At 57.4% G+C, this 54,874-nt stretch carries 61 protein-coding genes (1 of these 61 cut by a window edge); 16 read left to right on the top strand and 45 right to left on the bottom strand.

Annotated features, from left to right (window positions below):
- From ADN00_RS09995 to ADN00_RS09975, 5 genes are all read left to right on the top strand, one after another.
- A protein-coding gene (locus tag ADN00_RS09995) for a putative baseplate assembly protein (protein ID WP_075062836.1) crosses the window boundary here: on the top strand, positions 1 to 259 show its 3' end. Its footprint begins 1,835 nt before the window's first position; 259 of the gene's 2,094 nt are visible here — the last part of the coding sequence; the start codon falls outside the window, past its left edge; the stop codon is at positions 257 to 259.
- Positions 256 to 1,215, top strand: a complete 960-nt coding sequence (locus ADN00_RS09990; RefSeq protein WP_075062835.1) for a phage tail protein — start codon at positions 256 to 258, stop codon at positions 1,213 to 1,215. Before ADN00_RS09995 ends, ADN00_RS09990 begins: the two co-directional genes overlap by 4 nt.
- A 16-nt stretch (positions 1,216 to 1,231) precedes the next feature.
- Entirely contained in the window at positions 1,232 to 2,329 is a 1,098-nt protein-coding gene (locus ADN00_RS09985) for a hypothetical protein (RefSeq protein ID WP_075062834.1), read from the top strand.
- Positions 2,330 to 2,353: 24 nt separating this feature from the next.
- Positions 2,354 to 3,943, top strand: a complete 1,590-nt coding sequence (locus tag ADN00_RS09980; protein WP_075062833.1) for a hypothetical protein — start codon at positions 2,354 to 2,356, stop codon at positions 3,941 to 3,943.
- A gap of 68 nt (positions 3,944 to 4,011) precedes the next feature.
- On the top strand, positions 4,012 to 5,106 hold the full coding sequence (locus tag ADN00_RS09975; protein WP_082390040.1) for an alpha/beta hydrolase family protein: 1,095 nt from the start codon (positions 4,012 to 4,014) through the stop codon (positions 5,104 to 5,106).
- 624 nt (positions 5,107 to 5,730) lie between these two features.
- On the opposite strand, the gene ADN00_RS09970 is transcribed toward ADN00_RS09975, so the two are convergent.
- Together ADN00_RS09970 and ADN00_RS09965 are read right to left on the bottom strand one after the other, a co-directional pair.
- Positions 5,731 to 6,585 carry a GNAT family N-acetyltransferase gene (locus ADN00_RS09970; RefSeq protein WP_075062832.1) on the bottom strand — a complete coding sequence of 285 codons (855 nt, stop codon included), beginning with the start codon at positions 6,583 to 6,585 and terminating at the stop codon, positions 5,731 to 5,733.
- A gap of 167 nt (positions 6,586 to 6,752) precedes the next feature.
- The gene (locus tag ADN00_RS09965) at positions 6,753 to 7,961 is read right to left on the bottom strand and encodes a HEAT repeat domain-containing protein (protein WP_075062831.1); all 1,209 of its coding nucleotides are present in this window, start codon (positions 7,959 to 7,961) and stop codon (positions 6,753 to 6,755) included.
- A gap of 451 nt (positions 7,962 to 8,412) precedes the next feature.
- On the opposite strand from ADN00_RS09965, the gene ADN00_RS09960 reads away from it, so the two are divergent.
- The 3 genes from ADN00_RS09960 (at position 8,413) to ADN00_RS09950 (ending at position 14,384) form a co-directional block, all read left to right on the top strand.
- Positions 8,413 to 9,489 carry a PLP-dependent aminotransferase family protein gene (locus ADN00_RS09960; RefSeq protein WP_075062830.1) on the top strand — a complete coding sequence of 359 codons (1,077 nt, stop codon included), beginning with the start codon at positions 8,413 to 8,415 and terminating at the stop codon, positions 9,487 to 9,489.
- A 149-nt stretch (positions 9,490 to 9,638) separates the two neighbouring features.
- The gene (locus ADN00_RS09955) at positions 9,639 to 10,832 is read left to right on the top strand and encodes a zinc ribbon domain-containing protein (protein WP_075062829.1); all 1,194 of its coding nucleotides are present in this window, start codon (positions 9,639 to 9,641) and stop codon (positions 10,830 to 10,832) included.
- A gap of 159 nt (positions 10,833 to 10,991) precedes the next feature.
- A complete protein-coding gene (locus ADN00_RS09950; protein WP_075062828.1) occupies positions 10,992 to 14,384 on the top strand; it encodes a hypothetical protein in 3,393 nt (1,130 codons plus the stop codon).
- Positions 14,385 to 14,407: 23 nt separating this feature from the next.
- Here the strand turns inward: ADN00_RS09950 and ADN00_RS09945 are convergent, their stop codons facing one another.
- The 8 genes from ADN00_RS09945 to ADN00_RS09910 all read right to left on the bottom strand — a co-directional run bounded on the left by ADN00_RS09945 (position 14,408) and on the right by ADN00_RS09910 (position 19,786).
- Entirely contained in the window at positions 14,408 to 14,830 is a 423-nt protein-coding gene (locus ADN00_RS09945) for a VOC family protein (protein ID WP_075062827.1), read from the bottom strand.
- 38 nt (positions 14,831 to 14,868) lie between these two features.
- Positions 14,869 to 15,630: a hypothetical protein gene (locus ADN00_RS09940; RefSeq protein ID WP_075062826.1), complete on the bottom strand. Its 762-nt coding sequence runs from the start codon at positions 15,628 to 15,630 to the stop codon at positions 14,869 to 14,871.
- Positions 15,631 to 15,699: 69 nt separating this feature from the next.
- A complete protein-coding gene (locus ADN00_RS09935; RefSeq protein WP_201781179.1) occupies positions 15,700 to 16,383 on the bottom strand; it encodes a nitroreductase family protein in 684 nt (227 codons plus the stop codon).
- A 70-nt stretch (positions 16,384 to 16,453) separates the two neighbouring features.
- A complete protein-coding gene (locus ADN00_RS09930) occupies positions 16,454 to 17,122 on the bottom strand; it encodes a pentapeptide repeat-containing protein (RefSeq protein WP_082390037.1) in 669 nt (222 codons plus the stop codon).
- An 88-nt stretch (positions 17,123 to 17,210) separates the two neighbouring features.
- Positions 17,211 to 17,561 carry a hypothetical protein gene (locus ADN00_RS20290; RefSeq protein WP_236691503.1) on the bottom strand — a complete coding sequence of 117 codons (351 nt, stop codon included), beginning with the start codon at positions 17,559 to 17,561 and terminating at the stop codon, positions 17,211 to 17,213.
- Positions 17,509 to 17,799: a hypothetical protein gene (locus ADN00_RS09920; protein WP_075062823.1), complete on the bottom strand. Its 291-nt coding sequence runs from the start codon at positions 17,797 to 17,799 to the stop codon at positions 17,509 to 17,511. The genes ADN00_RS20290 and ADN00_RS09920 overlap by 53 nt, the downstream gene beginning before the upstream one ends.
- Before the next feature lie 122 nt (positions 17,800 to 17,921).
- Positions 17,922 to 19,118, bottom strand: coding sequence for a tetratricopeptide repeat protein (locus ADN00_RS09915; RefSeq protein WP_075062822.1), 1,197 nt, complete (start codon positions 19,116 to 19,118; stop codon positions 17,922 to 17,924).
- Between the two features lie 50 nt (positions 19,119 to 19,168).
- A complete protein-coding gene (locus ADN00_RS09910) occupies positions 19,169 to 19,786 on the bottom strand; it encodes a YcxB family protein (protein ID WP_075062821.1) in 618 nt (205 codons plus the stop codon).
- A gap of 244 nt (positions 19,787 to 20,030) precedes the next feature.
- Between ADN00_RS09910 and ADN00_RS09905 the strand changes: the two genes are divergently transcribed.
- Positions 20,031 to 21,530 (top strand): DEAD/DEAH box helicase, encoded by a 1,500-nt coding sequence (locus ADN00_RS09905; RefSeq protein ID WP_075062820.1) that lies wholly within the window; start codon positions 20,031 to 20,033, stop codon positions 21,528 to 21,530.
- Between the two features lie 147 nt (positions 21,531 to 21,677).
- Here ADN00_RS09905 and ADN00_RS09900 read toward each other — a convergent pair whose 3' ends face one another.
- Positions 21,678 to 22,208 (bottom strand): hypothetical protein, encoded by a 531-nt coding sequence (locus ADN00_RS09900; protein WP_075062819.1) that lies wholly within the window; start codon positions 22,206 to 22,208, stop codon positions 21,678 to 21,680.
- Positions 22,209 to 22,330: 122 nt separating this feature from the next.
- Here ADN00_RS09900 and ADN00_RS09895 point away from each other — a divergent pair, with 122 nt between their 5' ends.
- Complete coding sequence (locus tag ADN00_RS09895) at positions 22,331 to 22,555, top strand: VF530 family protein (protein ID WP_075062818.1); 225 nt, start codon at positions 22,331 to 22,333, stop codon at positions 22,553 to 22,555.
- 227 nt (positions 22,556 to 22,782) lie between these two features.
- Here the strand turns inward: ADN00_RS09895 and ADN00_RS09890 are convergent, their stop codons facing one another.
- The 18 genes from ADN00_RS09890 to ADN00_RS09800 form a co-directional block, all read right to left on the bottom strand.
- A complete protein-coding gene (locus tag ADN00_RS09890; RefSeq protein ID WP_075062817.1) occupies positions 22,783 to 23,331 on the bottom strand; it encodes an REP-associated tyrosine transposase in 549 nt (182 codons plus the stop codon).
- A 375-nt stretch (positions 23,332 to 23,706) separates the two neighbouring features.
- Positions 23,707 to 24,522: a hypothetical protein gene (locus ADN00_RS09885; RefSeq protein WP_075062816.1), complete on the bottom strand. Its 816-nt coding sequence runs from the start codon at positions 24,520 to 24,522 to the stop codon at positions 23,707 to 23,709.
- Between the two features lie 129 nt (positions 24,523 to 24,651).
- Complete coding sequence (locus ADN00_RS09880) at positions 24,652 to 24,957, bottom strand: hypothetical protein (protein WP_075062815.1); 306 nt, start codon at positions 24,955 to 24,957, stop codon at positions 24,652 to 24,654.
- Positions 24,958 to 25,126: 169 nt separating this feature from the next.
- Positions 25,127 to 25,975, bottom strand: coding sequence for an SAM hydrolase/SAM-dependent halogenase family protein (locus tag ADN00_RS09875; RefSeq protein ID WP_075062814.1), 849 nt, complete (start codon positions 25,973 to 25,975; stop codon positions 25,127 to 25,129).
- Between the two features lie 15 nt (positions 25,976 to 25,990).
- Positions 25,991 to 26,815, bottom strand: coding sequence for an energy-coupling factor transporter transmembrane component T family protein (locus ADN00_RS09870; protein WP_201781178.1), 825 nt, complete (start codon positions 26,813 to 26,815; stop codon positions 25,991 to 25,993).
- Positions 26,816 to 26,823: 8 nt separating this feature from the next.
- A complete protein-coding gene (locus ADN00_RS09865; RefSeq protein ID WP_075062812.1) occupies positions 26,824 to 28,533 on the bottom strand; it encodes an ABC transporter ATP-binding protein in 1,710 nt (569 codons plus the stop codon).
- A gap of 86 nt (positions 28,534 to 28,619) precedes the next feature.
- On the bottom strand, positions 28,620 to 29,177 hold the full coding sequence (locus ADN00_RS09860; RefSeq protein ID WP_075062811.1) for an ECF-type riboflavin transporter substrate-binding protein: 558 nt from the start codon (positions 29,175 to 29,177) through the stop codon (positions 28,620 to 28,622).
- Positions 29,178 to 29,311: 134 nt separating this feature from the next.
- On the bottom strand, positions 29,312 to 30,259 hold the full coding sequence (locus ADN00_RS20660; protein ID WP_456238513.1) for a TrmO family methyltransferase domain-containing protein: 948 nt from the start codon (positions 30,257 to 30,259) through the stop codon (positions 29,312 to 29,314).
- A 111-nt stretch (positions 30,260 to 30,370) separates the two neighbouring features.
- Positions 30,371 to 31,195: an EFR1 family ferrodoxin gene (locus ADN00_RS09845; RefSeq protein ID WP_075062809.1), complete on the bottom strand. Its 825-nt coding sequence runs from the start codon at positions 31,193 to 31,195 to the stop codon at positions 30,371 to 30,373.
- A 38-nt stretch (positions 31,196 to 31,233) separates the two neighbouring features.
- Positions 31,234 to 32,238, bottom strand: coding sequence for a CPBP family intramembrane glutamic endopeptidase (locus ADN00_RS09840; RefSeq protein ID WP_075062808.1), 1,005 nt, complete (start codon positions 32,236 to 32,238; stop codon positions 31,234 to 31,236).
- 137 nt (positions 32,239 to 32,375) lie between these two features.
- Positions 32,376 to 33,155: a 2-oxo acid dehydrogenase subunit E2 gene (locus tag ADN00_RS09835; RefSeq protein WP_075062807.1), complete on the bottom strand. Its 780-nt coding sequence runs from the start codon at positions 33,153 to 33,155 to the stop codon at positions 32,376 to 32,378.
- Between the two features lie 20 nt (positions 33,156 to 33,175).
- Complete coding sequence (locus ADN00_RS09830; RefSeq protein WP_075062806.1) at positions 33,176 to 34,441, bottom strand: glycosyltransferase; 1,266 nt, start codon at positions 34,439 to 34,441, stop codon at positions 33,176 to 33,178.
- Positions 34,442 to 34,646: 205 nt separating this feature from the next.
- On the bottom strand, positions 34,647 to 35,525 hold the full coding sequence (locus tag ADN00_RS09825; protein ID WP_075062805.1) for a CPBP family intramembrane glutamic endopeptidase: 879 nt from the start codon (positions 35,523 to 35,525) through the stop codon (positions 34,647 to 34,649).
- Positions 35,526 to 35,704: 179 nt separating this feature from the next.
- Complete coding sequence (locus tag ADN00_RS09820) at positions 35,705 to 36,136, bottom strand: DUF3795 domain-containing protein (RefSeq protein WP_075062804.1); 432 nt, start codon at positions 36,134 to 36,136, stop codon at positions 35,705 to 35,707.
- A 104-nt stretch (positions 36,137 to 36,240) separates the two neighbouring features.
- Positions 36,241 to 36,582, bottom strand: a complete 342-nt coding sequence (locus ADN00_RS09815; RefSeq protein WP_075062803.1) for a hydrogenase maturation nickel metallochaperone HypA/HybF — start codon at positions 36,580 to 36,582, stop codon at positions 36,241 to 36,243.
- A gap of 78 nt (positions 36,583 to 36,660) precedes the next feature.
- Positions 36,661 to 39,351 (bottom strand): FAD-dependent oxidoreductase, encoded by a 2,691-nt coding sequence (locus tag ADN00_RS09810; protein ID WP_075062802.1) that lies wholly within the window; start codon positions 39,349 to 39,351, stop codon positions 36,661 to 36,663.
- A gap of 27 nt (positions 39,352 to 39,378) precedes the next feature.
- Complete coding sequence (hypB, locus tag ADN00_RS09805) at positions 39,379 to 40,050, bottom strand: hydrogenase nickel incorporation protein HypB (protein ID WP_075062801.1); 672 nt, start codon at positions 40,048 to 40,050, stop codon at positions 39,379 to 39,381.
- Between the two features lie 221 nt (positions 40,051 to 40,271).
- Positions 40,272 to 41,186, bottom strand: coding sequence for a DUF5692 family protein (locus tag ADN00_RS09800; RefSeq protein ID WP_075062800.1), 915 nt, complete (start codon positions 41,184 to 41,186; stop codon positions 40,272 to 40,274).
- A gap of 132 nt (positions 41,187 to 41,318) precedes the next feature.
- On the opposite strand from ADN00_RS09800, the gene ADN00_RS09795 reads away from it, so the two are divergent.
- Positions 41,319 to 41,939, top strand: coding sequence for a TetR/AcrR family transcriptional regulator (locus ADN00_RS09795; RefSeq protein WP_075062799.1), 621 nt, complete (start codon positions 41,319 to 41,321; stop codon positions 41,937 to 41,939).
- 83 nt (positions 41,940 to 42,022) lie between these two features.
- Here ADN00_RS09795 and ADN00_RS09790 read toward each other — a convergent pair whose 3' ends face one another.
- The 4 genes from ADN00_RS09790 to ADN00_RS09775 form a co-directional block, all read right to left on the bottom strand.
- A complete protein-coding gene (locus tag ADN00_RS09790; RefSeq protein WP_075062798.1) occupies positions 42,023 to 42,535 on the bottom strand; it encodes a DUF7000 family protein in 513 nt (170 codons plus the stop codon).
- Between the two features lie 89 nt (positions 42,536 to 42,624).
- Complete coding sequence (locus ADN00_RS09785) at positions 42,625 to 42,849, bottom strand: hypothetical protein (protein WP_075062797.1); 225 nt, start codon at positions 42,847 to 42,849, stop codon at positions 42,625 to 42,627.
- A 136-nt stretch (positions 42,850 to 42,985) separates the two neighbouring features.
- Positions 42,986 to 43,540, bottom strand: coding sequence for an isochorismatase family protein (locus ADN00_RS09780; protein ID WP_075062796.1), 555 nt, complete (start codon positions 43,538 to 43,540; stop codon positions 42,986 to 42,988).
- Positions 43,541 to 43,583: 43 nt separating this feature from the next.
- A complete protein-coding gene (locus tag ADN00_RS09775; RefSeq protein WP_075062795.1) occupies positions 43,584 to 43,982 on the bottom strand; it encodes a hypothetical protein in 399 nt (132 codons plus the stop codon).
- A gap of 181 nt (positions 43,983 to 44,163) precedes the next feature.
- Here ADN00_RS09775 and ADN00_RS09770 point away from each other — a divergent pair, with 181 nt between their 5' ends.
- Entirely contained in the window at positions 44,164 to 44,628 is a 465-nt protein-coding gene (locus ADN00_RS09770) for a hypothetical protein (protein WP_075062794.1), read from the top strand.
- Positions 44,628 to 45,143, top strand: a complete 516-nt coding sequence (locus ADN00_RS09765) for a GNAT family N-acetyltransferase (protein ID WP_075062793.1) — start codon at positions 44,628 to 44,630, stop codon at positions 45,141 to 45,143. Before ADN00_RS09770 ends, ADN00_RS09765 begins: the two co-directional genes overlap by 1 nt.
- 71 nt (positions 45,144 to 45,214) lie before the next feature.
- Here ADN00_RS09765 and ADN00_RS09760 read toward each other — a convergent pair whose 3' ends face one another.
- The 3 genes from ADN00_RS09760 to ADN00_RS20415 form a co-directional block, all read right to left on the bottom strand.
- Positions 45,215 to 45,598: a cupin domain-containing protein gene (locus tag ADN00_RS09760; protein WP_075062792.1), complete on the bottom strand. Its 384-nt coding sequence runs from the start codon at positions 45,596 to 45,598 to the stop codon at positions 45,215 to 45,217.
- A 21-nt stretch (positions 45,599 to 45,619) separates the two neighbouring features.
- Entirely contained in the window at positions 45,620 to 46,228 is a 609-nt protein-coding gene (locus tag ADN00_RS09755) for an AAA family ATPase (protein ID WP_160317509.1), read from the bottom strand.
- Positions 46,229 to 46,317: 89 nt separating this feature from the next.
- Positions 46,318 to 46,446 carry a hypothetical protein gene (locus ADN00_RS20415; protein WP_269083466.1) on the bottom strand — a complete coding sequence of 43 codons (129 nt, stop codon included), beginning with the start codon at positions 46,444 to 46,446 and terminating at the stop codon, positions 46,318 to 46,320.
- 217 nt (positions 46,447 to 46,663) lie between these two features.
- On the opposite strand from ADN00_RS20415, the gene ADN00_RS09750 reads away from it, so the two are divergent.
- Together ADN00_RS09750 and ADN00_RS09745 are read left to right on the top strand one after the other, a co-directional pair.
- Entirely contained in the window at positions 46,664 to 47,575 is a 912-nt protein-coding gene (locus ADN00_RS09750) for an AraC family transcriptional regulator (protein ID WP_075062791.1), read from the top strand.
- Between the two features lie 54 nt (positions 47,576 to 47,629).
- Positions 47,630 to 48,664 carry a GyrI-like domain-containing protein gene (locus tag ADN00_RS09745; protein ID WP_075062790.1) on the top strand — a complete coding sequence of 345 codons (1,035 nt, stop codon included), beginning with the start codon at positions 47,630 to 47,632 and terminating at the stop codon, positions 48,662 to 48,664.
- Between the two features lie 34 nt (positions 48,665 to 48,698).
- On the opposite strand, the gene ADN00_RS09740 is transcribed toward ADN00_RS09745, so the two are convergent.
- From ADN00_RS09740 to ADN00_RS09725, 4 genes are all read right to left on the bottom strand, one after another.
- On the bottom strand, positions 48,699 to 49,208 hold the full coding sequence (locus ADN00_RS09740) for a VOC family protein (protein WP_201781177.1): 510 nt from the start codon (positions 49,206 to 49,208) through the stop codon (positions 48,699 to 48,701).
- Between the two features lie 47 nt (positions 49,209 to 49,255).
- A complete protein-coding gene (locus ADN00_RS09735; protein WP_075062788.1) occupies positions 49,256 to 49,828 on the bottom strand; it encodes a dihydrofolate reductase family protein in 573 nt (190 codons plus the stop codon).
- A 32-nt stretch (positions 49,829 to 49,860) separates the two neighbouring features.
- Positions 49,861 to 50,379, bottom strand: a complete 519-nt coding sequence (locus tag ADN00_RS09730; protein WP_075062787.1) for a GNAT family N-acetyltransferase — start codon at positions 50,377 to 50,379, stop codon at positions 49,861 to 49,863.
- 218 nt (positions 50,380 to 50,597) lie between these two features.
- The gene (locus tag ADN00_RS09725; RefSeq protein ID WP_075062786.1) at positions 50,598 to 51,440 is read right to left on the bottom strand and encodes a helix-turn-helix transcriptional regulator; all 843 of its coding nucleotides are present in this window, start codon (positions 51,438 to 51,440) and stop codon (positions 50,598 to 50,600) included.
- 108 nt (positions 51,441 to 51,548) lie between these two features.
- Here ADN00_RS09725 and ADN00_RS09720 point away from each other — a divergent pair, with 108 nt between their 5' ends.
- On the top strand, positions 51,549 to 51,917 hold the full coding sequence (locus tag ADN00_RS09720; RefSeq protein ID WP_075062785.1) for a VOC family protein: 369 nt from the start codon (positions 51,549 to 51,551) through the stop codon (positions 51,915 to 51,917).
- 152 nt (positions 51,918 to 52,069) lie between these two features.
- On the opposite strand, the gene ADN00_RS09715 is transcribed toward ADN00_RS09720, so the two are convergent.
- The 5 genes from ADN00_RS09715 to ADN00_RS09695 form a co-directional block, all read right to left on the bottom strand.
- Positions 52,070 to 52,645: a DUF4256 domain-containing protein gene (locus tag ADN00_RS09715; protein ID WP_075062784.1), complete on the bottom strand. Its 576-nt coding sequence runs from the start codon at positions 52,643 to 52,645 to the stop codon at positions 52,070 to 52,072.
- A 118-nt stretch (positions 52,646 to 52,763) separates the two neighbouring features.
- Positions 52,764 to 53,315 (bottom strand): putative immunity protein, encoded by a 552-nt coding sequence (locus tag ADN00_RS09710; protein ID WP_075062783.1) that lies wholly within the window; start codon positions 53,313 to 53,315, stop codon positions 52,764 to 52,766.
- Positions 53,316 to 53,430: 115 nt separating this feature from the next.
- A complete protein-coding gene (locus ADN00_RS09705; RefSeq protein ID WP_075062782.1) occupies positions 53,431 to 54,087 on the bottom strand; it encodes a CPBP family intramembrane glutamic endopeptidase in 657 nt (218 codons plus the stop codon).
- 65 nt (positions 54,088 to 54,152) lie between these two features.
- Positions 54,153 to 54,512, bottom strand: a complete 360-nt coding sequence (locus tag ADN00_RS09700; RefSeq protein WP_075062781.1) for a DUF2200 domain-containing protein — start codon at positions 54,510 to 54,512, stop codon at positions 54,153 to 54,155.
- Between the two features lie 132 nt (positions 54,513 to 54,644).
- A partial coding sequence (locus ADN00_RS09695) for a transposase (protein WP_160317508.1) occupies positions 54,645 to 54,874 on the bottom strand: 230 nt, incomplete at its 5' end.

Raw genomic sequence — 54,874 nt, 5'->3', positions numbered from 1 at the left:
CCGCGACCTGTTTGCCGCCGAGGTGATCTCGCTTATCCAGCAGGTGCCTTCGGTGAAGTTTGTGCTCGACGTGGAAATTTCCTCCCGCCCGGTGGCGCCGGTGGAGGAAAAAGCCCTCTTTGAAGACGCGCCGCCGCTGCCCCTCTCACCGGTGGACAAGGTACTGCGCGTCCCCGCGGACGGCCTGATCTGCTCGCTGGAGCACGAGATTGAGGTAGTGAGCATGGAAGACGCTTATGGGAAAGGACCCTCTCAATGAACGCGCCGCGAGAAACCCTGGCGTTAGCGGCAGATTCCCTCAACCGCTACCCCGGTGAGCTGGCTACGTTTCATCTGCGGTTCAGCGTGCCAGACCAGCCGGCGGGGGCTACCCTGCAACTGGCCATGCCCAAAGTGATGCAGATCGAGTCGCTGGAGCTGCCGGAGGGTGTGCCTGGCACGCTGCCCAGCGTGGCGGAAGTGGATCAGGACCTGATCGTGCTGATTCCGCTGGGCGAACACTTTACCCCCGGGCAGACCTGCACCGTCGTCGCCCGCGCGCGCCTGAACACCTTTTACGCCGATCAGCACCTGCTCACCGAGGCGAGCCTGGTGAGGGAAGACGGCAGCGTTGACGCCGCCGAGACGGTGCGCCTGGCGGTCTACGGCAAGGGCAAATATTTGCAGTATCTGCCTGAGCTGTACGAGAGCGATGGCTTCACCTCGCGCTTCTTGATGTTGTTCGAGAGCTTTTGGAAGCCCATCAGCAGCCAGATTGACCAGATGGATGCCTATTTCGACGCCGACCTGACCCCGCCTGAGTTCATTCCCTGGCTGGCTTCGTGGGTGGGGCTGCCGGTGGACCCCGCTTTGCCGGTGGATCGCGTGCGCGCCCTGCTCAAGCAGGCGATTCTGTTCTTCCAGTGCCGCGGAACGGTGCGCGCGTTGAAAACCTATCTGGAAATTTATACCGCCGGGCAGGTGGAGATCACCGAGCGCCGCGCGCGCAATTTTGTGCTCGGCCCCGCGGGCACGCTGGGGCACGATGTGGCCCTGGGGTCCAACAACCAGCCCAATTCGGTGCAGATTCGCATCCGCGTGCCGGGCGGTGAGCTGGAGCGCTGCGGCTATTCCGCGGCCATGTACCAGCAAAAGATGCGCGAGATTGTGCGCGCCATGGTTCCGGCCCAGACTGTTTTTGAAGTTTCCTGCGCCTTCGACGCGCAGCCAGCATGAGAGGAGAGGAACGACGATGAAAGAGACAGGCGCAATTAACCTTTATCCCCGGATGCAGGTCAAACCTTTTGACGGCATGTCGGTAACCGCCGAGGTGTGGGCGCAGGCGCACGACGAACACCGCCAGGCGCTCAACGCCCATAACCTGGTGTCGCACGGCAGCGGCATCCTCACCGGGCTGGAAGTCACCGCCAACGACCCGGCCGACCAGTATGTGTTCATCTCACCCGGCGCGGCCGTGGACCCAGCCGGCAATATCATCGTGGTGCCAGAGGCGGTTACCTACGACTTTGGCGAGAGCAGTGAAGGCACGCTCTACCTGGTGCTGGGCAAGGGCGAGCGCGAGGTGGGCGGGGTGGGCAGCGACACACGCTACCTGCAATCGGAGTTTGTGATTGCCGCGCGCCCAACCATGCCCAAACGCCCGGCGGTGGAACTGGCGCGCGTAACCCTCTCGAAAAGCGGCGCGGCCATTCACAACGCCGCCAACCCCCTGCGCCCCGCCGCGGACATGCTCGACCTGCGCTTCCGCAGCCAGGCAGGCCCGGCTGTGCCACCCCTGGCGCGCGTGCTGGTGATGGCAGCCGGCAGCACCGGCCCAGCCGCGCTGAGCGGATGGGAGCATCTGGCGCGCGCCTGCCAGCAGGCTGGCGCGTACCGCCTGGTGATCGACGCGGCGGCCTTCACGCCGCCTGACTTGGGCGCGTATCCCCTGGTTTACCTGGGGGCGGGTGAGGGCTTCGCGCCGGAGGCCGGACTGGTGAAGGCGCTGGCCGCACATTTGCAGCAGGGAAAGTCTCTGCTGCTGGAGGCGCTGGACGCCGCCGCCCAACCCGCCTGCCAGGAACTGCTCGGTTTGCTGCAGCGCGCCCCGGCCGCCCTGCCTGCCGGCAGCCCGCTGCTGGAAGAGCCTTACCTGTTTGCCGCCCCGCCCGACGGGGTTGGAGGCAGCGAAGTGCTGCTGGCCGGTCAGGTGATCTACTCTACCGCCGCGTACAGCCTGGCCTGGGCAGGGCGCTCTGCCCAGGGACCGGCCGCGCGCGCCGACATTCGCTCGGCGCATGAGTGGGGCATCAACCTGCTGCGTTACAGCCTGAAAGCGGCCGGAGTTTAGCTCGCCGCGCCCGGGACCCAGCCGATGAGGTGGAAGAAGCCGACCTTTCCGATCTTTGCCAACCGGGTCGGATTGCGTTTGCTTTTCTCCCGCCTGGCGCAGTCGTTTTTGGCGTTCGCCCTGCTGCCGGTGCTGCTGCTGGAGCCGGTGAACCCCGCTGACCAGGGCGATGAAGGCCGCCTGCTGGAGCGCGAGGTCTCGGTGATGGGCAGTCACTGGCAGCTGCTGTTGTGGTCAGACGGCAGCACCGTCTGCGACCTGTACCTCAAGCACGATCAGTGGCCCAGCCAGGGCGACGTGCAGTATTCCTGCGGCAACGAGATTTTGGAGCAGTGGCTTCTCACCCCGGCCTGCAGCGCCGCTTCTGGCAGCGCCTGCCGCGGCCTGCTGCTGCGCTTTGTGGGCAAAACCCCGCTGACCTACACCGAAGAGATTGCCCTGCCGCCCATGCAGCTGCGCCTGGAGCCGCTCAACTGCACCCCCGGTGAGTGGTGCCCCACCCGCCCGCTGGTGCGCCTCAGCGCCGCCGAGCCGCTGGACGGCTATCAGATTAAGAGCGTGCACGCCCGCGTGGAGGGCGTGGAGAAAGCCTTTTACGACAGCAGCGGCCAGTTCAACCTGCCGCTCACCGGCGAGCAGGGCAGCTGGCTGGAGGTGTGGGCTGAATCGAGCTACGGTGACCGCAGCGAGATCGCGCGCCTGCGCTACCGCAATGTGGCCTCGCCCGATGGCGGCCAGTTTCACCTGGATCTGTTGAGCGAGCCGTGGCGCGACCAAACTGCCAGTGGGTCGCTGTTGTGGAATCTCTTTGCCCCGGTGGACGGCAGCCTGCCGCGCGTTCTGCAGCAGCCGCAAAGCGCGCAAGAGCTGGCCACCGATCAGGAATACCTGTACCTGGCGGGGTATTTGATCCAGTCGGGCAAAGCGGACGCCAGCGCCTGCCCCGACGGCGGTCTGTACCTGGGCGGCTCGGCCTCACCCTGCGGTGTGGAAGCGGCCGCCGGGCAGACACGCGCCTGGCAGAACCAGTACGACGCGCAGATTTACCAGGCCGCGCTGAAATATAACGTGCCCGCCCGCGCCCTGAAAGGCATGATCGCCCAGGAGTCGCAGTTCTGGAGCGCCGCGAGCGGGCCATACGAGCGCGGCTTGGGGCATGTTACCTCGGACGGCGTGGATATGCTGTTGATCTGGAATGTGGACTACTACCTGCAGGTATGCCAGACGATGTACCAGGAGCAGGCCTGCGCGGGCGGCTACGCCAGCCTGCCCGAAGAGAACCAGCGTATGCTGCGCAAGGCCGTGCTGGATAAGCTGGGCGGCCCCGAAGAGCTGGACGTGCTGGCGGCCATGCTGCTGGCCAGCGCCAGCCAGACCGGCCAGATGGTCGCCAATCTCTCGCGCCAGGAGCCGATGTACACCACCACCTACACTGATATGTGGAAGCTGTCCATCGCCAACTACCACGCCGGGGCGGGCTGCACCGCCGAGGCGATCACCCGCGCCATTGAGAACAAGCAGCCCATCACCTGGGACGCGGCCGCCGCGCAGCTTTCGCCGCAGTGCCAGCAGGCGCAGATGTACATCGAAAAGGTCTTCGACGCCGCACCCTGACGCGCCCACTCCCCTTTTGCTGTGACAGCCCGGTTGTCATAATTGGATAAAATTGGTATGATTACCGTATGAAACGCCTGATTTTCCTCGGCCTGGCGCTCACGGTGGCGCTTTCGGCCTGCGCACCCATCCTTACTGCCGCCTCGGCAGGTGAGCCATCCCCGGCGGCCACCGCCACCTCCGCGCCGCCCAGCGCCACGCCGACCCTCACGCCTACACCCACCCTCACCCCCACACCGACGATACCGCCCAGCCCCACGCCCACCCCGCACCCGATGAGCATTGCCGGCCAGCGCGCGGCCAGCTACCCCGGCAGCGAGATCGTCATCGAGCGCGAGCTGACCGCCGCCTACAATCACCGCCGCTATTATGCTTCCTATCTCTCCGAAGGCTATAAGATCTACGGCCTGCTGACCGTGCCCAGCGATGAAATGCCCCCTGGCGGCTGGCCGGCGATTGTCTTCAATCACGGCTACATTCCGCCCGATGTGTACCGCACCACCGAACGCTATGTGGCCTATGTGAACCGCCTGGCGCAGAGCGGCTACATTGTCTTTCGCATTGACTACCGCGGGCACGACCAGTCCGAGGGCGAGGCCAAAGGTGCGTACGGCGACCCCGGCTACCTGACGGACGTGCTCAACGCGGTGGCGGCTTTGCAGCGCTTCCCCGACGCCAACCCGGACAAGATCGGCATGTGGGGGCATTCGATGGGCGGCTACCTGACCCTGCGCGCCATGGTCGTCTCTGACCAGGTGAAGGCCGGGGTGATTTGGGCGGGTGTGGTGGCCTCGTACCCCGACATGCTCTACAACTGGCGGCATAATGATTTCGCGCGCATTCCCACCCCCAGCAGCGGAGCGCGCCGCTGGCGCGACCTGTGGCTGGAAACCTACGGCACGCCCGATGAGAACCCCGAGTTCTGGGCTTCCGTCTCGGCCAACAGCTACCTGGCCGATCTCTCCGGACCGGTGCAACTGCACCACGGCACCGCCGACACCGACGTGCCGGTGGCCTTCTCGGAAGGGCTGTACCAGCAGGCGCTGGCCGCCGGGCAGAATGTGGAGTTGTACACCTATGAGGGCGACGACCACAATTTATCCGGCTATTTCAGCCTGGCGATGAACCGCACAATTGAGTTTTATGACCGCTATTTGAAATGAATTTTTTCGATGACGGTGCGTTCTGCGCCGCTGCGTGGCTGCGAACACACCCTATAAGCTCACCGCCTCGCCGCGAACCACACCCCGAATAGCCCGTAGGGTGCGTTCGCTTTCGCGGTTTTTGCGCCCCCGAGCCAAGCAGGTGGGGCGAACGCACCTTTTTCGGTTATGGTGCGTTCTACGCCGCTGGGCGGCTGCGAACACACCCTACAAGCTCACTGCCTCGCCGCGAACCACACTCCGAATAGCCCGTAGGGTGCGTTCGCTTTCGCGGTTTTTACGCCCCCGAGCCAAGCAAGTGGGGCGAACGCACCTTTTTCGGTTATGGTGCGTTCTACGCCGCTGGGCGGCTGCGAACACACCCTACAAGCTCACTGCCTCGCCGCGAACCACACTCCGAATAGCCCGTAGGGTGCGTTCGCTTTCGCGGTTTTTACGCCCCCGAGCCAAGCAAGTGGGGCGAACGCACCTTTTTCGGTTATGGTGCGTTCTACGCCGCTGGGCGGCTGCGAACACACCCTACCTAAACCGCTGCTATTTGTAATGAGAGGAGTGTGAGTAGCAGCCATCCCCACCAAAAAAAGCTGGCGCCATCAAACACCGCGGATACAGGAAACGGCGCGGCTATGCCACCTGGTAGACCATCTCGTACTGGTTGACGGTGTTCTCGAAACCCAGGGCGAGCAGGTCGCGGTCGAGCGCGGAACCGGCCTCCACGTTGAGAAACACCAGCCGCTCGCTGAGGGTATGGGCGCGCAGGCGCGCGATCATCCCCGCCACCTCGGCTGTGGAGCGGCACGCCGGGGCGACGCCCAGCTGCATCACATCGCCGCGCTGCTTGTGGACAATGCCATAGGCGTGCACCTCACCACCTTCGCGGATGATCTCGAGGTGATATTGGCCGGGGTTGTTCTGAACCGATTCAAGCGCGTTTTGCCAGGAGGGGGCGAAAGACAGGTAAGCGGGCAGATCCAGCGCGCGCAGATCCTCCGCGCCGCGCGAGGATGAGGGAATTTGTTCCGCCTGGGGCGCGTCGAAGGACTTCTGGTAGCAGTTGAACTTGCGTGAAATTTCAAACCCGTTGCGCCGGTAGAGCTTTTGCGCGGCGGTGTTGTGCTCTAAAACTTCCAGCACAAAGGAATCCACGCCCCAGGCGGGCAGCCGCGCCAGCAGATCTTTGAGCAACCGGTCTCCCAAACCCTGCTGCTGGTAGGCGCGCGTCACCCCGGTAGCCACATCGTAAACCACAGTCTCGCCCGCCATCTGCCGCGCGCCCAGCAGGATAAACCCGGCCATGGCCTCGCCGTCAAACGCGCCCAGCGACCAGGCGGGGCTGAAGCTGCGCGTGGTGAGCATCTCGGCCAGCTTTTCGATTGGCATCTCTATTTTCACTTCGTATTCAGAGAAGGCATCCACAAAGGCGCGGTGGATGGTTGTAAGGGGAGTGTGTTCGAGGGTATGGTGGGTGAGGGTGGGCATATTTATGGTGTTTGCCAGCATTGTTCTAGTTGGTGAGTTCGCTTGCGCGGTTTTTGCGCCCCCGAGCGAAGCGAGTGGGGTGAACGCACCTTTTTCGGTTACGGTGCGTTCTGCGCCGTTGCGCGGCTCCGAACACACCCTACATAACACTCTTTCTCACGCACAACTCAGCCCGCCGCCCGCAAGCCTTCGATCGCCAGCCTGGCAGACTCGACGGCAGCGCCGGTTTGATTTTGGAAAATGGCTACGGCTTCTTCGTCGCGCGCTTCCGATATCAGCTTGCGCAGCTGCCGGTCTTTGGGCAGCGATTGTTCGGCCAATCCGGTCAGTCCAAACATGGCTTCAATCACCTGGGGAACAAGCGCGCGCCCGGCTGCGGCGGCCTGGAAAATATCTCCGCCCAGGTTTCTGATCTGCTGCACCAGCGCTGCCGCGCTGCTGCTTGTTTGCGCGGACCAGGGGAAGACCTGTGCCACTTGAAAGACTTGCAGCATCACGCTGCTGTTGGCCTGGCTTGCTTCCAACAAGATCTTTGCTCTCACGCCTCTTTCCTCATCCTTCTCAATTGGCGATAAAACTATCGTTCTGGCAAACGAATCGTTCCAGGTATCTTTTCCCAGGCTTGCCAATTCCGCGGCCGCACATTCTCGAAGGAATTCACAGGGGGAACGCAGCGCAACGAGAAGGCCACCGGTTCCCAGGCTGTGGGCGGCAGAGCGGCGAACGTTGGGGTCGGGGTCGGCCAGCATAACGGCAAGCTGGTTTTGGGCTTTATCCTCTTTCAGGTATTCCAGGCCAACCGCGGCGGCCTGACGCGTGCTTGCGTCCGCTTGCAACGCTGCGCGATAGAGTGAATCGCCCGCCTGGCCGCCAATTTTTCCGAGCGCTTCGCCAGCCATGCTCTGGATATGGGACCCCGGATCGTTGAGAGCGGCTGCCAGCGCGGCTGCAGCACGCGCGTCTGCCAGTTCCCCGAGCACACTGGCGGCGGTAAAGCGCACGTCTGTGTCGGGGTCGTTCAGCGCCTGGATCAGCGGTTCCACACCGCGTGCGTCGCCAAGCGCATGCAGCGCCCATATCGTCGCTCTGCGGACGGATGGTTCGCTGTCCTTGAGGGTAATGATCAACATGTCCAGGGAGCGCGGGTCGCTGATGCTCCCCAGAGCGCTGGCAGCCTGGGCGCGCACAGCGGCGCTCTCGTCTTTAAGGGCGATGAGCAGTGATCCAACGGCTTGCGGGTCGGCGATGTCGCCCAACGCCTCGGCGGCCTTGCGGCGTACTTCCGCATCTTTCGGGTAAGAAAGCGCTTTCAATAATCCTTTGATGTCGCGTTTCTCGACCAGCTTACCCACATTGGGTGGTCCAAAAATGGACATTTTCGCCTCCTCTGTGAATCGATGGGAAGGGCTGCATGGCCGGTAGGGTGCGTTCGCTTGCGCGGTTTTTGCGCCCCCGAGCGAAGCAAGCGGGGTGAACGCACCGCTCTTCTTTTTTGATTTTCCCCACACTCCCTTAATTATACCCATGCCTCGCTTGCACGCAACTCACTTCCCCTGCTGCATAGGGCACCTTGGCGAGAAAAAAGGTTTTTCGGCTTTGATTTTGAGCGCAATTGTGCTCAAAATCAATGCCTTTTTTGTAATTCCCCGCCTTGAGGCGGGGTTAGGGGTGGTGTAAGATCTTTCTGATCAGTGAAAATAGCATTAGATGAGATTGCTGCTGCAGCGCCTTTCAAAACCGCGGCGAGTATGCCAAAGCGGTTGGAATTGGAATACAATAAAGAACTGCCGCGAGGGGCAGGCCCGAGAGTGGGAGGGAAAGTAAACCATGTTTGTGGGTGGTGAATTTTATGCAGACGCGCGCTGGCTGCTGGATGAAGCGAGCATTTCCACCGGGAAGATGATTTTTCTCAATGGCGGGAAGGCCTGCCTGATTGTGATCGCCGATTATTTGCGCGCTCACGGTGTCGAAAAAATTTTGCTGCCGGCTTATCTGTGCCCGACGATTGTGAACACTCTGGAAGGCCGCGGGCTGGCCTGCGCGTATTATCCCATCCGCCCCGACTTTTCGATTGACCTGGACGCGCTGGCCCACAAGTCTGCTGGTTACCAGGCGGTGTATTTCATCAATTATTTCGGCTTCTCGCAACCCGCGCCGGCGCGGGGTTTTCTGGCAGACCTTCGCCAAAAAGGGGTGCTGGTCATCGAAGATAACGCTCAGGCCGGTTTCGTTGAGCAATCCACTGGCGATTTCATCTTCAACAGCGTGCGCAAACTGGCCGCGTTTAACGGCGGGTATTTATCCACTGCATTGGATGTAACCGCTTCCATTGAAAAATATCGCGGCCTCCCAAACCGGCATCTTCCCTTGATCCGTGAATACCGTGAGCGTCTGGCCGATTACCTTTATCGGGGCGCGGGCAGTCATACCGAGTTGGAGCAAATGCTGCGTCTCGCGGAAACTTATTATGAATCAGACCTGGTGGTGGAGGGCGACCCGCAAGAGCGGCGGCAGATCGAACGCCTGGATTGGAAAGGCATTAAGCAGGCGCGCCGCCAGAATTATGCCTATCTGCTGAGTTTAATCGCCGGGGTCGAAGAACTGGCGCCGGTTTTCCCCGCGCTGCAGGAGGATAACATGCCCCTCGGCCTGCCGGTTTATGTGCGCGGTATTTCGCGGGATTGGTTATTGGATGAGTTGGGAAATGCCGGAATCGGATTAACCATCCACTGGGATGAGCTGCTGCGCGACCCGCGCCTTAACGGCGACCCGGCTGCGGTGGGCATGGCCAGCCAGATTCTTACCCTGGTGATCGATCAACGCACCAGCCATAAGCAAATGGATTATCTGGTTCAAACATGCCTGGACTGTATCCGCAAAGCAAAAGGCAAACCAGCGCGCTGAGCGGCTTTGTAATATGCCCTGAAGACAGGCAGCCGAGGGCGGTTGGCTCTATTTGGCAGCCAAAAACTGGTACTCACACGCACAACCCATTTTTGCTATACTGAATTTAATAGCTGAGGATGTGTTTGTCCATTCAGCGGGGGAGGAATATGGTTACCCAAAATCCCTCGGGGCCTGTGGCGCTCAAGTGCCCGCAGTGCAACGGCGATCTGCCTCTCACCACTCTTGACGCGATCATTTGCCCTTATTGCGGTTCCAGCCTGATCTTAGGTCGTTCCCAACCTGGCGCGCCCAACGCGCCCTCTGGCGAAACGCTGGTGCACGGCCTGCGGTTGAAGCCGCTCACCTGCACCGATGATCAGGGCACGCGCCTGCCGCTGTTCCGCATGCTCATTCCCGCCGGCTGGCAGTTTCAGGGCGGATGCCGCTGGCAGCTCGACAACCCGGGCATGCCGGCCGTGGTCCAGTTTCTGGTGGCCAATCCGCAGGGCGCGGAGGCCTTTGAAGTGCTGCCGAATATGAACTTTGTGTGGAACAACAGTCCGTTAAGCCGCGTGCTGTTTCCCGCGGGCAGCCGTTATTTTGGCGCGGAGGTGCGCCCGCCGGTGAGCATTGCCGACGCTTTTCATTCGTTTATTTTGCCGCGCTTTCGCGGGGCGGCGCAAGGGCTGCAAATCGAGAGCATTACCCCGCTGCCCGATCTGCCGCGCCTGGTCAAATCCGACGCGGCCATCACCCCCGGCGGGTCGGCGGAGGGCGGCAAGGCGCGCGTGCGCTACAGCCTGCAGGGACAGGATTTTGAAGAGGAATTCTACGGCGTGGTGGAAGTGTTCCGCGTTCCGGGCGGCAGCCTGCTGAGCCCGTCTGAGTTCATCGTCTGGTTCATTGATTATCTCTTCAGCTTCCGCGCCGCGGCCGGCAGGCTGGATGCCACCGCTGATCTCTTCACGGTGATGATCCAGTCGTTTGAGCTGAACCCGGAGTGGTACGCGGCGTTTAAGACCATCGTGCAGCATATGGCCCAGCGGCAGATCACCCACATTCGCCATATCGGTGAAATTGGAAACATCCTCGCCGAGGCGGGCCGCCAGATGCGCGAGCAAAATCTGAGCGACTGGTACCGGCGGCAGGATATCTACGACCGTCTGGCCGTGGACCGCAGCCGCGCCATCCGCGACGTGGACGGGTTTTACGACCCGCACCGCGAAGAGGTGGTGGAGCTGCCTTCCGGCTATGGGCATGCCTGGGCCAATAACCTGGGGGAATACATCCTCACTGAAGATTCCAGTTTTAACCCCAACCTGTATTCCACCCAGCACTGGGAGCCGATGACGCAGCAGTAGTCAGGCTCGAACATGGCCTTCTACAGCCTCCACAAACCAGCGGGTGATGAGGGTCGCTTTCCGCATCGATGCGTGAAATGCCAGTAGAGAGGCGCGGGGTCGCGATAAAAACTGTATAATGAAGAAAAGCAGTATCCGGCGCACGTCAGGGAGGTGAATATGATGCGGCTCTGGCCCCGTGTTCGATCCTTTGTTTTGGCGCTCGTTTTCCTCAGCATCGCCGTTCTGTGCGCAACCGATTCCACCCCCGCCCAATCCGACACCGAACCCCGCACCGTTCCCAACGCCTGCATGGGCAATTGCGTGGTGGACGTTAACTTTTTGCACGCGGGCATGGGCGATACGCAGGCCAAAAACGCCTTTCATGCCTGGTACGACACCTATTACACGCTGACCGGCTGCGATGACCCGGCCTGGAAAACCGATCTCTTCTTTCTGCTCGATGTGGCCGGTGAGATTGTCGGCGCGCCGGGGGCGCCCACCTTGCAGTGCTGGCAGGGGCTGATGGGCCAGGCCTCGCTGTGCGCCGATTCGTGTGCGGAATACTTCATTCCCCACGCCAAATACGCCCCCAATGTGCGCCTGACACTCGGGGCGGGCCAGCCCGGTCTGCTGGAAGTAACCCTGGACAATGACGCCAACCTGAACAGCCTTCCCGAACTGCAGCCCAACGCTTACAGCCGCCAGTTTCACCTGCTCACCACCCTGCAGCGCGAGGGCGGCAGCGCGCTGCTGGTCAACGACACTGCCATGCCCAGCCTGAGCTTTCCCAACTGGGTTACGCGGGGCGGTTACAGCGACTGCGCCAGCGCCTACGGGGCAGACGCTGACCGCTGCCGGTTGCTGGAAGGATTGAACACCCCCAGCGAAGCCTCGGCCGCAGTTGAGTTTCTGGACGGTGTGCTTTATGATTTGAGCGGCCAGGTGGATGACCTGAGCGACGCCAGCGGCTCTTTCAGCGCGGACGGCTTTGTGCGCCTGCTGAGCAACAACGACAGCCTGACCATCAATCAGGGCGATTTTGCAGGTTATGTGTGGGTGAAAACCCACAACCTCTCGGAGAACACGCACACCCAGCAGCTCATCCCCTGGGACGCGCAAAATCAGCCGGTAACGATTGTCAATCACGAATGCAACAGCTGGCTTTCCACCTGCTGGATCACCGGCGACCGCACCGAGTCGGACGCGTACGTTTTTGCTCTGCGGGGACCGGCCGAGAAGCGCCTGGAAGGCAGTTACACGATTACGGTTTCGGCGGAGATTCAGCACGATAAAGACATCCTTGATAACCGCGCCAGCTACAGCTACGACGCGGCGGCGGCAGGCGGCGTGGGCGAAGCGCAAGACGGCGTTGAGCCGCCCGACCAGGGCATATCGGTCAGCGATCTGCCGGTGATTGAGCTGCCCGGGCCGGGGGTGTACCCCAACAGCCTGCCCGCGCAGGGGCCGGGTCTGCTCTACCGCCTGGACGTGCCCCCCGGCGTGCGCTTTCTCTTTGTGCAGCTCGAGTCGCTGGACGGCGGACCATTCAGCTATTTTGTGCGCCGCGGCGCCATTCCCGTGCCGGATTACCCGCAAATCTTCGAGGATTATCACTGCTGGTCGCAGTCCGATGCTGACTACGCGGGCGGCTGTCCTTTCCCCCAGCCCTACCCAGACGCTTACTATATTTTCGTCAGCCGCTTGCAGGGTACGTCCTTCCAACTCAAGGTGGAATGGAGCACCAGCGCGGACGCGGCCACCCCCACCGCGCAGCCCACCCCACCGGCCGGCGGCGGCCTGAGCAGCGGCTTCAGCGAGGTGGAAGTGAACGACGGGCGCGCCACCGCCAACGCCTGGGACCTGCAGCAGCCCTTCACCGGGCAGGTCTCCCGTTTTGCCGACCGCGATTATGTGCTCTTGAACATCCCGCAGCCCGGCATTTACACCTTCACGCTCAGCGACGCCGGCCCAGACCTGCGCGCCAAATTGACCCTGGTGCGCACCAGCAGCGGCAACTCCATCGATACCAGCCGCGCCAGCGCCAAAGGCCAGCCGGTGAGCTTAACCTTCGACGGCTCGGCCGGAGAGCAGTACAACCTGATTGTTGCCGCCGCTGAGATGACCTCCGGCGCGGCGAACCAGCCCTACCAGCTCGCGCTGACCGGTTTCATCCCCGACCCCGACGAGCCCAATGACGAGCGTGCCACAGCCACGTTTTGGGATGTTGCCCAGGGGCCGGCGCTGGGGTACTTCTGGGATACCACCACCGGCCGGGCGGACTATTTTCGCCTGATCGCGCCGCCAACGCAGGCAGGGACAGAGGTGAGTTTTCAGCTCAGCAACCCCGCGCCCGATCTGCGCGTGCGCCTGACGCTGATCAACGCGGTGGGCCTGTTCCAGGAAAACACGCCCTATTCAGCGCCCGGCCAGCCGGTAACGCTCAGCCGCGCGCTGGAGGCCAATAAAGAATATTATCTCAAGCTGGAGAGCATGGACTACAAAACCTCTCTGCAGCCGTATACGCTCAGCGCTTCCTATACCCCCGCCAGTACGCAGACTGGTCCAACCGAGACCGGCAGACCAGTTCGGCTGCACGGTATTGTGTTCAATCAGGGCAGCTTGCTGCCCGGTCCAATCCGGGATGTGGAAATCTACGCTCAGGTTGGCAGCCAGCCCGCCGCGCTCATCGCCACCACCGGCACGCTGGGAAGGTACAGCGCGACAGTTCAGGCGGCCGAAGGGCAGACGGTGCGCATTTGGGCGGTCAAGGCGGGCTGTGTGTTTGAACCGGCGCAAGACCTGTGGTCGCCCGATCCGCGCCAGCGCTCGCACCGCAGCGTGTTTCGCCTGATGGGCGCGCAGCTCATTCAGGCGACGCCCACGCCCCCGCCAGCCAGCGCCGAAACACCGCTGCCTCCGCTACTGCCGACCCTCCCGGCGACTCTGGCAGCGCAAACCCCTACACTGCCCGCCGCGCAGGGCGAGACCAGCATCTCCGGCAGCGTGTGGCGGCTTTTCCCAGGCTCTCCGGCAGCCGGAGTGGGCGCGGCGCGCCTGATTCTGACCGTCAACGGTGTAGAGCAACCGCCTGTCTTGAGCGGCATTGACGGCTCGTACAGCCTTTCGGCGCCAGGGTTGCGGGTTGGCGATCAGCTCAGCCTGCGCGCTGAAGGCGACGAAGACCAGTTTGAACCGTCCGCCTACTCGTGGCAGGCCGAAGCTGGCGTGAGTGCGTGGACGTATGATTTCTATTCCTATTGGGGAGAGATCACCACCTCCGCGCCGGATGACCAGAACCGCCTGTACGGGCGGGTTACCGGCAGCCAGGGGCAGGGCGTGGCGGGGGTGTATGTGGTGGTGCAAATGGGCACGTCAGACGCGCTGCAGCGCCTGGGTCCCACGGACGCCAACGGGTTTTTTGACGGCTATGTTCGCCTGCCAGCGCGCGTGATGGTGACCGTGTGGGTGGAGGGGGGCGGGTATGCGCCTTCGCGGGCGCAGTTCTTCCACGCTTATCAGCCCGAAGACCGCGCGATCAACTTCACCCAGATTCCGGCGCAAGGGAAATAAGCTCGCTCCCGGCCTGAGCTGCCTTACCCCACCCGCCTGGCGATGGGGTGACCGGCGTTGAACTGCACCAGGTCCCACAGCGTGCCGTACAGGTCTTCAAACACCGCCACCGTGCCGTAGTCGGCCTGCTTGGGCTCGCGCACAAAGTGGATGCCTTTGGCGCGCATGGCCTCGTAGTCGCGCCAGAAATCGTCGGTGTGCAGGAAGAGGAACACCCGCCCGCCGGCCTGGTTGCCGATGAACGGCTCCTGCTCCGCTTTGGAGGCGCGCGCCAGCAGCAGGGTGGTTCCGCGCGAGCCGGGCGGGGCGATCACCACCCAGCGTTTGTCCTGCTCGGGTTGGTAGGTGTCTTCAATCAGCTCGAAGTTGAGCTTGTTGAGGTAAAAATCGAGGGCTTCGTCGTAGTCACGCACCACCAGGGCGATGTGCACAATGTCTTGTTTCATCGTGTTTTCCTTATAAAGAATTTGACCGCAGTGATGGGTCAACCCCCGCACATCTCGCGGATGGCGTTGGCCATTGCCGGGCTGACCTCAAAATGCTGTTCCAGCAGGCTCAAAATGGCCAGCGCGGATTGTGGGTTGCGCTCATAGCCCTGCAGGCACGCGCCGAGCTCTCGCGCCAGGCGCGGAAAGCGCTGCTCGAATCGCCGCTCGTTGATGAAAATGTCTCGCGAGGCAGCCTGGGCGGTTTCGATGCTTTCGGCCAGTTCCACCACACGGTCCACCGCGTAGCCTTGACTAAAGCGCGTGGCCGAGAGCTTTTCGCCGCGTTTCTCGCGCGCCAGCCCCACCAGCAGATTGGTGAGGGCTTCGCCCAGCAGCCATTCTTGCGACCGTTTTGGCGGGCTGCCAGTGGTGACGCTGGGCTGGCTGATGTTGTCGGGAACGCCTTCTTTTTTCCAGACCACCCGGCCAGGCGCGAACGGAATGGTTGGCAGTTCGTCAATTTCGATCACGCCGAATTCGCAAAAAATACCGTCTTCGTACAACAGCTTATATCCGTCTGCGGTGTTGGCGAAACAATAAGCAATGGGGCATAAATCGCTCAACCAGGACAAATCGTCCAGATACGACTGCTTTGCCCCCGGCTCCACGATGGCCAGAAAGTCGAGATCGGAATACTCGTCCAGCCGTTCCAGTTCCAGGCCCACCGAACCGCAGCCGATCAGGGCCAGGGCGCGCCCGCTGCGCGCCAGCGAGCCGCCAATTTCATCCAGGCGTTTCAACAACAGATGAGGGTGCATACCCACCTCGAGCAATTCTGATTTGGAAAGCGAGATAAATTAAAACGAAAGGCGATCCATGCCCTTCGCTCATTCAAACGTGGCAATTTTCTCCAACGGGTACTTCTCCAATTGAGGCACCTGGGCATTTTCAGCCGGGTAGCCGGTTACCAGCAGCAAAAAGGGATGCTCATTTTTGGGGCGCTGGAGCAGGTCGTTCAAGAAATTCATTGGGCTGGGGGTGTAGGTGAGCGTAACCAGCCCGGCCAGGTGCAGAGCGGTGATCAGTATGCCGGTGGCGATGCCCACCGACTCTTTGGGGTAGTAATTCTTGCGCGTCTTGCCTTGCCCGGTCAGGGTGGTGGACTTGTAGAAAATGGCGATCAGGCACGGCGCGGTCTCCAAAAAGGGCTTGCTGGCGTTGGTGTTGAGGGGGGCGAGGGCGTCCAGCCACTCGGCGGAGGCGCGTTTTTCGTAAAAGGCGCGCTCTTCCCGCTCGGCTGCCGCGCGGATCTGCCGCTTCTTTTCTGCGCTGGTGACCACCGCGAAATGCCAGGGCTGCATGTTGGCGCCGCTGGGGGCGCTGCCCGCCGCGCGAATGGCGTTCTCGATGACTTCCATCGGGATGGGATGGCTGGAGAATTCCCGCACCGAATGGCGGCGGCGCATCTCTGCGTCAAACGCGCGCGAGGCTGCGATCATCTCGTCAACTGGTTTTTCTTGGAATGCGAGGGGTTCAAAGGTCTCTTGGGTCATGGTTGTGGCGGGCGCCATAGGACGCCTATCTCCTTGTGATCGGGTCTGGCAAAAGCATTGCCGGCGCGTTCAAACGGGCGTGCCCGCTTTATTCATCCACTTCTTGGCCGTATTCTTTAACAATCAGGCCGATCAGGCCGGCAATTTGAATTGCCTGGGTAGAGTCCACAATCGCGCCTCGCAGTTCCTGCGCGCCGGCCTGCACACCGTCCAGCCGCGAACCGCGAAAATCCGCGCCGCTCAACCGCGCCTGGCGCAAGTCCGCGCGGGTCAGGTCGCAGTCATCGAAAACCACGCCGGGCAGGTCCGCGCTTTCAAAGGAAGCTTCGCGCAGCTGGCAGTGTTCAAAGCGAACCGCCTTGAAATTCGCGGATAAGAACACAGCGTTTTCCAGGGTGCACTCTTTGAAGGTTACGTCTTCAAACTCGGCATCGACCAGCTGCGCGCCAATCAGCCGGCAGCCCAAAAACGCCACACGCCGAAAGCGGGCCTGCTCCCAATCGATGCCAGAGAGGTCCGACGCTTCCAGCAGGCAGTCTACAAAGCGGGGTTTGGCATGTTGGGACGCCGCGAGGGATACCCGCTTGAGTGCAACTTTCTCAAATAGCAGGTGCGCCGCGCTGGTGTTGGCCATGTCGCAGGCAGACAGCAAGACCATGGAAACCTCGTCCTCATCCTGCAGGGCCGCGATTGACCCGCTGGGGAGGGCTTTGGGCAATTGGGGTGGTTGAATATTTTTTCGAGAAATTATTTTCATCGTGGTACCGTGGTTTGTATTGTACTATACGTCCAATGGCCGGCGGTGATGGGTTTAGATTGGGCGAAAGTTAGCAAGAATGTTAAATCTATTCCTTTTCGTGGAAAAGCGTTTTCAAATTAGGAGTTTCATATTTATGTAGCTTCTTAGGCGGTTCTAGAAAGGTGATATTAAAAATTTTCCACTCGCCATCATTTTTTTCAAGAAGAGCCTCAAACTTACCGGTAGAACCATTTTGATAAGCGATTTCCCCCGTATACTTGGCAATAATATGAGGCCTGTCAGAATCAGTACTCATTTGAAATGATAATTTAAAAGTCTCATTTCTTAAGTATTCGTATTCTTCAAAAAGTAATTGATTGTTATTTTGGCAAGCTTTCTCCAGATCAGATAAGGGTGTCTGCAGTTTTGAGCGCGCAGAGAAAAAAAGTGTAAGCACGGTCAGTGTCTTTTACTTGCATGGATTTCATGAAAGAATCAAGAACTGATTCGATGGGTGCTTTTTCCGCCATTACCTTACACAAACTTGCAATAGTGAGGAAAGCGACTGAACCCATGCATAACAAAATCCAAATAATGATAACCACAGAAATGAAAATTACTGGTTTGATGGTTTTCTTTGGTGTGGTTGGATTGATGGGTACGTCTTGCTCAGGTTCTTGTGAAATATTGGACATTTTTGCCCCTTAAAATAGATGTAATTCTTGTGTTTATGAGTTGAAAACAGATAGACGTACCCGTTTCGATTAATTTTTTGTTGTTCAGGAGCATGAAAACCTTTGTTATCCAGGAGTTTCCTTTAGAAAAAAAGGCTGCCAGCCTCGAAATTGCCGTCTTCCACATGGAGCAGGCTCAACACCACATTGAGCAGCAGCGCGATGCCGGCTGCCCAATACGGACTGTAACCCAATATTACGGGAAGGACATATAAATTCCCCCGAAAAAGTTCCACGACCCCAAGCAGGGGAGAAATAAAGATTGCCCCCATCACCGCCATGAACAGCAGGTAGACCGGATGGCGGGTGCGAAATTTACGCTCGATCAACTTCCGGAAAATGAGCCCTTGCATGTGTGCCAGCTCAAAATCTGATTTGAGTGGGTCGTACCCGCTTCGCCCTGAACCGGTGCGATGCCCGGGCCAGCCGGTGATTAAGCACGCTTTTTCGTCCAGATAGTACCAGCCGGGCAGCGGCTCCTCGCTCTCAACAACCTCCGCGTTCAAGTACTCCTCTGACGCCAGGCTGGCTTCCTGCTCATCCGTCAGGGCTATGGTGGAAAACAGATGATACTGTTCTTCTTCCCAGTGGGCGCGGGCCTGGGCCAGATTCTCGCGCGCGGGTGAAAAGCGCGGGTTGAGCAGGATGGCGCTGGCATACGCGTCGATGGCCGCGTCTAACTGCCCCATGCTTTGCAAAACCAGTCCAAGATAATTATGCGCGGCCGCGATGCCTGGCAGGCTTGCTTTAGCCGCTTCGATCTCTTGCCAGGCTTTGTCAAATTCTCCCTCGCGTGCATCGTCCAGCGCCAGGTCTAGCTGTTTTTTGGTCAGAGAACTTTCAAATTGCTTTTGGACTTGCGTCTCAACGCGCAGCAAGTTTTTCCAGGCGTCCTTAAAATCGTAGTCGAGTTGAATGGCCTTTTGGAAATGGATCAGGGCTTGCTCTGGCTGGCCCATATTTTCATAGATTTTGCCCATTGTATGGTGGGTGAGGGCGAACTCCGGGTGAATGTGAAGCGCGGATTCGCATTGGCGGATCGCCTGCTCATCGCTCCCCGCTTCCATCAGTGAACCGGCTTCCCGTAATAATCGCAGCGCCTGCGTTTCCAGGGACTGCGGCGGCAGGGCGCCCAACCGCTCCTGCAAAATTTCCGCAATGATGTCAAACACCCCTGCTTCCCATTCGCTGGCGTCGCCGCTTTGCCAGATCTCGAGCAGTTCATCGGTGGCTTTGAAGGTCAGGTTGTTTTGGATTTGTTGGCGTCGTTGTTCGTTCATGCGAAGGAGTCCTTAATGAGTGATAGCGAAGTGCCTTAATGAAACGCCGCTTAAATGAATGAAAATAATGCGACCGCACAACTAAAGATCAAGACCACAAACACAAGCACCAGTCTCAATTTGAGATTAGAGTCAAAACTATCGAAGAATCCTTGTTTCTTATGGGGAATTTTTTGGTCTGCCAGATTCTTAAAAGCCAGTTCGTCTTCAATGGATGAAAACGCGCGTTTGGGAATCATCTGAAACATGTTCTTGTTTGTGGAATAAATCAGCAGGAAAACTTCTTTGGAATCGATTACCCTTTGAAAATTTTCCCAGGTTAGTTTGTTTTCTGAGAATTGATTCACAATAACGAGACCTTCATCGGTGGCCTGATATTGAACCGGGCTGCTTAGGATTTTATCTTTTTCTACTCTATTTGCTACTTTAAGGGGATTGATGATAAGCGCATATGCAAAGTAAAAGAGGATGAATGCAAAAAGCATTAATGGAACCATAAAACTAAATTCAAAATGGATATCTCCACGAATAAATGCTGACGCTATGCACAATCCTTGAAAAAGCAGCACACCTATAATCACCGCCCAGGTTGGCCAGTTGGTTAAATAGAATGCCCGGAAGGCTTTGATGTAATCGTCTTTCGTGGGAACGAATTGAAATGAAAGCATAGATGATGTGCTCCTTTGTTGTACGGAGATCTACAATCCCCCTGATTTCGCTTAAAAGCCTTTGGTGAATGCTTAGACTGAGTCAGGAAAGCATTCATTGAAATTATATATCCAATCAGTTCCAAGAAAAATCCATCAACGAACAACACCTTTCCCCCATCACTACCTCGATCTGCGCAAGCAAGTTACAATAAGAGAAACGAAAGCCTTTCCTCCTTGATGGAAAAGCAGAAAGAATCTCACAATGGACGAAATCACCCCAAACAACCCCACTTCCGCGGATATTCCGGAGGTGCTGCCTGAGGCGACCCTGGCCGATTTACCTGAAAAACTACGCCAGGGCGTGGCGCTGGCCGGCTGGAACGAACTGCTGCCGGTGCAGGCCAAAGCGATCCCTTACCTTTTTTCGCAGCGCGACATGATGATCCAGTCGCGCACCGGCAGCGGCAAGACCGGCGCGTACCTGCTGCCCCTGCTCGAGATGGTTAATCCGCTGCAGAATGAAACCCAGGCGCTGATTCTGGTGCCCACCCGCGAGCTGGCCTTGCAGGTGGCCACCGAGGCCGAACTGCTTGGCCAGACCACCGGCGTGCGCTCTGTGGCGGTCTACGGCGGGGTGGGCTACCGCACCCAGTTGGACGCCTTCAAAGCCGGGGCGCATATCATCATCGGCACCCCCGGCCGCATCCTTGACCATTTGCTGCGCCGCTCGCTCTCGCTGCAGCATTTGCGCTTCCTGATCTTTGACGAGGCCGACCGCATGCTCTCGATGGGCTTCTACCCCGACATGCGCCGGGTGAAAACCTACCTGCCTGAGCAGCCCATCAGCACTTACATGTTCTCGGCTACCTTTCCACCCCAGGTGATGCGTCTCACCAGCCAGTTCATGCGTGATCCGGGCTTCATCAACCTGAGCAGCGACCACATCCACGTTACCGAGACCGAGCACGTTTTCTACACCGTGCCCGGCATGGACAAAGACCGCAGACTGGTGCGCATCATCGAAGTCGAAAACCCGCTCTCGGCGATCATCTTCTGCAATACCAAGGTGCGCGTGGAATATGTAGCCACCGTGCTGCAGCGCTTCGGCTACGACGCCGACATTCTCACCTCCGACCTGTCTCAGGCGGCGCGTGAGAAGGTGCTGACCCGCGTGCGCCAGGGCACGCTGCGCTTTCTGGTGGCCACCGACGTGGCCGCGCGCGGCATCGACCTGCCGGAACTGTCGCACGTCATCCAGTATGAGCCGCCCGAAGACCCCGAAGCCTACATTCACCGCGCCGGGCGCACCGGGCGGGCGGGGGCCAGCGGCACGGCCATCACCCTGGTGGACGCGCTGGAGCGCGTCAGCCTGCGGCGCATCGGCCAGCGCTATGAATTCACCATCGAAGAGCGCCCGCTGCCAACTGACGAAGTAGTCCAGCAGGTGGTGGCGGAGCGGGTGATTACCCTGCTGGAAGCGCGCCTGCGCGCCCGCGACAACCTGCAGACGGTGCGCATGCAGCGCTTTTTGCCGCTGGCGCGCGCCCTCAACGAAAGCGACGAGGAGCTGGGTCTGCTGGCCATGCTGCTGGACGACTTTTACCAGGAGACCTTCCACGCGCCGGTTGTGCCTTCGGCGGAAGAAGAAAAACAGGACGTGCGCAGCCATTCGCGCCGCCCCGTGCCTCACTCGGCTGAGGGGACGGGTCAAAAGAGTGGCCGGTCTTCGCGCCGCTCGCGCGGCCGCCGGCGGCCTGCGTAGTAAAACCTTACCGCAATATGATGCGCCTCCCCGCTTTTAGGGGAGGCTTTGTTTTCATTCGTTTTCTTCAATTGATGTGGGTACCTCATGCCCGATCAGCGGACTGCCCGCCCTCGCGCCGCTCTGCCGAAGACTCCCTTTCAACACCTATCCCCGCTTGAAAGCCTGGCCGCACGCCGCGCGGATCACCTGCGCGGCATGGCCCAGGGGCAGCGCTCCCGGCCGGGGATGCCGCCCGCTGCTCAGCGAAGCCAGCGAGATCACCTGCTGCCGCTCCAACTCCACCAGAATTAACTGCCCCGCCTCACCGCCGTACCACGGTTCCAGGCTGGTGGACTGGGCGAACGTAATGATCTCTGGCGCGAACTCCGTACGCGAGACGGCCACCAGCGCCAGGTTGGGAATCTGCGTGCGCAGGGCGTGGGGTGTTTTATAGCTCTGGTTGGCAAAAGTGCTGAAGTGGGCGTAAAGCGCCTTCAAGCCCGGAATGTTGCGGATGTCTGAACGCTCCCAATCCACGAACAAAAAATGGTCTTCCACTTTGGCGAAACCCAGTTGAACGCGCCGCGCCGAGCGGGCGTACAGCAGAGCATGAACGCCGTACGGCGCGGAGTAGGAATCCAGTACGCAGCCGGCCTGCTGCAGGTAAGAAGCAATTGCTGAGATAAAGGTTTCCAAAGCGGCTCCTGGCGACGCCAGTGAATGGTGTTTACTCTCGCCGTGAAGGATGCAGAAGGGCGCGATTCTTCATCCTATCATGGAAGAGTATAATATGAGTCTCTTCAAATAGGATCTACAAAATGAACCCAAACCCACAACCCAACAACCCCTTGCATGGGATTACGCTAGAAATGATGCTGACTCAACTGGTTGAGCAATATGGTTGGGCTGAATTGTCGAAGCGCGTTCCCATTCGCTGTTTTTACAATGAACCGAGCATTAAATCCAGCCTCAAATTTTTGCGGCGAACACCCTGGGCGCGCAAAAGCGTTGAAGACCTGTACCTGCAGTTTATCGTAAAATAGATTGCGCCCAGATCTCCGCCGCAGCGGTATCGGTAGGGTGGGTGGAGTATCGGTAGGGTGGGTGGAGGGGCACAAGAGTATTGACCTATATGAGAGGATGCAGCCCCGCAACCCACCAATATGATTTTTGAATTTGGTGTGGTGGGTTACGGGCGGTTCAAAGCCACTTGAAATTGCGGATGGAAGACCGCCCTTCACCCACCCTACAGGTGGCTTGCCACCCTGCTTTACTCCTCCATCACAGCGAAGCTACTTGCATCACCGCGTCCCCGATCCGCAGGATAAAACCCATCTTTCACAAATCGGTGAAATGTTGACCAGGGCCAATCCGCAACCGATTGAACCAACCCATGTTTGACCGGGTTGTAATGAATATAATCTATATGCCGCTTCAGATCATCTAAATCGCGAATGAAATGCTCCCAATAGCGCCGCTGCCAAATGCCAAGTTCACCCTTTTGAGCCATTGAAGCATTGATCGCTGCTGATTTACCTCCCTGTTTGCGGTAGGTGCGGCTGAACCAAGCCTTGATGACTTTCCAGCGCGTGGCATAATCTGAATCGTTTTCTGGCAAGGTCCAAATGCAGTGCAAATGATCGGGGAGCAAGCAAAAAGCATCCACCTGAAAATCACCCACTCGCTGCATTCCAACCATAATAGCTTGGTGTAAAGTTTGGCGCGCCATTTCTTCCGTAAATATGGGCCGCCGTTGGTGGGTTACCAAGGTGAAGAAATAGGTTCCTCCCGGCGACCAGGCTCGATGATAGTTGGGCATAAGAAAAAATCCTTATGGGAGCGGTGGGGTGGAGGGGCTCAAGAGCATTGACCTATATGAGAGGATGCAGCCCCGCAACCCACCAATATGATTTTTGAATTTGGTGTGGTGGGTTTCGGGCGGTTCAACGCCGCTTGAAATTGCAGATTTATGGCCGCCCTGCACCCACCCTACAGGTGACTTAATAATTTCAGCATCAGTAGGGTGGGAAGCCACCTATCAGGTGGTGGAGGGGCACAAGAGTATTGATCTATATGACAGGATGCAGCCCCGCAACCCACCGATATGGTTTTTGAATATGGTGCGGTGGGTTACGGGCGGTTCAAAGCCGCCTGGAAATCCGGATGGAAGACCGCCCTGCACCCACCCTACCTGCTAAACAATCGCCGGTTCCAATGCTTTCTGCTTCTGGATTTCCCCAAATGCCTTAAGGCCGCCAAAAAGCCCAAAGAGAGCCAGGCAATGAAACGCGATACTTAGAAAGTCGGGGACAATTAAGAATATCAAGGCGTCTAGTCCATAAATGACTATGCCAATAATGAATCCCCATTTCGATCGTTTGGAGAGAAGACCCAACAGCACAAATATCCCGGCAATCCCAAGATTAAAAAGGAAGGCAACACTTTTAACCACCAGCACCGCGTTGGGAGAGACCTCTTCTGAAATGACAAATGAAACCGCATCCACGATTTGTGTGATTCCCAATCCGACGAGGAAATTAATGCTGCCGCCCATCAGTAGAATCACCGAGTTGATGACCGATAGCCCCGCGATCCAATAGAACCATTTACTGCCTTCGCTGTGCCGTTTTTCTAAAACCAACTTGTTTTCCAATTGGGTCTGGGTGGGTATTTCCACATCAGAGCCACAGGCCGCGGCAATCAGCCCTTCCAGCTCCTTGTTCCAAAAGTTGACCTCGCGTTTGACCACCCATTGCCCGGTGGTGTTGATATCAAAAGATACCGATACCTGAGAACCTCCCTCGTCTGAAGGGCGGGTTTGCACTGTGACGACCACTTTCCAGCGTTTTGTGGAAAAGGAAGTCATTGATCCCATATTGGACCCGCGCTCAAAGATTAAATTGGGCTGCGATGACGTCTGCTGGTAGCCTTGCTGCAAAAGGTATTGACTGATCAGGTCGCGGGCGGTTTGTTCGTTTTCGTGGGTTGTGAAGTTGCGGTCCAGTTTCATTGTTTGTTATGCCCCTTTGTTGGATGATGTTAAATTGATGGACACGTTGGTTTCTAAGCAGAGTATATCAATTTGGTGCAAGCGCAATAATCCACCCTTGCACCCACGCTATAACTATTTCTCAATAATTTACTTGCCTATCAATCGCGTAAAGCGAGCAATTGTTCCTGCAATTAGGTAGATCAGCATACACGCACCCGCGAACCATGCCAGTTCAATGGAGCGAAAAACAAATACACCTACAATCGACAGGACCAATAATGTGACCAGAGCGCGGGTAATCCATACATATTTCTTTGCGGTGGGACCAGCCTCGGGTAAGGTGAGTTTGTTGGGGCCGGATTTCTTGCTCCGTTTTTCCAACAGAGTGGCCACAGCGATTAATCCTCCCATAGCAATAACCAGACCCAATACAACAACGAGAACATCATTCATGCTGATTTCTCCTGATATGAAGCAGCTCTTTTTATCTTTGGAAAGTGAGGTCTGAATGCCCAAAACTGATGCTTTGTGGGTTTTCCCCCTCTGCAACTATTATACTCACCCGCTGAATTCGCGCAACCAAAAATGCGCCCTCCGATTGCGGAGGGCGCGCTGACTTTTCTTATTTCACTTTTTCAAATTCGACCTGCCACTCGGGGCCGTAGCTCAGATGGGTGCGCTCGCTGAAGCTGCCCTGGTTGACGGCTACTGAGACGCGCATCAGTTCGTTGTTGTAGATCACCACTTCGCCTTTGGGGGCGTAGCCAAATGAGGGCTGGAAGGGCACGTTTGCCTGGTATTCCACGTTCCCTTCGCGCCGCACGGTGAGGCGCAGGGTGTCGCCGTAGGCAAAACCGGCCTGGGTGAAGAGGTTGAGCGGGATGTTGGTCCACAGGTTGCCGAAGTTGGGGTCGCCGATCTCGAAGATGCCGCGCACTTTGCCGTCTTGCAGGGATGGCTCTACAATCGGCAGGGTCACGATCTCGTCCACGGGGTAGGCCGGGCCGACGCCTTCATAGGTGATGATGCCGCTGGCCAGGCGCGCGGCGCAGTAGCCGAACAGGTCGCGCCCGTGGAAGACGCTAGTGCCCTCGGTGCCTTTGCCGCGCAGGCGGTTGACGCTCTGATCGATCTCGCGCACTTCGCTAATCCCCACCCAGGCTTTCAGGTGGGTGAGCGAGCCGTTGTCGGGTGTGACCACAAAGTAGCCGTGGGCAGTTTTGGCCACGCAGGCTTTGCGCGGGGTGCCCACGCCGGGGTCGACCACCGAGACGAAGATGGTGCCTTCCGGCCAGAAATGCATGGACTGCACCAGCCGGTACGAGGCGCTCCAGATGTCGTATTGCGGAATTTCGTGCGTGCCGTCGATGATCTCCAGCTCGCGGTCCACGCTTTTGACCACGCCGTACATGGCGCACACCGCGCCTTCCTTATAGGTGAAGTCGGTTTGAAAAACGAGGATGGGTTTCATGGTGAAAGTCTCTTCCTAGATAAACGGGTTGTAAAAGCGGCTGTGATTGATAAACAGCGACACGCCCAGCGCGATGAGGAAGATCAGCGCCGAGACGCCCAACGCCAGCGCGTCTTGCCGGTTGAGCTTGCGCGAGGTGTACCAGGTGCGGGTTTTGCTCTTGGAAAAGCCGCGCAGGTCCATGGCGTTGCTGATCACCTCAATGCGGTCGAGGGTGGAAAAGATGAGCGGGATGACGATGAGCAGCGAGTTCTTGAAGCGGTCAAGGAATTTGGCTTTTTGTGAAAGCTCCAGCCCGCGCGCCTGCTGCGACAGGTAAATATCGTGATAGTCGCGCTGGATGTCGGGGAAGTAGCGTAGGGTCAGTGCCACGGCATAGGCGGCCTTGTAATTGACGCCGATACCGTTGAGCGAGGAGGCAAACTCGCTGGGGTTGGTGGTGAGCAGGAAGATCATGCCCAGCGGCACCACGGCGGCGTACTTGAAGAACTTGGTCACCTGGTAGAAGAGCTGCTCGTAAGTGAGCGAGACGCCAAACACGCGCGCAAACTCGTGTCGCGTGCCGTAAATGCTTACACCAAATTCGGGCGAGAAGAAGAAGCTGATCACCGCGTTGGTGGCCAGAAAGATAAGCACATAAATGACCATCACGCGGATCTGCGAAAACTGTATCAGCGACAGGCGCATGAGCAGCACTGAGAAGGCCATCACCGCCAGAATGACGCGAATGTCGTAGGAATACATCACCGCGAAGGTGAGCAGCAGGAAGCAGAGCAGCTTGGTCAGCCCCGACAGGCGGTGAATATACGTGTCCGCGGAGTTGTAAGAAAAGATTTTCATCTTGGGGTTCATCGGTTCTTCAACCTCCGTTCGTAATCAATGAAGCCCTGCACAAACTGCGTTCCGTTTTCGATGCCGGCCATGTGTGAAAGCGCGAACAACGAAGTCTCTTTGAGGTTAGCCTCGGCGATGACCTGCGCGTCGGTCAGCACTACGGCGGCGGCTGTGTCGGCGATTTTGCGCCCGCCGGCCAGCACAATCGCGCGCGGGGTGTATTCGAGCATCAGGTGCATGTCGTGGGTGATGAGGATCACCGTCACCCCCAGGTGGTTGATCTCCACTAAAAACTCCATGATCTCGGTGTAATGGCGGAAGTCCTGCCCGGCGGTGGGTTCGTCGAGGATGAGGATCTTGGGGTCGAGCACCAGAATGGAGGCGATGGTAACGCGCTTTTTCTGTCCGTAGCTGAGGGCCGAGATGGGCCACTCGATGAACGGCGCCAGTCCGCACACGTTGAGCACCTTCTCGACGCGCGGCTTGATTTCTTCTTCGGGCACGCCGCGCAGGCGCAGCCCCAGAGCCACCTCGTCGTAGATCATCGGTTTGGAGATCATCTGGTTGGGGTTTTGCATCACCAGGCCGATGATCTCGGCGCGCTCTTTGATCGATTTGTCTTTAATGTCCTCGCCGCGGTAAAGAATGCGCCCGCGGTCTTCCTTCTCGAAGCCGCACAGCAGCTTGGAGAGGGTGGACTTGCCCGCGCCGTTTTTGCCGACAATGGAGACCATCTCGCCTTCGCGAATGTCGAAGTTGATCTCGGTCAGCACCGGCCGCACACCGTCGTAGGTGAAAGAGACATCTTCCATAGTCAAAATGGAAGGGCGGGTATTGAGGTGATCGCCGGCCTGGATGCTGCCGTACCAGGTTTGCAGCGCGTCCCGCGAGAACTGCGTCTGCAAGGTTTCGATGTGCCCGGCGCGCATGTCTTCGGTTACCTGCACGCCGGCGTATTTCAGCGCGGTCACGTAGAGCGGCTCGCGGATGCCGGTGTCTTGCAAAATGGAAGAAGCCACCAGGGCGTGCGCGTCCATATCGGCGATAATGCGCCCGTCGTTGATCACGATCACGCGGTCCACGTCGCGGTGCAGCACGTCTTCCAGGCGGTGCTCGATGATGAGAATGGTCTTGCCGGACTGCTTGTGAATGTCGTCAATGATCTCGATGGCGGTCTTGCCGGTGGCGGGGTCGAGGTTGGCCAGCGGCTCGTCGAAGAGAAGAATGTCCACATCGTCAATCATCACCCCCGCCAGCGAGGTGCGCTGTTTTTGCCCGCCGGAGAGTTCAAAGGGTGAATTGGTCAGCCAGTTGTCCATATCCACCATTTGAGCCACCTCACGCACGCGCTGGCGCATCGGGTCGCAGGGCACGTTATCGTTTTCCAGCGCGAAGGCGATGTCTTCGCCCACCGTCAGGCCCACAAACTGGGCGTCGGAATCTTGCAGGACGGTGCCCACCATCTTGGAAAGCTGGAAGATGTTGAGCGTGCTGGTCTCATGGCCGTTGATTTTGAGGCTGCCCTGGATTTCGCCTTTATAGGAGAAGGGGATCAGCCCATTGAGACAGTGCCCCAGAGTGCTTTTGCCGCTGCCGCTGGGTCCAACGATGAGGATCTTCTCGCCGGGGTAGATTTTCAGGTTGATGTCGTGCAGGGTTGGCTCGGCCTGGCTGAAGTATTGAAAGGTGAAATGGCTGAATTCGATGACCGGTTGTGGGTTCATAGGCTCCGTGATTGAATAAAAAGCTCAGACCTGTTATACCACAAGAGTCTGAGCTTTAGCGGCGAAAAAGTCGAAAGGCGCGCGGCTTACTTCTTGCTGAGGCTGCCCTTCTTGGTGCGGGTGGCGGCGTAGGCGACCAGCAGCAGGGTGCCGATGACACCGGCGCTGATGGCGTTCATGATCGCGGCGGTGACGCCCTGGGTGAAGACCAGGCTGGCCGGCTCTTGGTAGATCAGAATGTCCAGCAGGGGGGCGACCACGATCCAGGCGATGGCATTGCCGATGACCTGAATGACGTTGAAGGTGAGGATGTCTTTGCCCTTGAACTCGCCCTCTTCCACTTTGGTGCGGTTGAACGCGAAGCCGAAGATGAGGCCGGAAACGCCGGAGGCGATGACCCAGCTCCACCACGGTGAGCCGTATTGAATGGCGTCGCTGAGGGCGTGGCCGATGAAGGAGATCAACGCGCCGGCGATGGGCCCAAACAGGGTGGCGAACAGCGCGCTGACGCCGTAGGCGGTCTGGAAGCTGGTCTCAGGGATGGGTGAGGGGACTTTGACATACATGAATAAGAGCGTGAAAATGGCCGCGCCCAACCCGGTGGCGACGATGGTTCTGGTGTTAACCTTGAACAAGTCTTTCATTTCTTCCTCCTGAAAAGTGATGGGATGAATACAGAAAATGGGAACGTATTAATTTTATCCTCAGCGGGGAGAAACGTCAAATCAAATGAGAGGAAGATGAGAGAGACCCTACCTGACCTATCCCATTTTGGCGCTTATTCTACTTTCCTGTCCAAAACACTTGCCACCTGCCGGCGCAATCGCCTGGTTTTTGTGATATGCCGTTTCCCTGTTGAGTCAACCAGTTCGAATGCTGTGATGTAATAGCCAGAGGAAATTGACTTAAAAAAGCCGGATATCGGCACATTGAATTCGAGTGTTTCGGTTTCATTCAACGTTGTGCAGGTATCAAAGACGGGATACTCTTTGCCAGAAGATACGCGGGCATCCGCGCGGACGATAGTTATTGGCCGGCGGCCTTTATTCACCGCGTAAACGATAAACATGGGCCCGGTATGGATATTGTCTTGAATTTCGATTCTGAGAATCAAATGGCTCTGGTCGCGTAGAAATTGTCGCCATGAGATGAACAAAGCGAAAAAACTGACCAGCAAAGCGATGATGGAGATGATATCTGAAAGGGGTATAGGCTGCTCCATGAAAGCCTTCTTCTTTAAATCCTCATTGTTAACCTGAAACAAACCGGCCGTCGGAATGGGTGGACTTGAGGTTGCGGCGCGCCTCTTCCAGCCAGCCCACCCGCGCCGCGGCCGGGCGGTCAAAGTCGGGCACGTAGGGTTTGATGTCGAGCAAGGGCGTGCCGTCCAGAATATCGAGGTTGGCAATCTGCAGAATGTTCGCCTGGATGCTGACCAGCTCAACGATGGAGATCCCAATCGGGTTGGGGCGCGGGTGGCGAACAGCCCGCGCGCGGCTGATTCCAGGAAAGGCGTAACGGTTAAGGTGACCTGGCGTGATTGGTGAAAGTGATACACCAGGATCAGGTGAGAGAATCCGTCCAGGTCTTTGAGGCCTTCAGCAAACTCGGCAAAGACCTCCACCGTGCCCGGCGCGCAACTGCGGCCGGTGGGCTGGATGGGCATTTGCTTGAGATCGGTGAAGGGGCTGTGAATTACGCCGATGGGGTGATAGGTGATTTCCATTCTTATCCTCTTGCTATGATGTAGCCCACTGGGTGAGGACAAAGTCTTCGCCATTTGGGTTAATCAACATATTGTGGAAAATTTATATCATATAGCCATTTTTAGTCGCGTTTAAGAGTCTGGTTTCAATTCACCGAACCAGCGTGCAAAGGTTTTGTTATAGAAGAGTGACACAACCAGGTTGCTTGGCACCCAATTCACCTGAAATGCTTTTTGAGGGCAGCCATTAAAACAATGGTAGCAACGGATACATTGATCTCCAATCCGCGGATAAGCATCCATAACAATGGCATTCATCGGACATTCGCTGACACACCATTGACATTGTTTGCATTGATTTTCATTGAGTCTGGGTTTTGGCAATAATAACCGCAAAACGCTATCCGAACTGATGAGCGCAACAAAGTCGTAAAAACCCCATTTTGGATGGTCTGTTTCCGGACGGCTTGCAGCAACTACCCCTGGTCTTCCCTTCGCTATGTGTTCGAAAACAGCTTCTGCGAAGCGCCGGGCTTGTGCTAAGTCTTGTGTGTCAGGGCGGTTTGCCATGCGCCCAAGAAGGCAGGGCGCAGGATGATGCACCTCCCCATATGTCAGAAAACCGCCGATCACATCCGCTCCTTTCCTTCGTAACAAATGTGCAAGATCGTATAACACCCGTCCAGGCGCAGAACCCGACGTTGCAAAAACGGATGCTTTTTTCTGGTCAAGGCGGGGAAGTGTTTTTAGAAATCGCTTGACGGGTGTTGGGGCTTGACTGGAAAAGCAGGCTGTTCCAATCCCCAGCAAGTCAGCGTCGATGACCTCCAGTTCGTTAGCTTTTTTGAGGGGTACCATCTGTGTAACAGCGCCTTGCTGTTCGAGTGATTCAGCAATCGCCTCCGCAACGCTGCGCGTGTTATTGGTTTGTGAGAAATAAATCAAGTACACTTTCATTTCTTTTACCCTTTATTCAGTAAGGAATCTTTTTTTGCTCAAACCACCTGCCGATATACCGCCAGGCTGTCTTCAGGCAGCTTCTGCCACATGCGGTCGGAGACGAAGGCGATCACCGCCACCGCGATGATGAGCACCCGGCTTGCGGTGTTCAGCGAAAAAACATTGCCAAAGGTGTTCATGGCGGGGTGGAACAGCGCCGGGGCCAGGATGCTGCCGTGGGTGCGGTTGTACAGCCAGGCCATGAGGATGGACACCAGAAGATTCCAGACGATGCGGTTCTCCAATATCCAGGCGAGCGGGTCGCCCCGGCCAATGTCGTAGGGGATATGCCACAGCGCCCAAAAAAACCATACGATGAGAACCGAAACGATCACCGGGTAGCGCGCCTGCAGGCGGGGCAGGGCAAACCCGCGCCAGCCGCTTTCTTCATTAATACCGCCGGTCATCAGGAATCCGCGCGAGAATTCGAGCAGGATATAGGTGGCCGCGCCCTCGAACCCGGCCTCAGCCAGATAAAACTCGGCCTGCCCGCCCATCAGGCGGGTGATGCCCATGCCTAAAAGAAGAATGCCGGGGAAGATGGCAAAGATCAGCAAATACCAGATCACCCTGCCGCGCGGTTTGAGCAGGGTGGAGAAAAGCTTGCGAACGCCGGGCTTGCGGGCATAGGCGCTGGACAGCACCCAGGCGGGCATCAGCGCGAAGAGGCAGCTGATGATGACGATGGGCGCGGTGAGTTGAGCCTGGTAAATTTTCCAGAAATACAGGGTTTGCACGATGGAAGCGACCAGCCACGATACGGCGAACGTGACCCAGCGCCAGCGGCTGGGCTCAAGTTTGGGGCGCGGCTCGGCAATGCCCGCGATCAACATCGCCGATAGAGCGGGGCTGAAGACCACCTGCGAGCAGACGGCTTCTACAATCTGGTTGCCGGGGAAGATGAAAAATACCAGGAAAAATCCTGGCCAGGTGATGGCAAAGGTGATGATGAAAAATGCCAGCACCTGATGTTGTCTGATCCAATGGGTGAGGCGGTCCACAATTCCCTCCTTGCGGACAGGCGAATACCCTGATTTGATTATACAACTGGAGCACAGGATTCAATCAAAAGCGCCCCCGCCAGTCGGGAACGCCCGAATGTCTTGCGCGGCATGCCCCCTTTGGGGGCAACACTGCCTTACTCGATTACGCCGCTCTCGACCAGCTTCTTCAGCCGCTGCATAAAGCGCGCGGCGGGCGCGCCGTCGACGACGTCATGGTCAAAACTGATGGTGACGCTCAAATATTCGCGCACTTCCACGCGATGCTGCACCACCCCCGGCTTCTCGGCCATGCCGCCCAGGGTCAACTGCAGGGTGTGATTGGGCACCGGGATGGCCCAGCCGCTCCCGCGCCCAAACATGCCCACCGAAGACAGCAGCACGGTGCCGTACAGCTCTTTTACCATTTGCGGATTCTTAAACAAAACTCTTAAAAACATACGCCGGGCAAATTGCGGCAGGCGCACAAACCACTCAATGAATTTGGATTCGCGGCTCTCCTGGTAGCCCTTCTGGAAGGCTTCCATTTCCTGGTGCAGCTCGGCCGGGGTTTTATGATTGATGCCCCGGAGAATGTGCGGGCGAATGGCTTTCTGGCCGTCCACTTCCACTTCGAAGAGCATGTTCACGTCCACGTCGTCGAAGATCACCAGCTGGTTGCGCCAGTCGCGGTAGGCATGCATATTCCTGTCAGCGTCAATAGCTTTTCCCAGGCAGAACAAAAAGAACGCGGTGAACGACAGCGCCTGGCCGGTTTGGGCGCGGTACTGCCGAATATTCTCGCGCGCGCGGGTGATGTCAAACTCCACCAGCCCGTGGATGGTGTGTTTCTGCAGCCCCAACTGCCCGCCGTCGACCATCAACTGGCGCTCGCGCAGATAGGGCACTACGGTTCGCGAATCGTTTTTTGAGTTCATTGATCTCTGCCTGTCATCCATTAATGGGGATCGCCAAAATAGCGCTGGACGAGCTTGACCGCGCTGCCCACCCCGTCTTCGGCGCGGATGGCTTCGCCGGTTAACCGGGCGCGCTCGCGCATGGCGGTATCGGTCACCGCGCTGGTAATGGCCGCGGCCAGGCTTTCAGCGGTCAAATTCTTTTGCGGGATGGGCGCCGGTCCCAGCCCCATCGACTGCACGCGCGCGCCCCAGAAGGGCTGGTCGAGAATAAAGGGCACGATGATCGAAGGCACGCCCGCGCGCAGCCCTTCGGCGGTGGTGCCCGCCCCGCCATGGTGCACCACCGCCGCCATGCGCGGAAACAGCCAGTTATGCGGCGCAGAATTGAGCACGAAGATGTTGTCCGCCAGCATTTCGGGGCGCAGCCCGCCCCAACCGGTCAGCAGCACCCCGCGCTGCCCGCTTTGGGCCAGGGCGTTGATCACCAGCTCCGCCAACACTTCGGGGCTCTGGCCGGACATGCTGCCAAACCCGATGTAGACGGGTGGTTCGCCCGCCTCTAGGAACTCGGTCAGGCCGGCGGGTGGCTGCCAGTCTGCCAGCGAATCGAGGAATAAATAGCCGCTGACGTGCGCGTGCTCCGGCCAGTCTGGTGGTTGGGGGATGATGCCAGGGCTGTAAGCGCCGATCAGGGGCGTGTCTCTTAACGCGCGGTAGAAACGAGATCCGCTGAAGGGGGGCAGACCCAGTCGGCGGCGCAGGTCGTTGACGAAGGGCTGGTACCAATACCAGACCACCTGCAGCATGGCTCTGCCCGAAAGGGTATTATGCAAGCCGCCCAAATTGCGCTGGATGGGCCAGGATGGCGCGGGGAAAGACCGGCTGGGAAGCAGCGGGGTAGGCTCGATATTCAGCATGGGAATTTGCAGCGCCTCAGCAATGGACTTTCCGAAGGCGCTGACCACGCCCAGGCAGATCAAGCCGTCCGCGTCCTGGCAGGCCGTGTAAGCGTCTGCGGTCATCTCGCGGATCACTGGGGCCAGCAAAACGCGCATGGTGCGGATGGAGGTAAGCGGATTTTGCCCGCCGGTTTGCATAAATTCCCGGCCGGTGTCGCTGGCCATGATTTTTTGAACATCCCCGCGCAACGGGCGAAATTCGAGGGCATGCCGCTGCACAAATTCGGCAAAATCCTCTGGCGCGGCCAGGCTCACCTGATAGCCTGCCCGCTGCAAGCCTTTACCCAACGCCACGCAGGGCTGAATGTCCCCTTGTGAACCAGCCGCAAAGATGGTGATTTTCATTCCGTATGAATCCTTGTTTGATTAGGAATGACAAGATCCAATAATATTGGCATTTTAGGCACTTTATGATTATAGATATTAAAACTGAAGTTTCAATAAAAAAGCGCTCCAAAATTGGAGGCGCTTCTGGATTGACATTTAATTTCACCCTTGATGAGTGAGTTCAGAATGTCTGTATAATATTTTTGAGCGTTTTGGTTTCGCTTTACTTCTCTGCCTGGTAACCAAGCTGCCCGCGGGTGAGAATAAGGATCACCAGGGCGCTCACTCCAAAGCCGATCATGGCGGCCAGGTTCAGGCTGGTGGTATCCACTGCGGGGAAAAGCGGCACCAAAACCACCTGGGGAGTGTTAACGCTGGCGTGCGCCAGAATGGCAAGAAAAATACTCCCGCCAGTGCGATTATAAATCCAGGTGAGCAGGATGGCGATGGCGGTGACCAGGGCCAGAAAAATGGGAAAGTTTACCAAAAAAGCGGATAGTCCGGTTCCGGGGCCTCCCCCCTGGGCGGAGGTTAAAAAGTCTGGCAGATGCCAGCAGGTCCAGCATACAGACAGGATCAGCGTACCCCACAGCGGACCGTGACGCTGCTGCAGGCGGGGCAGGGCAAATCCGCGCCAGCCCGGCTCCTCGCCCAGCGGCCCGCCGCCAAACATCACCGCGATATAAGTAACCAGATAAGTGAGCGGCAAAACAGGTTGAACTCCCAGAAAGCCTGCCAACGCGCCGGGCTGCACCGCGATTCCCAGCAGGATCAGCGTGGGGATTCCCAGAAGAATGAACAGGTACCATTGCCAGCCGGCTTTTCTCTGGCGCATGCGCTGGCGAAAACGCTGCAGGCCATTCTTACCTTCGATAATACCGATCAGAATGGCTGCCGAGAGATAAGGCCCAAAAGACTTGATCACAAACACGAGTCTGAAATCACCTTGCAATACGCCCCATTCCGCAAGGATAAAGGGGATTGAAAGAATCCAGGAGATGGCATAGGCGAGGATAAAAAAAGCCAACAGTGGGTGCTGGCGCAGCATAAGTTTGATTTTGCCTGACGAAGATGGGGAACTGGTTTCCGGAGCGGGTTGCATGGTCGGTACGCTTTCTGTTGTTGATGCTGCTTGTTTTGAAATCAAGCGATATTATAGCTGCAATTGCCAACAAATCCCAAATTTATAAGCCGAGAATGAAAAACGCCCTCCCTGACGGAGAGCGAAATTCATTTAAAGATCGGTCGCCGACAAAAAACAGGCAAGTTGCCCCTATCATATTATGGGCATGGATAACCGCAGTCGTAGCACTCGCGGTCGATCACGCACAGATTGCCGCCGCACTGCGGGCATTTCCAGGCCTCTGCCTGCTCTGCCAGCCACTGCCGCGCGCCGACTTCTTTGATGCGCAGCAGATTTTCGATGGGGCTCAACTGGTCTTCGCGGATATGCCGCTCGTCAAACTTTTTGAGATTCTCGCAGGGAAAATTTGGGCACTCAAAGCAAAAGGCGATCTGGTGCTTGCGCAGCAAAACGCAGTCGCGTTTTACCCAGGCGCATTTCTTGTCCTGCGCGCGGCAGCCTTTACAGCCGTCTTTAAGGTGCTTTTCCTTTAATAAGCCTTTGCTTCTGGCCAGGTAATGGCGGCACGTCCCGCAGTAAAAGCCGCACGGGCCGGCCAGGTTGATTTCGGGGGCTTGGGGGGCGCTCATATTGCCATCTCGCTGATGATCATTTTCTTCTTTCTATTATGGCAGAAAACAAAAAACGCGCCCGGCGAAACCACCAGGCGCGCGGACTTTTTTCTGAGCTTTGCTCAGCAGGCCACAATTTCTTTAATCATAAATTCCCTGCCGCTCAATACCTCCCAGCTTTGCCCGCCGCAGTGCGGGCACTGCTTGCCGCTGGCCAACAGATTAAAGACCTTGCCGCAGCCCTGGCACAGCGCGTTGCCGGGCAGGATCTCAATTTTCAGCTCGGTGTCTTGCAGCAGGGTGCCATCCACGGCGGCCGGGTAGCAGGCCTCAATATACTGTGGCACAACCGGAGAAAGCTCCCCAATTTGCAGCACCAGAGTGGCGATGGTTTTTACCCCGTTTTTTTGGGCAAAACTTTCCACCGAGCGGACAACGTTAAACATGATTCCAAGTTCGTGCAAGGGCTTCACCTGTCAGACGGCCGGTCCTTGTTGGCCAGGGGCAGACGCGTCCGCCCCTGGCGTTTGAAGGCATTGGCCTTAGTGCTTCAGAATGGATTTGAGCGAGCGGGACACCTTCTTGCCCACGATCTTCACTTTGCGTTTGAGCATGTGCTTGATCACAATCGGTTTCATGTCGGGCAGGGCGGCGCCGACGCCGTCATACTTGCGCACCAGCGAGATGGCGTCGAACTTGCATTTGGTGGTGCAGACGCCGCAGCCCACGCACAGGGCTTCGTCCACCACGGTGGCGCCGCAGCCCAGGCAGCGTTCGGTTTCTTTGCGAACCTGCTCTTCGGTGAAGGTCAGGCGCAGGTCTTTGAAGCTGTCTTTGGATTTGCCGCCGTTGAGGTGCGCGGCTTTCTGGCGCGGCATGCGGTCGTAGCTGTCGAGGAACAGGTCCGATTTATCCAGCGCGATATAATCGCGGTTGCTGCGGCCAATGGTCAGGCTCTGGCCGGGGTGCACAAAGCGGTGAATGGAGATGGCAGCCTGTTTGCCCGCGGCGATGGCGTCGATGGCAAAGCGGGGGCCGGTGTGCGCGTCTCCGCCGGCGAACACGTCGGGCTGCCCGGTTTGGTAGGTGAGCGGGTCGGCCTGGATGGTTTTGTTGGGATTCAACTGCGCGCCGCAGCCTTCCAGCAGGCGGCCCCAATCTATGGCCTGGCCGATGGAAACCAGCACATAGTTGGCTTCCACCAATTTGGTGTCGTTTTCGTCGTACTTCGGGTTGAAGCGCCCGTTTTCATCGAAGACGGAAACGCATTTCTTGAACTCCACGCCGGTAACGCGTCCTTTGTCGGTAACAATGCGTTTGGGCCCCCAGCCATTGTTGATGATAATTTCTTCGGCCAGGGCCTCTTCGATCTCTTCTTCCAGGGCGGGCATCTGCGCGCGGCTTTCCAGGCAGTACATGTCCACCTGGCCCGCGCCCACGCGCGCCGCGCTGCGAGCCACATCAATGGCTACATTACCGCCGCCGATGACCACCACCTTGCCGCTCAACCGCACGCCTTCATTCAGGTTGACGCTGCGCACAAAATCCACCCCGGCGATCACGCCTTCGGCGTCTTCGCCCTCAATGTTGAGCTTGCGGCTGGCTTGCGCGCCAATCGCCAGGTAGAAGGCCTGGAAGCCCTGCGCGCGCAGGTCATTCAGACTCACATCTTTGCCCACTTCCACGCCGGTCTTGAACCGCACGCCCAGCTCTTTGAGGATGTCGATTTCGGCGTTGACCACGTTCTTCTCCAGGCGGAAAGAGGGAATGCCCAGCGTGAGCATGCCGCCCAGCACTTGCTGCTTTTCAAACACGGTTACTTGATAGCCGTCAATGGCCAGGTAATAGGCGCAAGAAAGCCCGGCCGGGCCAGCGCCCACCACAGCAATTTTATTGCCGTAGTTATGCATGATCTTGGGCATGTAGCGCTGGTCTTTGTTCAGGTCTTGCTCGGCGATAAATTTCTTGATCTCATCAATCGCCACCGGGTCGTCAATGTCGCCGCGTGTGCAGGCCGACTCGCAGTTGCGGGGGCAGATGCGCCCGCACACCGCCGGGAAGGGATTCTCGCGCTTGATCAGCTCGAGCGCCTCGGTATAGCGGCCCTGCGAGGCCAGTTTGATGTAACCCTGCACGCCGATATGCGCCGGGCAGCTGGTTTTGCAGGGGCTGGTGCCGGTTTCAACCACGTCTTTGCGGTTGTAGCGGTAGTCGGCGTTCCAGTTTTCGGGGCCCCAATCGTTATCGCGCGGGGTCTCGCGCTCGGGGCGCGTGATGGGCGTGCTGCCGCAGATTTTTTGCCCCAATTGCAGGGCGTTGGTTGGGCAGGATACCACACACTCACCGCAGGCCACGCACTTTTCGATATCCACATGCGATACATAGTTGGAGCGCACCATGTCGGTGTTGATGAACATCTCGGCGGTACGCAGCGAAAGGCACGAGCAGCCGCAGCAGTTGCAGATGGCGTGTGTTTTGCCGGGGCCGTCGGTGTTCGGAATCTGGTGCACCAGGCCGTTCTCTTCGGCGCGCTGGATGATTTCAAAGGCCTCTTCGCGGGTGATCTCGCGCCCGCGGCCGGTGCGGATGTAATATTCCGCGGCGTGTCCCAACTGAATGCACATATCTTCCTTCAGGTGCCCGCAGCCTTCGCCCATCGCTTCGCGCGCCGTGCGGCACGAGCAGTCGGAAACCGAGAAGATGCTGTTGTCGTTAAGGTATTTGGAAACTTCTTCGTAAGAGGCTTTTCTGGAATTGCCTTCAATGGCGCTCTCAATGGGAATTACGCGCATCAGGCCGATACCCACCGGGAAGTTGCCCGCGGTGGCCGCCCCGCGCACGCGACCGTAGGCCTCGAAGGCCTCGGCGATCTGCGGGTGCTTTTTGACGTTCTCTTTATTGTTGGTCATCATTTCCATGATGCCGGGCACCCAGGTGTCGTACCAGTATTTATCCACCCCGTCGATTTTGTTGACGAAGCAAACCCCGGCCATGGCCAGGTCCCACAGCAGGCGGGCGGTCTCTTCCAGCGGTTTGCCGCACAGCGCGGACACTTCTTCGGCGCTTTGCGGCTTGCGGAATTCCAGGCACAGCGCCACCTCGGCCATTTCGTCGCTGACCACCGGCTCAAGGATCATGTATTCCGGGTCAGTGGGTTTGATGGCCGCTTTCGACCCCATTTTCTTTCGACTGACTTTATTCGCAAATTCCAACACTTTTAGCTTTGTCGCCATTCGGATGCCTCTCTCGCAAAAAGGTGATTATTGGTTTTTCCATTGGTGAACTTCCGCGCGGACCCACTCCGCCCATTCTGCGATGCCTTCACCGGTCTTGGCCGAGATGGGAATAATGCGGATGTGCGGGTTCAGTCTGGTTACCCGCTCGGTAACGGCCTGCAGGTCAAAGTTGAAGAAGTCCATCGCGTCGATCTTGTTGACCAGCAGCACATCGACCACTTCAAACATGTGCGGGTATTTGAGCGGTTTATCGTCGCCTTCGGGCACGCTCAGGATCATGGCGCTTTTTACCGCGCCGGTATCGAAATCGGCCGGGCAAAGCAGGTTGCCGATGTTTTCCAGGATCACAAAGTCAAGCCCATCGCTGCCCATTTCCACAAGCCCCTGGCGGGTCATGTTGGCGTCCATGTGGCACATGCCGCCGGTGTGCAGTTGAATCACTTTCGCGCCGGTCAGCGAGACGGTGCGCGCGTCTACGTCCGAGTCTGCGTCGGCTTCCACCACGCCAATCTTCAGCTCGTCTTTGAGCGCTTCAATTGTTCTGACAACGGTGGTGGTTTTGCCTGAGCCGGGCGAAGACATCAGGTTGAGTAGAAAGGTTTTGTTTTTCTTCAGGTCTTGCCGGATGGCTTCCGCCTGCCGGTTGTTGTCTTCAAACACACTTTCTTTAATCTTCAGCACTTTGAATGTTTCCATCTTGGTTACCTTTTTTGATTTTTCACCGCCCTGGGGGCGGGTTGTCTTTATTCAAAAATCAAACCGGTCTGTCGTATGGCGATGAGGGGCAGGGGTGATTGGACCGTAATTTTTTGTGATAGTTGCCTGGCCGCTGGCAAAGAGACAGGGAATAAGCCTTTCCCACGAGTGGTTGCGGCTTATTCCCCGTCACGGCGCGCGGCAGTTGCCGCCCGGCGGGGTCAGCGCAGCGAGGCCACCTGCTGGTAAGCTGGCAGGTCGGTGTAGATTTCCTCTTTGAGCGGGTTGCGTTTGGTCTTGACGATCTTGTACACCTCATAGACCAGCACAGCCACATTGGCTGCCAGGGCCAGGGCGCTGACCACAAACAGGGCGGTCTCGTTATGAGAGGACTTGACCGCGAACATGGATGTGTCGACAAAGGTCGGGAAGGTCATCACAAACATCATCCACACGGCCAGAGTCTGCGCGCGGTGCTGCAGCCAGGCGCCTTTTTTAATGAAGAAGGCCGGGATGGTGCAGGAGATCAGCAAGGCCGCGCCGGCATAAAAGGCGTGGTCCGAAACGCAGTTGTACACATAGGCAAAGTTCCACAGGTCGTAGGCGATGATCCAGAACCAGAGCATATCGGGCCAGAGCATATCTTTCTTTTGATCTTTGCCAATGAAGATGCCCATCCAGCCGGTGATGGTGATGATATTCAACAACCCGGCGATGCCATTCATCACGTTCCACGGGCCGCCAATGGTGAACACGCCGTCGACCATGCCGTTGACCGAGACGGTTTGAAAATCGCGCACCACGGCTTCGAGAATATTGATTGCCAGAATGAGGGGCGGGAACATCAGCGCGTACTTATTGGTGCCCCAACCTTTAAGATTGCGAATGGCAAGAAAGCCCAGGCAGCCCGCCAGCGCCGAATAGACCTTGGCCCAGTGGAACCAGGTGCCCACACTGGAGCCGGGGGCGGCGGTGTGCTTCCACACGGTAAAGGGCAGAATGGCCGGCAGCACCAGGAAAATGGCCAGCGCAAACCACTTGTTGATGCGCGCCAGCTCATTCATTAAGATCAGCCCGCCTAACACGACAAACCACATCAGAATGGAATACCAGGGAACCGGTTCAAACAAAAACATGCCATGCCTCCACAACGCGGTTAATAGATGATAAAAATACCTAACGTTTGGTATCTTTTTTTATTATAATTGCTTCCAGACGAATGTCAATAAGGCATTCTTTTGATAGAATACCTATGGAGGTCGAACGCGATGAATAAAGATGGAAAGCTGAAGATTATTGAGGCGGCGCAGCGCCTGATCGCCTGCCAGGGCGTGGAAAAAACCTCCATGCGTGATATTGCCGAAGAAGCGGGCATCACCACCGGCGCGATTTACTATTATTACAAGAGCAAAGAAGAGCTGCTCTACGATGTGATGGATTACGCCACCGCCGTCACCGCTGAAATTATGAAGATGCGCTCGCGGCCAGACGCCAAACCGGAAGAGGTGTTGGATGAAATCGCCCGCAAAGTAACCCAGCAGTTAAAGAATCACCGCCATTGGAATCTGCGTTTTTATCTGGCGTTACAGGCTGCCCAGGGCGATGAAACGCTGCGCGCGCGCTTTGCCAGCAATTACGCTGCTCAAACCCAACGCACCGCCGATCTGTTCAATTATGTCTTTGGCACGCAGGCCCACCCGCAAGACCTGGACCTGGCGGTATTAATGGTGGCGGCGCTGGATGGGATTAACTTCCAGCAGTTCATTGGCGCGCTGCCGGTGGAGATTGATGAGCTGGCGCGGGTGTATAACGAGTTTTTTGCCTTCGCCGTGCCGCTGTATGAAAAGAATCGCGAAGCCATTCACCGCTTTCAAAATTCCCAATCGTAACGGACGCTTTTCCCCAAATTTGAGGGAGGCACAAAAAAAGCGCGCTCGCGAGGGCGCGCTTGATAATTTCTTTTGCCGGGCGTTCATCCGCGCGGCAGATCATTCTGCGCGGACAAGAAGGCCTCGATCTCTCCGATGAAGGTGAGGGTACCGGCCTCAATGCGTTGGGTCAGCGCGTCCAGATCATTGAAATCCGGTGTTTCTACCAGGGTGTGGGTTACAATGGCGTCTTCGCCTTTGAGGGAAGGCACCAACGGGTATTGATTCCAGCCGCTTTGCTGGAACAGCGCCCAGTACTGGGCCTGCACCTGCTTGTTGTACCCGCCCAGCCAGACCTCAAAAGCGAAGGTGTCAAAGTTGAACACAACGGCAATTTTTAAGCCGCGGCGCTTGAAGGCTTCGGGGTGAAAGGAGAAATAGGCCATATCCATATAGCCCTGGTACAGTCCCCCGGAGACAAAATAATCGGGGTACCTGGTTTTAAGGTACGTTTTTAACGTCATCAGATAGTCCATCAAGCCGCGGTAGGCCTGCTGGACGACGCCCCTTTGCAACTGCGCTTTGAATTCTTGCATTGCCTCTGGCAGGGATGGCATGGTAACGTCTTCCTTATGCGTCCGCGAGATTCACCTGGTCCCACAAATGATTTTTACAGGTCATTGGGGAGGGAACGGTTGGCAGGTGGTTACTTCTGGGCTTTTTGGATGATTTCGTTGGCCTGGTCCACCATATTGGGATACAGGTTGGCCGGCACGCTGGGCTTGCCCAATGCCTTGAACACCATATACCGCGCGCATTTTGAGTTATCTCCCAGGCAGTAGCGTTTCTTGAATAACGCCCCCAACCCGTCCGCGTCACTCATTTTGTCGTTGAAAAAGGGGCATCCGCCTAAACACTCACATTCAGCCATTCGATTGATCCTCCCAATGATTTGAATTGGACTTCCTTATGATAGTTCGGCAGTGAATCTTCCCATATTATGGCACGACTGCAAACAGAATGCTATCCATTGCTCAAAAGTCATCCGGCAGCCCTACTGCCTGGCATTAAAAAACTACTTCCGCGGCCGGGGCAACGCTGTTTTTTCTGCCGGGGAAGCTGAGCCAGGTCATGGCGATGTTCAGCTCGCGGACAATGTCTTGCGCTTCAATTTTGATGCCGCCGCCCAATTCCAACGTCTCAGTGGTGTGGGCGTCTTGCAGCAGGGTCAGATCGTAGCCGCGCTCCAAAGCGGCGTAGGCAGTGGCGCGGATGCACCAGTTGGTGGCCGCGCCAGCCAGCACAATGCGCGCGGCGTTCAACTGCGCCAGGGTCTCTTCCAGCGCGGTCTGCTCAAAGGCCGAGTTGAACTGCTTATGGATGCGCGTTTCACCGGGGGCGGGCGGCAGCTCGGGCACGATTTGCCAGTCGGCGCTGCCGGAGACCAGCTCATCATCCGCGTGCTGCACCCAGATGACCGGCGCGCCCTGCGCGCGCGCTTTCTCTACCGCGACGCCAATGTTTTGAATAACCTGCGCGGCATTCCACGCGCCGCGCATCACACCCAACTGCACATCAACAACCAATAGAACGGCCTGGCTGCCTGCTCGAATCGTCGCCATTTGGATTCCTCCGGTAAGAGTGGCCCGTAACCTAACCGCCGCCTCAGGACAATTCACCTTGCTGCTTTAGCTTAAACAACTGCCAGATGAAAAGCGCGCCCACGGTTGCAATCACATAATTAAAGCCGCGCCCAAGGACGAAGCTGTAGAGGATGCTCAAAGCAACGCAGCCCAGGGCCAGCCAGATCACCAGAGCTTTGCCCCTGGCCAATACCCTTGAGCAGAAGAAAATCATTCCCCCAAAAATGATGTTGAAGATCACGTCTGCCGCGCTCACCGGGGTAAATCCAGAAGCCATCGCGCCCAGCAAATGAATCAAACCGGCCAGAACGCCCAAAATGCCCGAAGCTGTGAGAATGGTCACCAGAGAGGCGAAGGCTTTTGACCGCTCAATGGGCGGCTGGTTTTGATTTTCTGGTTCGGGGGGATGGCTGGCGGTCATGGTTTTCTCCGTTACTTCTGGTGGACAATAACAGAGTTCAAGTACTCAATATTTTTTTACCCCATGTCTTTAATTATATTCACTCCCCCTGTCGCCGCAATAAAAAGTTGTTTGTGTTTTGCCCGCCGCGGAATATTGACATATGATTAAAGCAGATATGTTTAGCGCAGAGGAGTAAGGAATGAACCTGACAATACATTCTCTCTCCACGGAATCGGACTTCTTCCGCGCGCGCAACTTTTTGCGCGAGGTGTTTTTGGCAAACGAACGCCTGGAACATAGCTGGACTGTAGCCCGCCTTGATTACTGGCGCTGGCATTTTATCGCCACCTGCCAGTTCACCCGGCCTTTTGATCAGGTGATGGTTGGCTGGCAAACCGCAACCGGCGAGCTGGCCGCCGTGATGCATGCGTTTGGCTTTGGAGAAATCCGCGCGCACATTCACCCACGCTATCGCAGCGCCGCGCTGGAAGACGAAATGTTCTCTTATGCTGAACAGCACTACAGCACTACGCCTATGAGATTGAAGACGGGCAGCGAATCATCGTCCCGGTATTCTCCGATGACACTCTGCGGCAGCAGGTCCTCTCCGCGCGCGGATTCAGCCAATACCCTGGCTGGAATCACCATTACTGGCGCGATTTGATGAACCCCATACCACAAGCGCCATGCCCAACTGGATACGAAATTCGTTCTCTGGGCGATGAGCGTGAACACCCGGCCCGCAGCTGGTGCTCTTGGCGCGCCTTCCACAATGATGAACCCGTTTCTCAGTATGACGGCGATTTTTCCTGGTACCGCAACCTGCAATCCGCACCGCTCTACCGGCGCGACCTGGACCTGGTTGCCGCAACACCCAATGGCGATATCGCCGCTTTTTGCGTTATATATTATGATGACACTACCCGCAGCGCGGTCACCGTGCAGGTAGGGGTTGCCGCCGAGCATTGGCGACGCGGGTTGGGCAAGGCCATTTTGTACGAAGGAATGCGGAGGCTGCAACGGCTGGGGTGCACCCGCGTGTTCGCCACTGCAAATGATATCCCCGCAGACGCACTTTATTACTCAGTGATGACCGAGATGAAAGTGTCTGACACCTGGGTAAAGCTCTTTGAAAAGAATATATCCTTGCAGGAAAAGGTATCTGATGACGTTGGTTAATTCATGGTGGAATGGGAACACCCTCAGCTTTGCCAACTCTTTTTTTGATTCAAAAGCCCTGCGAAATACCCTCAAACCGTAGGCGGCCAGATTCCTTTAACGTAGGTCGCCTCCGCATCGCCTGGCCAGCGCGGCATGGAAATGCAGATGAATTTTAGGTCTTCATCGGAGATGTTGCGGTACTGAAACGCGGTTCCGACCGGAATATCGATGGCGGTACCAGGGACCAGCGCTGTAACGCAGCTCTCCACGCCGTCATCGCGCCAGATTTCACCGCGCCCCTCCAGCACATACCAAAATTCACCGACCGTCGCGTGCACAGTGGCTCTGTTTACCTGGTGCGGAGGGACCGTGCTGTGAATCATGTTGCCGGTTTTTCCGTCCATCATATAGCGAATATCCGCACCTGCCGGCGATTTCGCGTCGGGGTACTGGGGGAGGATGGTTGTCTTCATGCGCTCTCCATACAGGGATAATTATTGTCCTTTTTCATTAAGCCTTTGAAGAAGAAAGGTGAGCCGCTCTTGGGGTGGTAATACCGGTACCCGTACAACGTCATATCCCAAAGCGGTGTAATCGCGGGTGATCCAATCATCCAAGAAGTCTATCTGTCCCAGCTCTTCAAAACGAAAACCATTCTGTTTCAGCGGCAAACGGTCAAGAATAAAAACAGCAGCATAACGGTGGTGGAAGCATTCCGGTAAAATTTCGTTCGGGTTCCGCCCGAAGAGGCGAAACCAGGCCAGGGACCCCGGAACCGCGCCATCGAGAAAAAAAAGCTCATCCGCCGGCAATTCCCTTTCGACCTCGAATTGAATCTTGAAAAAAAGAGCTTGCAGAGCTGCCGCGTTCGCGTGAACCTCCTGGATGGTTCGGCCCTTGGCAAGCTCCCCCTCCATATACTGGCGCGCGCTCTCGGGGATAGTTTTATAACCTTTATCGGCCAGTAGATCAAGCAGTGTGGTTTTGCCGCAGGATGGAGCGCCGGTGATCACGTGCCAGTTTGTTTGCGTCTCGAACGGAGTGGATAGAATCTGCTGATCAAGCGGTGTGGTGTGAAAACTGTAATTCGAACGACCGGGCATCTTACAGTCCTCGAATTTAACCAATACCATTTTCTACGCCAACCTCGCCAGGATGTAATTTGTAGCAGCGTTTTTATTTCGGCCTGGTATCAATTCTCATTTTCATCAAACCAATTGGTCCATTCAATGGCATCTTGGTTAAAAGCAGTTGCGTTATTTGTCTGCTGGTAGCCTGGCGTGTTTTTCGTTTTTGCTGTTCTATGATTCATTTTAATCATTTTGGCCATCTTAGCACAATGATCAAAATTATCTTCATCAATGACTTAGCTGTACTGATGCCAGTCATCCACTGGATCTTTGTTCAAGAAACGGCTGCTAGGCTTTGTTTGTGCTGGGAATTGCAGCTTCTCTTTTCTGAAACGCGCAGGCGAGAACAGCCAACCTGCAATACAATACAGAAAGAATTCCGCTACCTCTGCTGGAGAAGGACAGCCCATGCCCACCACGAAGGAGTATCAGGAGCGCGTTTGCCGCGCCATGAATTTCATCAGCCGCAACATTGAGCGGGAGCTCTCTTTGGAGGAGATCGCCGAAAGCGCTGCTTTTTCCCGCTTCCATTTTCACCGCATTTTTAAGGCGGTGGTAGGTGAGACGGTGGCCGACTTTACCCGCCGCCTGCGCCTGGAGCTGGCCGCCAACCGCCTGCTCTCCGCCCAGTTTAGTGATATCACCACCGTCGCGCTCAACTGCGGTTTCTCCAGCTCGCAAAATTTCGCCAAGGCCTTTCGCCAGCATTTTGGCGTAACGCCTTCGCAATACCGCAAAAGCAAGATTGGAAACATCCCCGGCAAGAATGAAAACGCGCCGTCTCTGCGGGCGGTGTATGATGTTGACAGGCTTTTGAGGGACGCGCCGCGCGGCGAAAGCAGGGCGGCCATGCGGGTGGACGTTGCCGCGATGCCGGCTCTCACGGTGGCGTATGTGCGTAAGATTGGCCCTTACATCCCCGAAGTGTGCGGGGCAGGCTTCGCGGAGCTGATGCGTTGGGCGGCCCCGCGCAATGTTGTGGGGGAAGGGACGGTGCTGGCCATCTATTGGGATAACCCGGAGGTAACCCCGCCCGACCGCTGCCGCTTCGATGCCTGCAACCTTGTGCCCGCGGGAACCGCGCCGGAAGGGCAGGTGTTTATCCAGACCATTCCGGCCGGGCTGTACGCGCTGTGCTATTTTGAGCGCCCGCCGTCCGAGATCCAGCAGGCCTGGGAAGACGCCTACTTGTGGCTGTGCGGCAGCGGTTACGAGAGCAGCGACGCGCCCTGTTACGAGCGCTACCATAACGACGCCGCGCAGCACCCGCAGGGGAAATGGATTTTTGACATCTGCATTCCCTTGAAAAGCGAAGCTTAACCAACAGCCGCCCGGATGCTCAACGCCAGGCGGGATTGAAAAGGAGAAAAAGAAATGGGAATGTTAAAAACAGGCGCGTACAACCCGCTGCCGGTGGTGCCGATTGTGCTGGTGGGCGCGAATGTGAACGGCAAGCCCAATTATGCGGCGGTGGGTTTTGTCAACGGCGTGAACTATCGACCGGCAGTGATGTATGTGGGACTCAGTAAAAATCACCACACCACCAGAGGCATTCTGGAGAACGGATCATTCAGCATCAACGTGCCTTCGGCGGATTTTGTGGTTGAAACCGACTACTGCGGGCTGGTCAGCGGGAAGAGCGTGGATAAATCCGCTATGTTCAACACATTTTATGGCGAGCTGGGCAGCGCGCCGATGATCGCGGAGTTTCCGATCACCTGCGAGTGCCGCTATACCGGGCAGCAGGTGGAATTTGAGATGGACACGGTCTATTTTGGCGAGGTGGTGCAGGTTTATGTTAATGAAGCCGTGGCGGGTGAGAACGGCCGCCTGGATACTCTTAAAGCCAATCCGCTGCTGTTTGCCGGCCTGGAGAATCGCTACCGCGCCCTGGGGGCGGATATGGGAGCGGCCTGGCAGGTGGGCAAGCAGTATCAGCCCAAAGCGTCCGCGGTTACTTCATGCACTCTTGTGGAACGTCCCCCCCAGCCCGCCCTGTCTATTCGATCGCGGGTGGAACCGGCTGGCCTGCCCGCGGCCATCGGCGAATGTGCGGCGGCCATTTACCAATATGCCTTGCAAAAAGGCCGCGCGCCCACCGGCGCGCTGTTTGTGGCCTATCACGGATTGGACGGCAGCCTGCTGGATGTGGAAATTGGCCTGCCTTTTGGAGACGGCGTGGAGGGGAACGGCCGGATCATCGCCAGCCCGCTGCCGGGCGGCCAATGGGTGCGCTGCCTGCATGTGGGACCTTATGATCACCTGCCCCAGGCGCGCGTGGCGCTGGAGCAGTGGCTGAAGGCCAATGGGCGCGCGGCAGCCGGGCCGAGCTATGAATGCTACCTGAACGATCCGCGGGTGACCGCGCCGGAGAAGCTGGAAACGGAGATCTTCATTCCGCTGGCGTGATTGACCGGGCGGGCCAGCGGCCCGCCTTTCCTTTTTAACTGCGCTCGCGAATGACCTGCTCAACAAACGCGCGCGGCATGGCGCTTTTCTCGCTGATCTGCTCGATGGGCAGGCCCTGCTGATAGAATCGCCAGACCACGGCCTGCAGCGACTCGCCAACCTCGATGATGTGGCCGTCGGGGTCGTAGAAGCGCATCACACGCTGCCCCCAGGGCTGCTCGCGGATGGCATGGATGAACTCCACTCGCGCGTTGCTGAGGCGCTGGAAGAGCGTTTCGAGATCGTCCAGCTCAAAATAGATTTCCCCCCAATGCGCGCGGCGGCAGACGGGGAATGTTTCCGCGCCCCCCAGCAGGGCTTGAAAATGCGCTTTGAGGTGCAGGGAAAAACCGCCCTCAAACTGCACGTTTTCCCCAAAATCGAATTTAACTTTTTGCCCCAGCAGATCTTCATAAAAGCCACGCGCGCGGGCCATGTCTTCCACCACCATCAGCGGGCCAATATAGGTTACCATATCCATTTCCTCCAGGTGTGCTGCATTCATGAGAGAGCCACGTTCAAGGCCGCCCTGAGACTTGATTGAGCGGAAGGTCACCCGCCCGCGGCGGGCTTCACCCGATAGCGCAGAAAAACCATGCCGCTGTCAAAGCGGCGTTCTTCCAACAGCTCCAAATCCAATCGAAGATGGTTTGGCAGGCATGCTTTCCCGCCCCCGACGATGACGGGCGCGAGGAAGAGCTGGTACTCGTCGACCAGACCGGCCCGCAGAGCCTGCGCGGCCAGGTTGGGACCGCCGATGAGAATGTCTTTGTCGGTTGTCGCTTTCATCTGCCGGATTGCCTGCGGGTCGAAGGTGCGCTCGATGCGCGTCTTGCGCGTGGATGGCGACGGCAGGGTGGTGGAGTAGACGATTTTCTCGGCGGCCTGCCAGATGCGCGCGAAATCACCCAGCAGCGGGGATCCGGCCGCCAGGCTGGGGTCAGTCTCCCAGACCTGCATGGTTTCATACATGCGGCGTCCAAAGAGGTACATGCCGGCCGCGCGCTCGAGATTGTTGATAAAGCCATGCACCTCCTCATCTGGCGCGGCCCAGTCAAAATGGCCGTCAGCATCTTCGATGTAGCCGTCCAGGGAGGAGAGGGCTGAGTAGATCAGGCGAGCCACAGCGAACCTCCTGTTCTCACATGCATTTGCGTTTATTCTCCGGCGGCCGCGAAGCCCTCGTGGAAAGTAACCGTGCCCTGGGGAATATGGCCGTCGAACGACAGGGCGAAGAACACTTCGGGCGGCACGCCCTCCAGCGCGAGGCCGTCCGCGTTCTCGAAGCCGAATTTGCGGTAGTAATCGGGGTGTCCCACCAGGCAGCAGCCGCGCGCGCCCATCTCTTTGAGGCGCGCCAGCCCCGCGCGGATGAGGGCTTTGCCAATGCCCGCGCGCTGCAGTTCTGGCAGCACCGAGACCGGCCCCAGCCCGTACCAGCCCGACGTGCCGTCAGACATTGTTACGGGCGAAAAGGCGATATGCCCCACCACACGGCCGTCCAGTTCGGCGACCAGCGAAAGGCTCAACGCCCCCGCGCGCCGCAGGGCTGTGACAATGAACTGCTCGGTGTGACTGCTGATCTCCAGGGTCTCAAAGGCCGCGATGGTAACATCGCTGATGGCGGCGGCATCGGCCTGGGTTTCGTCTCGAATGAGAAGGTTGGGGATGGTCATAGGTTGCTCGATTCTTTAGGGTGTGGGTGGGTTTTTCTTTGCGTTGCCGTTTTGATTATACCCGCGTCCAAAATCCCCGCAAGCGGTAGGGTGGCGTTGGCTGCGAATCCGCGGTGAGATGGACGCGCCCGCGATGCTGAGCGGCATATCCAACGCAGCCAACCCACCATCTTGCTTTATATCAGTCCCACCCGTTTGCCCCGCAACCGCGCGCAGATTTACCCCTCTCCCAGCCACCTTTTCATTTTGGCGGCGGTGTCGCTGGCGGGGACGGGGACGTGCACAAAAAGCTTCAATCCGGAATGGTCCGGCACATCAAAACTGCTGCTTTCAAATTCCAACGCGCCGGCTTTGGGGTGGTTGAATTGTTTGAAAATGCTGCTGTCATAGTGCACTTCGTGCAAAGGCCACCACAAGTTGAATTCCGGACTTTCGGCTTTCAGGTCTTCGATGAACTGGTTCAGCCAGGCGTCCTCAATGTACTTCCCACAGGTGGAGCGGAAACGCCCCATCAGGCTCTTGGCGTGCGCGTCCCAATGGGCGTATAACTGCCGGTAATACGGGTCGGTGAACATTCCCCAGACGATGTTGCGCTGGCGGGCGTTCATTTCGGTGAAATCGCCAAAGATGAAACGCGCCGCCTCGTTCCAGGCGATCACATTCCAGCGCTGGTCGGCGATGAAGGCCGGGCAGATCTCGAAACTATCCAGCACATGCTGCAGAATGGGGCTGACCACGCTCGGGTAGGCCGGTATGTCTGCCGGGAGCGGCTGATTGGCCAGCAGGTACAGGTGGCTGCGTTCCTGCCTGTCCAGCAGCAGCACCCTGCACAGGCTTTCGACCACCTGGGCCGAGACTTGAATGGGCCTTCCCTGTTCGAGCCAGGTGTACCAGGTCAGGCTGACGCCTGCCAGCTGGGCGACTTCTTCCCGGCGCAGGCCGGGCGTGCGCCGGCGCGCGGCGGCAGCCAGCCCCACCTGCGAGGGGAGAATCTTTGCCCTGCGTGTTTTTAAGAAACCGGCCAGTTCTCTGTGGCGAAGTTTTTCGTTGTTCGCGACCATCGTCCCTCCTGCCTATTACAATTTATACTAGCATAAATTCACTCCTTGCAAGCGCCAACAACCAGGATTATCCTCATTCTAGATATTCGACTTGAATGGAGAAACAACATGAAATTCTTATGGACAACCATCTATGTAACCCATCTGGATGAATCGATTGCTTTTTATACCGAACTGGTGGGGCTGAAGCTCCTGCGGCGGTTTGCGGCGGGGCCGGGTATGGAACTGGCGTTTTTGGGCAACGGCGTGGAGGGTGAAACCACGGTGGAACTGCTGGCCGACAGCAGCCAAAGCGCGGTGCAGCACGGTGATTTTGTGTCGCTTGGCTTCGCGGTCGAGTCTTTGGACGCGATGCTGGAAACGGTCAAAAGCAAAAATATTCCCGTGCACAGCGGACCCATTGAAACGCCCGCTTCAAAATTCTTCACGGTCAAGGACCCCAACGGCTTGAGCGTGCAGTTTTTCCAGGCGAAGTAGGGAAACATTCTTGGAATCATAACGCGCCCTCCATTATGTGGAGGGCGCGCGCTGTTTTATCACGATGCGTTCATCCCGCTCGCTTCGCTCGGTGGTGTAAAAACCGCGAGATTGAACGCACCCTACGAATGGTCTGGTTCCCTTTGATGAACCTAAATTCTTAACAACCCGCGGAAGCCTCTGACCGCGTAGTAAGAGGACGCGCCGTTGTGATAGACAAAGACGTGGTCATAGCGCCGGTCGCCGAAGATGGCCCCGCCGAGTTTGCGGATGGCTGGCGGGGTTTTGAGCCAGCTGGAGGTTTTTAGGTCGAATTCACCCAACTGCTGCAGCGCCCGGTACTGCTCTTCGCTGAGCAGCTCGATGCCCATGGCGGCGGCCACGTCCAGCGCGGAATCTTGCGGCTTGTTTTCTTTGCGAGACTGCAGGGCTTCGCCGTCGTAGCACAGGTTTCTACGGCCTGCGGGGGTCTCGGCCGAGCAGTCGATAAAAAGGATTTCGCCGGTCTGGTCGTCCTGGCCGGTTACGTCTGGTTCGCCGCCGGTTCTCTCCATCTCGTTCAGCGACCACAACTTTTCAGGCTTGTCTTGCAGTTTTGCCTGGACGGCTGCCCACGCAACCCCTGGATGGCGGCGCATATTCTTCTCAAAGCGGGCTTTTAATGTTTTGAGCAGCGCTTCACCCTGTTCGGGGGACAACACGTTGGGAGGGCTGGTTTTGGTATTCATAATTTTATAGTACCCGCGATAAATATGCGTGTCAAGAGTGTTTTTGTCCGAATTAGGTTCAACCGCTGGCTGGTTGGTGCGATACGCGCGCGGTGCGGTTTGCCTGCCGGGTTGAGAATTAGCCCATCTTGGGGAACTTGTCACGCAGTCCCCGGTCCAACTCGTACATCATTTTATCCAGGCGGCTTTTGCCTGCGGTTCTGGCGGGCATGTTAAGCAGTATCTCGCAGATTTCAAAGGGGGCTTGCTCAATGGCCCGGCGCACTTCGGCATTGCCCAATAGGGGATCATGCTGATTGTCGATCTCAATGGCCAGGGCGGCGTAGGCTGCCGGGCCGACAATGTGGCCGGTTTGCTGCACGTCCACCAGGGGATGGGTATAGGCGGAGGCCGCCGCCAGGCTGGCGGCTTGAGCGGCGGCGGAAGCGGCGGGGTCTTTGGCTGCGTGGGCTGCCCGAAACGCGTCCAGCGCGAGCACCCGCAATTGGGCGCTTCGTTTTCCGCCTCTGGCAAAGATTCGGATGCCGTCAATCGCGGCACGCGGGCGGGGATCACCTTGATTCAGCTCTTCGTAAATGGGTAACGCTCGCTCAGCGCAGGCGGCTGCCCACTCTCCCAGAACGCGCAGGGATTCAATCCTCAGTTCAAAAACTTCTTTCTGCTTTTTCATGTTGATCGATCGATGGCTTGTTTGCCCATGGCCGCGATGGCCAACGGTTTGCGCTGTCTTTTTGTGGGGCGTGGGAGACGCCCGGCTGTATGTCCTTTTGGCCTATGGATGATGCTCACCAAAGGCCATAAATTGGCCCGGTGAAGTAAAAAATGATGACGCCAATGGAATTATAAAAACCGTGGGCCAGGATGGAAGCCCATAGGTTGTTCTCAAATTTGTACTTGAGCCAGCTGAAGAACAGCGCGTCGAAGGTTGCTACGACAACGCCAACCAAACCCTGCTCGGTGTGCGCCAGGCCAAATAACAGGCTGGAAACCCCCACTGTCAGCAGAATGCCGGGCAGGCCGCTGCCGAACAAGTCGGTGAGCAGCTTTTGCAAATAGCCGCGATAGACCATCTCCTCACCCAGGGCGGCCAGCGTCCAGGAAATCACCAGGAGCAGAGCCAATTGCCCCAGATTGCCCTGGAGGTGAGCGAATCCGCTGTAATCGATCGTCTTGCCGGTCAGGCGGTTCAGGATGGGTACGGTCACGCCAATATCAAAAAGCTGGAGGAAGACGACGCTGAGGAATACAAAGCCCAGCATTTTCGGCCAGGATTGGGGGCGTTTGAATCCCAGCGAACGGATGTGCTCGCGCCGGATGAGCAGCGAGATGATTATGAGACCGAGGATGAGCAGGGTTGGGATGAGAACATCGAGCAGAATGATGGCCGCCGCGGCGATCAGCTCTACGATGGTCAGAATTTTCCAGAAAGTATTGTTCTTCATAGAAAAATCTCCAAGATGGATGAACCCAAATTGCAACAGACCAGCGCCACCCAAGGGCTTAGCCATTACTGGCGCAGAATCTTTTCGATTGCTTTGCCTTTCGCCAGTTCGTCGATGAGCTTGTCCAGATAGCGAATTTTCTGCATCAGTGGATCTTCGATTTCTTCCACGCGCACACCGCACACAACGCCTTTGATCAGCGAACTGTTGGGATGAAAGGCCGGCGCTTGCGCAAAGAAGGTTTCAAAATCATTACCCTGTTCAATTTGCTGCAGCAGCCCTGCCTGGTCATAACCCGTCAACCAGCAGATAATTTGGTCAACTTCGGCTTTTGTGCGGTTTTTGCGTTCCGCTTTTTGAACGTAGAGCGGGTAGACATCGGCAAATTTCATTCCAAAAATCCGATGATTCGATTTGTCATTCATGGCTCATAACTCCTCTTCATCTAGCAAAAGCGCGTAACGGTTTGCGTTAGGGGCTGTCTCTAAAGAATTTGGAAACAGCCCCAAAAATTAGCTGCAAATCGAATAAAAACGAAAAAACAAAAAATTGGTAGCCTACCTGGCTGCCAATTTTCGCATATTATGGGCAATACTGATCAAACCCCATTCAATATTGACTTTATCCAACCCTCTCAAATGGAATCTTCTGAATTCCATATTGTGTTTGATGCATCCGAAAACCGTTTCCACTTCCGTGGAGCGCTCAGATCGCAGCCGCTGGCCTTCCTGGCTGGTGAGGTTGACTCTGGCTTGTCGGCGGTATTCCAGCAAGCGGAAACTAATCT

The organism is Ornatilinea apprima, from assembly GCF_001306115.1.
Taxonomy (GTDB): Bacteria; Chloroflexota; Anaerolineae; order Anaerolineales; family Anaerolineaceae; genus Ornatilinea; species Ornatilinea apprima.
Note: the sequence above shows the minus strand (reverse complement) of the source record. Positions and strands in the feature narration are given on the sequence as shown.

Bases quoted from the DNA above. Each gene is read 5' to 3' on its own strand.
- ADN00_RS09990 (WP_075062835.1), top strand. From the start codon at position 256: ATGAACGCGCCGCGAGAAACCCTGGCGTTAGCGGCAGATTCCCTCAAC.
- ADN00_RS09985 (WP_075062834.1), top strand. From the start codon at position 1,232: ATGAAAGAGACAGGCGCAATTAACCTTTATCCCCGGATGCAGGTCAAA.
- ADN00_RS09980 (WP_075062833.1), top strand. From the start codon at position 2,354: ATGAGGTGGAAGAAGCCGACCTTTCCGATCTTTGCCAACCGGGTCGGA.
- ADN00_RS09975 (WP_082390040.1), top strand. From the start codon at position 4,012: ATGAAACGCCTGATTTTCCTCGGCCTGGCGCTCACGGTGGCGCTTTCG.
- ADN00_RS09970 (WP_075062832.1), bottom strand. From the start codon at position 6,585: ATGCCCACCCTCACCCACCATACCCTCGAACACACTCCCCTTACAACC.
- ADN00_RS09965 (WP_075062831.1), bottom strand. From the start codon at position 7,961: ATGTCCATTTTTGGACCACCCAATGTGGGTAAGCTGGTCGAGAAACGC.
- ADN00_RS09960 (WP_075062830.1), top strand. From the start codon at position 8,413: ATGTTTGTGGGTGGTGAATTTTATGCAGACGCGCGCTGGCTGCTGGAT.
- ADN00_RS09955 (WP_075062829.1), top strand. From the start codon at position 9,639: ATGGTTACCCAAAATCCCTCGGGGCCTGTGGCGCTCAAGTGCCCGCAG.
- ADN00_RS09950 (WP_075062828.1), top strand. From the start codon at position 10,992: ATGATGCGGCTCTGGCCCCGTGTTCGATCCTTTGTTTTGGCGCTCGTT.
- ADN00_RS09945 (WP_075062827.1), bottom strand. From the start codon at position 14,830: ATGAAACAAGACATTGTGCACATCGCCCTGGTGGTGCGTGACTACGAC.
- ADN00_RS09940 (WP_075062826.1), bottom strand. From the start codon at position 15,630: ATGCACCCTCATCTGTTGTTGAAACGCCTGGATGAAATTGGCGGCTCG.
- ADN00_RS09935 (WP_201781179.1), bottom strand. From the start codon at position 16,383: ATGGCGCCCGCCACAACCATGACCCAAGAGACCTTTGAACCCCTCGCA.
- ADN00_RS09930 (WP_082390037.1), bottom strand. From the start codon at position 17,122: ATGAAAATAATTTCTCGAAAAAATATTCAACCACCCCAATTGCCCAAA.
- ADN00_RS09920 (WP_075062823.1), bottom strand. From the start codon at position 17,799: ATGTCCAATATTTCACAAGAACCTGAGCAAGACGTACCCATCAATCCA.
- ADN00_RS09915 (WP_075062822.1), bottom strand. From the start codon at position 19,118: ATGAACGAACAACGACGCCAACAAATCCAAAACAACCTGACCTTCAAA.
- ADN00_RS09910 (WP_075062821.1), bottom strand. From the start codon at position 19,786: ATGCTTTCATTTCAATTCGTTCCCACGAAAGACGATTACATCAAAGCC.
- ADN00_RS09905 (WP_075062820.1), top strand. From the start codon at position 20,031: ATGGACGAAATCACCCCAAACAACCCCACTTCCGCGGATATTCCGGAG.
- ADN00_RS09895 (WP_075062818.1), top strand. From the start codon at position 22,331: ATGAACCCAAACCCACAACCCAACAACCCCTTGCATGGGATTACGCTA.
- ADN00_RS09890 (WP_075062817.1), bottom strand. From the start codon at position 23,331: ATGCCCAACTATCATCGAGCCTGGTCGCCGGGAGGAACCTATTTCTTC.
- ADN00_RS09885 (WP_075062816.1), bottom strand. From the start codon at position 24,522: ATGAAACTGGACCGCAACTTCACAACCCACGAAAACGAACAAACCGCC.
- ADN00_RS09880 (WP_075062815.1), bottom strand. From the start codon at position 24,957: ATGAATGATGTTCTCGTTGTTGTATTGGGTCTGGTTATTGCTATGGGA.
- ADN00_RS09875 (WP_075062814.1), bottom strand. From the start codon at position 25,975: ATGAAACCCATCCTCGTTTTTCAAACCGACTTCACCTATAAGGAAGGC.
- ADN00_RS09870 (WP_201781178.1), bottom strand. From the start codon at position 26,815: ATGAAAATCTTTTCTTACAACTCCGCGGACACGTATATTCACCGCCTG.
- ADN00_RS09865 (WP_075062812.1), bottom strand. From the start codon at position 28,533: ATGAACCCACAACCGGTCATCGAATTCAGCCATTTCACCTTTCAATAC.
- ADN00_RS09860 (WP_075062811.1), bottom strand. From the start codon at position 29,177: ATGAAAGACTTGTTCAAGGTTAACACCAGAACCATCGTCGCCACCGGG.
- ADN00_RS20660 (WP_456238513.1), bottom strand. From the start codon at position 30,259: ATGGAAATCACCTATCACCCCATCGGCGTAATTCACAGCCCCTTCACC.
- ADN00_RS09845 (WP_075062809.1), bottom strand. From the start codon at position 31,195: ATGAAAGTGTACTTGATTTATTTCTCACAAACCAATAACACGCGCAGC.
- ADN00_RS09835 (WP_075062807.1), bottom strand. From the start codon at position 33,155: ATGAACTCAAAAAACGATTCGCGAACCGTAGTGCCCTATCTGCGCGAG.
- ADN00_RS09830 (WP_075062806.1), bottom strand. From the start codon at position 34,441: ATGAAAATCACCATCTTTGCGGCTGGTTCACAAGGGGACATTCAGCCC.
- ADN00_RS09825 (WP_075062805.1), bottom strand. From the start codon at position 35,525: ATGCAACCCGCTCCGGAAACCAGTTCCCCATCTTCGTCAGGCAAAATC.
- ADN00_RS09820 (WP_075062804.1), bottom strand. From the start codon at position 36,136: ATGAGCGCCCCCCAAGCCCCCGAAATCAACCTGGCCGGCCCGTGCGGC.
- ADN00_RS09810 (WP_075062802.1), bottom strand. From the start codon at position 39,351: ATGGCGACAAAGCTAAAAGTGTTGGAATTTGCGAATAAAGTCAGTCGA.
- hypB (WP_075062801.1), bottom strand. From the start codon at position 40,050: ATGGAAACATTCAAAGTGCTGAAGATTAAAGAAAGTGTGTTTGAAGAC.
- ADN00_RS09800 (WP_075062800.1), bottom strand. From the start codon at position 41,186: ATGTTTTTGTTTGAACCGGTTCCCTGGTATTCCATTCTGATGTGGTTT.
- ADN00_RS09795 (WP_075062799.1), top strand. From the start codon at position 41,319: ATGAATAAAGATGGAAAGCTGAAGATTATTGAGGCGGCGCAGCGCCTG.
- ADN00_RS09790 (WP_075062798.1), bottom strand. From the start codon at position 42,535: ATGCCATCCCTGCCAGAGGCAATGCAAGAATTCAAAGCGCAGTTGCAA.
- ADN00_RS09785 (WP_075062797.1), bottom strand. From the start codon at position 42,849: ATGGCTGAATGTGAGTGTTTAGGCGGATGCCCCTTTTTCAACGACAAA.
- ADN00_RS09780 (WP_075062796.1), bottom strand. From the start codon at position 43,540: ATGGCGACGATTCGAGCAGGCAGCCAGGCCGTTCTATTGGTTGTTGAT.
- ADN00_RS09775 (WP_075062795.1), bottom strand. From the start codon at position 43,982: ATGACCGCCAGCCATCCCCCCGAACCAGAAAATCAAAACCAGCCGCCC.
- ADN00_RS09770 (WP_075062794.1), top strand. From the start codon at position 44,164: ATGAACCTGACAATACATTCTCTCTCCACGGAATCGGACTTCTTCCGC.
- ADN00_RS09765 (WP_075062793.1), top strand. From the start codon at position 44,628: ATGAACCCCATACCACAAGCGCCATGCCCAACTGGATACGAAATTCGT.
- ADN00_RS09760 (WP_075062792.1), bottom strand. From the start codon at position 45,598: ATGAAGACAACCATCCTCCCCCAGTACCCCGACGCGAAATCGCCGGCA.
- ADN00_RS09755 (WP_160317509.1), bottom strand. From the start codon at position 46,228: ATGCCCGGTCGTTCGAATTACAGTTTTCACACCACACCGCTTGATCAG.
- ADN00_RS20415 (WP_269083466.1), bottom strand. From the start codon at position 46,446: ATGATTAAAATGAATCATAGAACAGCAAAAACGAAAAACACGCCAGGC.
- ADN00_RS09750 (WP_075062791.1), top strand. From the start codon at position 46,664: ATGCCCACCACGAAGGAGTATCAGGAGCGCGTTTGCCGCGCCATGAAT.
- ADN00_RS09745 (WP_075062790.1), top strand. From the start codon at position 47,630: ATGGGAATGTTAAAAACAGGCGCGTACAACCCGCTGCCGGTGGTGCCG.
- ADN00_RS09740 (WP_201781177.1), bottom strand. From the start codon at position 49,208: ATGAATGCAGCACACCTGGAGGAAATGGATATGGTAACCTATATTGGC.
- ADN00_RS09730 (WP_075062787.1), bottom strand. From the start codon at position 50,379: ATGACCATCCCCAACCTTCTCATTCGAGACGAAACCCAGGCCGATGCC.
- ADN00_RS09725 (WP_075062786.1), bottom strand. From the start codon at position 51,440: ATGGTCGCGAACAACGAAAAACTTCGCCACAGAGAACTGGCCGGTTTC.
- ADN00_RS09720 (WP_075062785.1), top strand. From the start codon at position 51,549: ATGAAATTCTTATGGACAACCATCTATGTAACCCATCTGGATGAATCG.
- ADN00_RS09715 (WP_075062784.1), bottom strand. From the start codon at position 52,645: ATGAATACCAAAACCAGCCCTCCCAACGTGTTGTCCCCCGAACAGGGT.
- ADN00_RS09710 (WP_075062783.1), bottom strand. From the start codon at position 53,315: ATGAAAAAGCAGAAAGAAGTTTTTGAACTGAGGATTGAATCCCTGCGC.
- ADN00_RS09705 (WP_075062782.1), bottom strand. From the start codon at position 54,087: ATGAAGAACAATACTTTCTGGAAAATTCTGACCATCGTAGAGCTGATC.
- ADN00_RS09700 (WP_075062781.1), bottom strand. From the start codon at position 54,512: ATGAATGACAAATCGAATCATCGGATTTTTGGAATGAAATTTGCCGAT.